Origin of the sequence: Ensifer sp. Root127 (assembly GCF_001425225.1) — a bacterium.
Classification (GTDB): domain Bacteria; phylum Pseudomonadota; class Alphaproteobacteria; order Rhizobiales; family Rhizobiaceae; genus Ensifer; species Ensifer canadensis.
Map to the genome: position 1 here is coordinate 1 of NZ_LMDX01000020.1, position 55,105 is coordinate 55,105.

Annotated in this window: 62 protein-coding genes and 1 pseudogene (1 of these 63 cut by a window edge); 27 read left to right on the forward strand and 36 right to left on the reverse strand. The window is 62.2% G+C overall.

Features of this window, described 5'->3' with window-relative positions; translation table 11 throughout:
• The 3 genes from ASD03_RS21010 to ASD03_RS21020 form a co-directional block, all read right to left on the reverse strand.
• Positions 1–288, reverse strand: a 288-nt coding sequence (locus tag ASD03_RS21010; protein ID WP_348523277.1) for a ThuA domain-containing protein, incomplete at its 3' end; no start/stop codon positions are given.
• 119 nt (positions 289–407) lie between these two features.
• Complete coding sequence (locus ASD03_RS21015) at positions 408–749, reverse strand: SMR family transporter (RefSeq protein WP_025428080.1); 342 nt, start codon at positions 747–749, stop codon at positions 408–410.
• Between the two features lie 17 nt (positions 750–766).
• A complete protein-coding gene (locus tag ASD03_RS21020) occupies positions 767–1,327 on the reverse strand; it encodes a TetR/AcrR family transcriptional regulator (RefSeq protein ID WP_025428081.1) in 561 nt (186 codons plus the stop codon).
• 139 nt (positions 1,328–1,466) lie between these two features.
• Here ASD03_RS21020 and ASD03_RS21025 point away from each other — a divergent pair.
• A pseudogene (locus ASD03_RS21025) lies at positions 1,467–1,860 on the forward strand (globin).
• Between the two features lie 7 nt (positions 1,861–1,867).
• Positions 1,868–2,236, forward strand: a complete 369-nt coding sequence (locus ASD03_RS21030) for a DUF423 domain-containing protein (protein ID WP_025428082.1) — start codon at positions 1,868–1,870, stop codon at positions 2,234–2,236.
• Between the two features lie 31 nt (positions 2,237–2,267).
• Here ASD03_RS21030 and ASD03_RS21035 read toward each other — a convergent pair whose 3' ends face one another.
• The 5 genes from ASD03_RS21035 to ASD03_RS21055 form a co-directional block, all read right to left on the reverse strand.
• A complete protein-coding gene (locus tag ASD03_RS21035; protein WP_025428083.1) occupies positions 2,268–2,582 on the reverse strand; it encodes an antibiotic biosynthesis monooxygenase in 315 nt (104 codons plus the stop codon).
• A gap of 10 nt (positions 2,583–2,592) precedes the next feature.
• Positions 2,593–2,862 carry a hypothetical protein gene (locus ASD03_RS21040; protein WP_025428084.1) on the reverse strand — a complete coding sequence of 90 codons (270 nt, stop codon included), beginning with the start codon at positions 2,860–2,862 and terminating at the stop codon, positions 2,593–2,595.
• A 62-nt stretch (positions 2,863–2,924) separates the two neighbouring features.
• Positions 2,925–3,341 (reverse strand): DUF2325 domain-containing protein, encoded by a 417-nt coding sequence (locus ASD03_RS21045; RefSeq protein WP_025428085.1) that lies wholly within the window; start codon positions 3,339–3,341, stop codon positions 2,925–2,927.
• A gap of 215 nt (positions 3,342–3,556) precedes the next feature.
• Positions 3,557–4,471 carry an energy transducer TonB gene (locus ASD03_RS21050; RefSeq protein ID WP_025428086.1) on the reverse strand — a complete coding sequence of 305 codons (915 nt, stop codon included), beginning with the start codon at positions 4,469–4,471 and terminating at the stop codon, positions 3,557–3,559.
• A 62-nt stretch (positions 4,472–4,533) separates the two neighbouring features.
• A complete protein-coding gene (locus ASD03_RS21055; protein ID WP_107028056.1) occupies positions 4,534–4,968 on the reverse strand; it encodes a hypothetical protein in 435 nt (144 codons plus the stop codon).
• A gap of 213 nt (positions 4,969–5,181) precedes the next feature.
• On the opposite strand from ASD03_RS21055, the gene hemP reads away from it, so the two are divergent.
• The 7 genes from hemP to ASD03_RS21090 all read left to right on the forward strand — a co-directional run bounded on the left by hemP (position 5,182) and on the right by ASD03_RS21090 (position 10,349).
• The gene (gene hemP, locus ASD03_RS41335) at positions 5,182–5,364 is read left to right on the forward strand and encodes a hemin uptake protein HemP (protein WP_025428088.1); all 183 of its coding nucleotides are present in this window, start codon (positions 5,182–5,184) and stop codon (positions 5,362–5,364) included.
• A 10-nt stretch (positions 5,365–5,374) separates the two neighbouring features.
• Positions 5,375–6,436 carry a hemin-degrading factor gene (locus ASD03_RS21065; RefSeq protein ID WP_025428089.1) on the forward strand — a complete coding sequence of 354 codons (1,062 nt, stop codon included), beginning with the start codon at positions 5,375–5,377 and terminating at the stop codon, positions 6,434–6,436.
• 10 nt (positions 6,437–6,446) lie between these two features.
• A complete protein-coding gene (locus ASD03_RS21070) occupies positions 6,447–7,397 on the forward strand; it encodes a hemin ABC transporter substrate-binding protein (protein ID WP_025428090.1) in 951 nt (316 codons plus the stop codon).
• Positions 7,384–8,508 (forward strand): iron ABC transporter permease, encoded by a 1,125-nt coding sequence (locus ASD03_RS21075; protein WP_057216116.1) that lies wholly within the window; start codon positions 7,384–7,386, stop codon positions 8,506–8,508. Before ASD03_RS21070 ends, ASD03_RS21075 begins: the two co-directional genes overlap by 14 nt.
• Before the next feature lie 9 nt (positions 8,509–8,517).
• Complete coding sequence (locus ASD03_RS21080; protein ID WP_025428092.1) at positions 8,518–9,309, forward strand: heme ABC transporter ATP-binding protein; 792 nt, start codon at positions 8,518–8,520, stop codon at positions 9,307–9,309.
• A gap of 159 nt (positions 9,310–9,468) precedes the next feature.
• Positions 9,469–9,837 (forward strand): DUF883 family protein, encoded by a 369-nt coding sequence (locus tag ASD03_RS21085; RefSeq protein ID WP_025428093.1) that lies wholly within the window; start codon positions 9,469–9,471, stop codon positions 9,835–9,837.
• An 80-nt stretch (positions 9,838–9,917) separates the two neighbouring features.
• Entirely contained in the window at positions 9,918–10,349 is a 432-nt protein-coding gene (locus tag ASD03_RS21090) for a hypothetical protein (protein ID WP_025428094.1), read from the forward strand.
• On the opposite strand, the gene ASD03_RS21095 is transcribed toward ASD03_RS21090, so the two are convergent.
• From ASD03_RS21095 to ASD03_RS21105, 3 genes are all read right to left on the reverse strand, one after another.
• Positions 10,346–11,854: an HWE histidine kinase domain-containing protein gene (locus tag ASD03_RS21095; RefSeq protein WP_025428095.1), complete on the reverse strand. Its 1,509-nt coding sequence runs from the start codon at positions 11,852–11,854 to the stop codon at positions 10,346–10,348. The genes ASD03_RS21090 and ASD03_RS21095 overlap by 4 nt on opposite strands.
• A 148-nt stretch (positions 11,855–12,002) precedes the next feature.
• Positions 12,003–12,557: an RNA polymerase sigma factor gene (locus ASD03_RS21100; RefSeq protein WP_025428096.1), complete on the reverse strand. Its 555-nt coding sequence runs from the start codon at positions 12,555–12,557 to the stop codon at positions 12,003–12,005.
• Between the two features lie 8 nt (positions 12,558–12,565).
• Positions 12,566–12,760, reverse strand: a complete 195-nt coding sequence (locus ASD03_RS21105) for a NepR family anti-sigma factor (RefSeq protein WP_025428097.1) — start codon at positions 12,758–12,760, stop codon at positions 12,566–12,568.
• A gap of 135 nt (positions 12,761–12,895) precedes the next feature.
• On the opposite strand from ASD03_RS21105, the gene ASD03_RS21110 reads away from it, so the two are divergent.
• Entirely contained in the window at positions 12,896–13,690 is a 795-nt protein-coding gene (locus ASD03_RS21110; protein WP_025428098.1) for a response regulator, read from the forward strand.
• Between the two features lie 319 nt (positions 13,691–14,009).
• Here ASD03_RS21110 and ASD03_RS21115 read toward each other — a convergent pair whose 3' ends face one another.
• The 9 genes from ASD03_RS21115 to ASD03_RS21155 form a co-directional block, all read right to left on the reverse strand.
• Entirely contained in the window at positions 14,010–15,593 is a 1,584-nt protein-coding gene (locus ASD03_RS21115; protein ID WP_057206516.1) for an FGGY-family carbohydrate kinase, read from the reverse strand.
• A 97-nt stretch (positions 15,594–15,690) separates the two neighbouring features.
• The gene (locus ASD03_RS21120; protein ID WP_025428100.1) at positions 15,691–16,359 is read right to left on the reverse strand and encodes an HAD family hydrolase; all 669 of its coding nucleotides are present in this window, start codon (positions 16,357–16,359) and stop codon (positions 15,691–15,693) included.
• 110 nt (positions 16,360–16,469) lie between these two features.
• Entirely contained in the window at positions 16,470–17,954 is a 1,485-nt protein-coding gene (locus ASD03_RS21125; RefSeq protein ID WP_025428101.1) for a mannitol dehydrogenase family protein, read from the reverse strand.
• Between the two features lie 40 nt (positions 17,955–17,994).
• Positions 17,995–18,768, reverse strand: a complete 774-nt coding sequence (locus ASD03_RS21130) for an L-iditol 2-dehydrogenase (RefSeq protein ID WP_025428102.1) — start codon at positions 18,766–18,768, stop codon at positions 17,995–17,997.
• Positions 18,765–19,766, reverse strand: a complete 1,002-nt coding sequence (locus tag ASD03_RS21135) for an ABC transporter ATP-binding protein (protein WP_025428103.1) — start codon at positions 19,764–19,766, stop codon at positions 18,765–18,767. The genes ASD03_RS21130 and ASD03_RS21135 overlap by 4 nt, the downstream gene beginning before the upstream one ends.
• 11 nt (positions 19,767–19,777) lie before the next feature.
• The gene (locus tag ASD03_RS21140) at positions 19,778–20,608 is read right to left on the reverse strand and encodes a carbohydrate ABC transporter permease (protein ID WP_025428104.1); all 831 of its coding nucleotides are present in this window, start codon (positions 20,606–20,608) and stop codon (positions 19,778–19,780) included.
• Positions 20,609–20,613: 5 nt separating this feature from the next.
• A complete protein-coding gene (locus ASD03_RS21145; protein WP_025428105.1) occupies positions 20,614–21,486 on the reverse strand; it encodes a sugar ABC transporter permease in 873 nt (290 codons plus the stop codon).
• Between the two features lie 143 nt (positions 21,487–21,629).
• Positions 21,630–22,940 carry a sugar ABC transporter substrate-binding protein gene (locus ASD03_RS21150; protein WP_025428106.1) on the reverse strand — a complete coding sequence of 437 codons (1,311 nt, stop codon included), beginning with the start codon at positions 22,938–22,940 and terminating at the stop codon, positions 21,630–21,632.
• Positions 22,941–23,149: 209 nt separating this feature from the next.
• The gene (locus ASD03_RS21155; protein WP_025428107.1) at positions 23,150–24,103 is read right to left on the reverse strand and encodes a sugar-binding transcriptional regulator; all 954 of its coding nucleotides are present in this window, start codon (positions 24,101–24,103) and stop codon (positions 23,150–23,152) included.
• A gap of 312 nt (positions 24,104–24,415) precedes the next feature.
• Here ASD03_RS21155 and ASD03_RS21160 point away from each other — a divergent pair, with 312 nt between their 5' ends.
• A complete protein-coding gene (locus tag ASD03_RS21160) occupies positions 24,416–25,777 on the forward strand; it encodes an NAD(P)-dependent oxidoreductase (RefSeq protein WP_057216119.1) in 1,362 nt (453 codons plus the stop codon).
• Positions 25,778–25,797: 20 nt separating this feature from the next.
• Positions 25,798–27,111, forward strand: a complete 1,314-nt coding sequence (preA, locus tag ASD03_RS21165; protein ID WP_025428109.1) for an NAD-dependent dihydropyrimidine dehydrogenase subunit PreA — start codon at positions 25,798–25,800, stop codon at positions 27,109–27,111.
• A 54-nt stretch (positions 27,112–27,165) separates the two neighbouring features.
• On the opposite strand, the gene ASD03_RS21170 is transcribed toward preA, so the two are convergent.
• Entirely contained in the window at positions 27,166–28,188 is a 1,023-nt protein-coding gene (locus tag ASD03_RS21170) for an NAD(P)-dependent alcohol dehydrogenase (RefSeq protein ID WP_025428110.1), read from the reverse strand.
• 106 nt (positions 28,189–28,294) lie between these two features.
• Between ASD03_RS21170 and ASD03_RS21175 the strand changes: the two genes are divergently transcribed.
• From ASD03_RS21175 to ASD03_RS21190, 4 genes are all read left to right on the forward strand, one after another.
• Positions 28,295–29,194, forward strand: a complete 900-nt coding sequence (locus ASD03_RS21175) for a LysR family transcriptional regulator (protein ID WP_025428111.1) — start codon at positions 28,295–28,297, stop codon at positions 29,192–29,194.
• A 128-nt stretch (positions 29,195–29,322) separates the two neighbouring features.
• Complete coding sequence (locus ASD03_RS40695; RefSeq protein WP_143347943.1) at positions 29,323–29,481, forward strand: VOC family protein; 159 nt, start codon at positions 29,323–29,325, stop codon at positions 29,479–29,481.
• A gap of 139 nt (positions 29,482–29,620) precedes the next feature.
• Positions 29,621–31,297 carry an adenylate/guanylate cyclase domain-containing protein gene (locus tag ASD03_RS21185; RefSeq protein ID WP_025428113.1) on the forward strand — a complete coding sequence of 559 codons (1,677 nt, stop codon included), beginning with the start codon at positions 29,621–29,623 and terminating at the stop codon, positions 31,295–31,297.
• A 48-nt stretch (positions 31,298–31,345) separates the two neighbouring features.
• The gene (locus tag ASD03_RS21190) at positions 31,346–32,275 is read left to right on the forward strand and encodes a DMT family transporter (protein WP_051509177.1); all 930 of its coding nucleotides are present in this window, start codon (positions 31,346–31,348) and stop codon (positions 32,273–32,275) included.
• Between the two features lie 12 nt (positions 32,276–32,287).
• Here ASD03_RS21190 and ASD03_RS21195 read toward each other — a convergent pair whose 3' ends face one another.
• A complete protein-coding gene (locus ASD03_RS21195; protein WP_025428115.1) occupies positions 32,288–32,941 on the reverse strand; it encodes a TetR family transcriptional regulator C-terminal domain-containing protein in 654 nt (217 codons plus the stop codon).
• 285 nt (positions 32,942–33,226) lie between these two features.
• Here ASD03_RS21195 and ASD03_RS21200 point away from each other — a divergent pair, with 285 nt between their 5' ends.
• Together ASD03_RS21200 and hydA are read left to right on the forward strand one after the other, a co-directional pair.
• Positions 33,227–34,477, forward strand: a complete 1,251-nt coding sequence (locus tag ASD03_RS21200) for a Zn-dependent hydrolase (RefSeq protein ID WP_025428116.1) — start codon at positions 33,227–33,229, stop codon at positions 34,475–34,477.
• A gap of 82 nt (positions 34,478–34,559) precedes the next feature.
• Positions 34,560–36,014, forward strand: coding sequence for a dihydropyrimidinase (gene hydA, locus ASD03_RS21205; protein WP_025428117.1), 1,455 nt, complete (start codon positions 34,560–34,562; stop codon positions 36,012–36,014).
• A gap of 98 nt (positions 36,015–36,112) precedes the next feature.
• Here hydA and ASD03_RS21210 read toward each other — a convergent pair whose 3' ends face one another.
• Positions 36,113–36,526, reverse strand: a complete 414-nt coding sequence (locus ASD03_RS21210) for a cupin domain-containing protein (RefSeq protein ID WP_025428118.1) — start codon at positions 36,524–36,526, stop codon at positions 36,113–36,115.
• Positions 36,527–36,647: 121 nt separating this feature from the next.
• On the opposite strand from ASD03_RS21210, the gene ASD03_RS21215 reads away from it, so the two are divergent.
• The 9 genes from ASD03_RS21215 to ASD03_RS21255 all read left to right on the forward strand — a co-directional run bounded on the left by ASD03_RS21215 (position 36,648) and on the right by ASD03_RS21255 (position 47,049).
• Entirely contained in the window at positions 36,648–37,439 is a 792-nt protein-coding gene (locus ASD03_RS21215; RefSeq protein WP_025428119.1) for an ABC transporter ATP-binding protein, read from the forward strand.
• Between the two features lie 43 nt (positions 37,440–37,482).
• Positions 37,483–37,905 (forward strand): GNAT family N-acetyltransferase, encoded by a 423-nt coding sequence (locus tag ASD03_RS21220; protein ID WP_225906277.1) that lies wholly within the window; start codon positions 37,483–37,485, stop codon positions 37,903–37,905.
• Positions 37,902–38,237, forward strand: a complete 336-nt coding sequence (locus tag ASD03_RS21225; RefSeq protein ID WP_025428121.1) for a hypothetical protein — start codon at positions 37,902–37,904, stop codon at positions 38,235–38,237. The genes ASD03_RS21220 and ASD03_RS21225 overlap by 4 nt, the downstream gene beginning before the upstream one ends.
• Positions 38,238–38,239: 2 nt before the next feature.
• On the forward strand, positions 38,240–39,124 hold the full coding sequence (locus ASD03_RS21230; RefSeq protein WP_025428122.1) for an ABC transporter permease: 885 nt from the start codon (positions 38,240–38,242) through the stop codon (positions 39,122–39,124).
• Positions 39,121–39,990 carry an ABC transporter permease gene (locus ASD03_RS21235; protein WP_057216122.1) on the forward strand — a complete coding sequence of 290 codons (870 nt, stop codon included), beginning with the start codon at positions 39,121–39,123 and terminating at the stop codon, positions 39,988–39,990. Before ASD03_RS21230 ends, ASD03_RS21235 begins: the two co-directional genes overlap by 4 nt.
• Positions 39,991–40,087: 97 nt before the next feature.
• A complete protein-coding gene (locus ASD03_RS21240; RefSeq protein ID WP_025428124.1) occupies positions 40,088–41,080 on the forward strand; it encodes an ABC transporter substrate-binding protein in 993 nt (330 codons plus the stop codon).
• A 536-nt stretch (positions 41,081–41,616) separates the two neighbouring features.
• On the forward strand, positions 41,617–42,804 hold the full coding sequence (locus tag ASD03_RS21245) for an efflux RND transporter periplasmic adaptor subunit (RefSeq protein WP_025428125.1): 1,188 nt from the start codon (positions 41,617–41,619) through the stop codon (positions 42,802–42,804).
• 14 nt (positions 42,805–42,818) lie between these two features.
• Complete coding sequence (locus tag ASD03_RS21250) at positions 42,819–46,133, forward strand: efflux RND transporter permease subunit (RefSeq protein ID WP_025428126.1); 3,315 nt, start codon at positions 42,819–42,821, stop codon at positions 46,131–46,133.
• 235 nt (positions 46,134–46,368) lie between these two features.
• Positions 46,369–47,049, forward strand: a complete 681-nt coding sequence (locus ASD03_RS21255; RefSeq protein WP_025428127.1) for a Crp/Fnr family transcriptional regulator — start codon at positions 46,369–46,371, stop codon at positions 47,047–47,049.
• A gap of 201 nt (positions 47,050–47,250) precedes the next feature.
• Here the strand turns inward: ASD03_RS21255 and ureG are convergent, their stop codons facing one another.
• The 13 genes from ureG to ASD03_RS21320 form a co-directional block, all read right to left on the reverse strand.
• A complete protein-coding gene (gene ureG / locus ASD03_RS21260; RefSeq protein ID WP_025428128.1) occupies positions 47,251–47,871 on the reverse strand; it encodes an urease accessory protein UreG in 621 nt (206 codons plus the stop codon).
• Positions 47,872–48,001: 130 nt separating this feature from the next.
• Positions 48,002–48,673, reverse strand: a complete 672-nt coding sequence (locus tag ASD03_RS21265; RefSeq protein ID WP_025428129.1) for an urease accessory protein UreF — start codon at positions 48,671–48,673, stop codon at positions 48,002–48,004.
• Positions 48,666–49,139 carry an urease accessory protein UreE gene (ureE, locus tag ASD03_RS21270; RefSeq protein ID WP_025428130.1) on the reverse strand — a complete coding sequence of 158 codons (474 nt, stop codon included), beginning with the start codon at positions 49,137–49,139 and terminating at the stop codon, positions 48,666–48,668. The genes ASD03_RS21265 and ureE overlap by 8 nt, the downstream gene beginning before the upstream one ends.
• Before the next feature lies 1 nt (position 49,140).
• Complete coding sequence (locus ASD03_RS21275; RefSeq protein ID WP_025428131.1) at positions 49,141–49,437, reverse strand: putative quinol monooxygenase; 297 nt, start codon at positions 49,435–49,437, stop codon at positions 49,141–49,143.
• A gap of 94 nt (positions 49,438–49,531) precedes the next feature.
• Entirely contained in the window at positions 49,532–50,071 is a 540-nt protein-coding gene (locus ASD03_RS21280) for a peroxiredoxin (RefSeq protein ID WP_025428132.1), read from the reverse strand.
• Between the two features lie 195 nt (positions 50,072–50,266).
• Positions 50,267–50,917 carry a TIGR02117 family protein gene (locus ASD03_RS21285; protein ID WP_038577388.1) on the reverse strand — a complete coding sequence of 217 codons (651 nt, stop codon included), beginning with the start codon at positions 50,915–50,917 and terminating at the stop codon, positions 50,267–50,269.
• A gap of 64 nt (positions 50,918–50,981) precedes the next feature.
• The gene (ureC, locus tag ASD03_RS21290; RefSeq protein WP_057206528.1) at positions 50,982–52,694 is read right to left on the reverse strand and encodes an urease subunit alpha; all 1,713 of its coding nucleotides are present in this window, start codon (positions 52,692–52,694) and stop codon (positions 50,982–50,984) included.
• 4 nt (positions 52,695–52,698) lie between these two features.
• On the reverse strand, positions 52,699–53,346 hold the full coding sequence (locus tag ASD03_RS21295; protein ID WP_025428135.1) for a hypothetical protein: 648 nt from the start codon (positions 53,344–53,346) through the stop codon (positions 52,699–52,701).
• 2 nt (positions 53,347–53,348) lie between these two features.
• Positions 53,349–53,765, reverse strand: coding sequence for a lysozyme inhibitor LprI family protein (locus ASD03_RS21300; RefSeq protein WP_025428136.1), 417 nt, complete (start codon positions 53,763–53,765; stop codon positions 53,349–53,351).
• A gap of 8 nt (positions 53,766–53,773) precedes the next feature.
• Positions 53,774–54,079 (reverse strand): urease subunit beta, encoded by a 306-nt coding sequence (locus ASD03_RS21305; protein ID WP_025428137.1) that lies wholly within the window; start codon positions 54,077–54,079, stop codon positions 53,774–53,776.
• Between the two features lie 19 nt (positions 54,080–54,098).
• A complete protein-coding gene (locus tag ASD03_RS21310) occupies positions 54,099–54,353 on the reverse strand; it encodes a DUF1272 domain-containing protein (RefSeq protein WP_025428138.1) in 255 nt (84 codons plus the stop codon).
• 12 nt (positions 54,354–54,365) lie between these two features.
• On the reverse strand, positions 54,366–54,668 hold the full coding sequence (locus ASD03_RS21315; RefSeq protein ID WP_057216125.1) for an urease subunit gamma: 303 nt from the start codon (positions 54,666–54,668) through the stop codon (positions 54,366–54,368).
• Positions 54,669–54,693: 25 nt separating this feature from the next.
• Positions 54,694–55,105: the 3' portion of an urease accessory protein UreD gene (locus ASD03_RS21320; RefSeq protein ID WP_025428140.1), read on the reverse strand. Its footprint extends 422 nt past the window's final position; the window shows 412 of its 834 coding nt (coding positions 423–834); its start codon lies off the right edge, out of view; the stop codon is at positions 54,694–54,696.

The window sequence follows — 55,105 nt, forward strand, 5'->3', positions numbered from 1 at the left end:
CAGGCCCATGCCTTCCCAGACGCGCTTGGCAACGCGCTCGACGACCTCGTCGCTGACGGCGCCGTGGTCCTTGTGCCCCCACCACAGAAGCACATCGGTTTTCGCCAGTCGCTCCTCGCTCAGGCCATGCTCCGGTTCCTGCAGCGTCGCCGTCGTTGCCTCGATCGAAACGTCCGTGTTCAGCGCCGCCGCGATGGTGTTGTGCATCCCGTTCGGATAGATGCTCCTGACCACCTCATTGGTCTGCTCATGGATATTCTCGCCCCATACGATTGTTCTGATTGACATCGGCAAATTCCCGTTTATGCGCAGCTGTTAAAATTGAAAGCGGTTTCAATTTGTAAGGCTAGTGACACGCCGGCGCCTTTGCAAGAGCTTTTTGCCCTCTAGGCGTCAGTGGCCAGACATCAATGGAACGTGGATTTCGAGAAGACGTTGAGGACCACGACGCCGGCGATGATGAGCCCGAGCCCGAGCATGGCGGCAAGATCCAGCTTCTGGCCGAAGGCAAAGTATCCGACGAGCGAAATCAATACGATGCCGAGACCGCTCCAGACCGCATAGGCGATGCCGACCGGGATGTAGCGCAGCGTATAGGACAGAAAGAAGAAGGCGACAGCGTAGCAAACGACCATCGTCACGGTCGGCAACAGCCGGGTGAAATGCTGTGCCGCCTGCATCGCCGAGGTGCCAAGCACCTCGAAGACGATGGCAACGACCAGGACGGAATAGAGCATAGCGGGGTTCATCTGGGTCTCCATCCGGTCTATCGCGTCGAAAGCGCTTTGAGATTTTCAGCCAGGGCAACACGCGCCGCGGCATCGAGTTCATGGCTCTGCATCAGGTCGGCGAGCCAGAGACCGTCGGCGGCAAAACGGGCGAGCACGCAGTTGGGTGAAGAGTCGGTTTCCGCAAACTCCTGAGCCCGGCGGTTGACCCATTCGCGCCAGCGGATCTTCAGGTTCGGCTCGGCAATCAGCGCGATCGTCAGCATTCGCCAGCCCGGAACGTCGGTGTCGGGATCGAGCTTCGAGCAGACATCGACATAGGCGCGGGTAAAGCGTCCCTGCGCCTCCGGATCGCCAGCCATCGCCGCCTCGATCGCCGCATCGAAACGCGCGACGAGATCGTCGAACAAGCCATCGAGCAGCGCCGACTTGTTGGGGAAATGGTGCAGCAGCCCGCCCTTGCTGACGCCGGCCGCTTGCGACACCGCATCGAGCGTGATGCCCGCCACCCCCTGCTCGTGCGACAGGCGTGCGGCGACCTCCAGCAATTGCTGGCGGACCTGCTCGGGCTGCTTCTTGCGGCGATGGGCTTCTGTCATGCTTCCATAAAGATACCGTCTGGACGGTTTGTCAAGATCGATGTGTCGAACCGCGCGGAAACGCCGCAAAGGCGAGACTGGAAAGCCGTTGTCCACAAGACCTTGGCGGGCTAGGACTTCGGGGACGAAGGAAGCGGCAATGGCAGAACCGGAAACGACGACACTCTACGAAGCGATCGGCGGCGACCCGACGGTGCGCGCGCTGACCCGTCGTTTCTATGAACTGATGGATACGCTGCCCGAAGCGGCACGCTGCCGCGCGGTTCATCCACCTGACCTTTCCGGCAGCGAGCAAAAAATTCTACGAATATCTGACCGGTTGGCTTGGCGGTCCGCCGATCTATGTGGAAAAGCGTGGCCATCCGATGCTGCGGCGCCGGCATTTCGTTGCCGAGATTGGGCCGGAGGAGCGCGACGAATGGCTGCTCTGCTTTACCCGCGCACTGGAAGAAACGGTGGCTCACCCAAAACTGCGGCAGATCATTCTCGATCCGATCACCCGCCTCGCCTTGCACATGCAGAACAAGGAATGACCTGACAATGCCGACCAGTGGATTGCGCGCAACGACGCTCTTCGTCGCGGGATTGATGGGGATTGCCGGGGTGGTCAGTGCTGCAGCCGCCTCGCATGGCACCGACCCCAGGCTGCTCGCCGAGATCTCGGCCATGTGCCTGGCGCACGCGCCGGCGCTCGTCGCGCTTTATGCGGCCTGGCCGAGCTTCCGCACGGCTCCGGTCGCAGCCTTGCTGATCGCTTTCGGCACGGCGCTGTTTTCCGCTGACCTTGCCATGCGTCACGTGACCGGACAGGGCCTGTTTCCGATGTCGGCACCGCTCGGCGGCACGACGATCATGGCCGGCTGGCTTGCCGTTTCAATCGGCGCCTTCCTTCCACGAAAGGCGCCGTGACGCTCAACGCGCCAGTTTGAAGCTCTTGAGATCAGGCGCCTTCGACGACGGAAAAACCTTCGAACTTCGGCGGGCCGAGATACATCGAGCGGTTTTCGCCGGCATTCTTGTGCGCGGCCCGGAAGTTCTCCGACTTCGTCCAGGCGGAAAAGGCATCCTTGTCCTTCCAGGTCGAGTTCGAGACGAAGAGCGTATAGCCCTCGTCCGGCACGTTTTCGCCCCTCAGAAGATGAAACGAGACAAAACCCGGCATGTCCGCAAGGCTTGAATCGCGGCTCTTCCAGACGGCTTCGAAAGCCTCTTCCTGGCCAATGGCGATACGAAAACGGTTCATTGCGAAGAACATGGCCTGCCTCCTATGCGCTGTCTTTCTTGCGAGCCGCGTCGTTCGCGGCTCTCGGGAAGGCCAGAATAGTGCCCTCCTGCGGCTCCGCAAGCCCGAAAGGGTCGCGGCCGGGCCGGCGCGTTTCCCAAGACGGGAACTCGGTGACATTGGGGTTTTCCTCGATCATGCGCGAACGCCGCGTCAGCAATTCGTAGAGTTCGGGCACCAGCCCGTCGCCATTCTGCGCTGCCAATTTGTGCAGGCCGATCATCATGCACTTGTCCGGGCGGTTTTCATTCATCTCGAAAAAAATCTCCATGCGCGCGGAAGGTCAATCACCTCCATCGCGCGTCATATGTTTGGCTATGCCAAGTCGTTGCGGCTGTTGGTCAGGTCCTGCAGCGCCCGCTCAAGGCTCGACTTCGAGCCGTTGCGCAACGGCACGAAAGCCTTGCCCCACTTCTTGCAGCCGGTCTTCACGCGAAGACACGCATCGTGGCTGATGCAATCGATCGGGCAGAAAACACAGTCGACGGAAGGAAGGACACGGTCGATGCGCGATACCGCCTCGCGCAGGCCGCCATCGTGGTGAAGCAGCTCGGCACCGAAGGAGCTGACAATCTCGCGCAGATGCGCAACCTGGCAATCGCGTCCGCCGACATAGAGGAAACTGCGGCCTTCGAGTGTCGCCTTGGCGGCCTCTTCGCAGACCTCGACCCGTTCGGAACCGGAACGACCCTTGCCGTTCTTGGCCGCATTATGGTGACGCTTGCCGCGCATGCAATCTTCTCCGCCTCTTTGCTGCGTCGACGGCCCTCATGGCAACCGATCGCACCGGGATCGACACACACCGTTCGGTTGCGTCACGGCGGCAACTTATTAAACTTGATTATCAGAGTAAAGTATAAACATGAGTTTTATAATCATATTTTTCCCATCAGTTTTGAAGGGCTTCGGCTTCTGCCGCGGATCACACCGTGGCCGGCGGCAGTCGCCTAGCGAACACTTGCCTGAATAGGCAAAGTGAACGGTATTGCACTTTTTCCGGCCCCCTCTGGAATGGCAGGAAATGGAGCCGCACGGCGCACGGCATCAAGAGCAGCCGTGTCCAGAACGGGTGAGCCTGAACTCCCGGCAACGCTGACGCGGGAAACACCGCCGTCCGCCAACACCGTAAAACTCACCGTCGTCGTGCCCGACAGCCCCTGTCGGCGCGCTTCGGATGGAAGCTTGTATCGCCGGTTTATCTTCGCGCGAACTTTGCCATTGTAGTTCGACATATCGGCGTTGCCGACCGCGGTAGAGCGGTTCTTGCCGGTTGCCGCCGCAGAATTGCCGTTTACGTCCCCATCCAGCTTACCCTTGACCTGGCTCTGTGCCTGTTCCCCCTTGTCGCCCGTTTTCTTGCGGGTGACTTTCTTTTTCCTGACGGGATCCTTCTTGGGTTCAGGCTTTTCAACCTTCTCCTTCTTCGGCTCCTGGATCTCCGGCTTTTCCTCGGGCACGACCGTCTCGATCGGCGCGACGCTGGCAGTAACCACAGCCTCGGCGACCTGCAGGGTGGGAACCTGCTCGGCAGGCAGGATGACATCGGCTTCCGTGGCGATCAAATCATGCGGTTGCTCCGCCGTGATCTCCTGCGTGGTCGACGTGACGTCTTCGACCGGGGTAATCTCCTCGGGCTTGACTTCGTCGGGAACGTCTTCGGTCGGCTCGACGACTTCCGTCGGATCGCCGGACTGCAAGGTTTCTTCGAAGGCATCACCGAGGATCGCAACTTCGACCTCGGCACCGCCGGCGATCAGGTCTTGCGGCTGTTCCGGCGTAGAGGAGGCAAGGTACATGGCAACGCTGGTATGCGCCACGAGCGAGAAGGCAATTGCGCCGATCCATTTCACGGTATGCTTCATCTTGGCCTAACCTTCGCCGCGAGCCGCGACGCAAACGCAGTACTCAATGCGAAAAATCAACCTCAGCCCTTGAGTTCGACCGGCGACTTCGAACCGGTCTTGAGGCCCTTCATGCAGGCATCGCCCTCTACACCATCGCCGACGCAGGCGGGCGCGTCATTGATCAGCAGGCTCTTCACCGCTTCGCAATTCGTGCCGGGAAGATCGAACTGCCGAACCTTGGTCTTGCCAGCAGGCAGATCGCGGAAGTCGAGCACCGCCATGCGCTCGACCAGACCCTTCTGGTCGAAGATCACGAACTCAAAGGAAACCTTGCTCAAATTCTGCACGAAGGCGTTGCCGGCGACGAAGGTGAGCTTGCAGCCCTTCTGCGACGGCGTGACCTCGTTGAGTTCGATGTTGAGCGCGCCAGCGGACGACGCCTCCTGGGCGACTGCACCGCCTGCCGCAAGAACAAACGCGAATGCCACGGGAACAACCATACGGGAAAGGTGCATCATTCTAATACCACTCACGATCGGCGCTCCGAACCCTGGGAGCGTTGAAGTCGTCGCCATCTATCCACAAGCGCGGACATCTTAACTTGAGTGTGGCGATCCGGTATTGCGTCCATAAAGAAATATGAGTAATGAAGTCAAGATAGTAAACGAATTGCACGGCAGGAAATGCGGGAAAAACACCGCCTCCCGCCATCTAGAGACGACCGAACCGTGGCAGCCGACGACACCGATTATGCGCGATTTTCACAACCTGTAGCCTCCGCGCAGCGGGCCCAGCGGATCGTCGAGAGCCGCGACCTCTTTCGCGGCGAAAGCGAGATCCTCATTTCCCACGACGGGGCGATCTACCGCATGAAGATCACCCGCCAAGGCAAACTGATCCTGAACAAATAGGCAAATAACAATGACCGAGAGCCTCCGTCCCACCCCGTCCGAAATCCGTGCCTACCGCGCTGAGAACCCGAAAATGCGCGAGCGCGACATCGCGGCCCAGCTCGGAGTTTCGGAAGCAGCCCTCGTGGCGGCCGAATGTGGCTTGACCGCCGTGCGCATCGACGCGGATGCCAACCGCTTCCTGCTGCGCGCCGAGGAACTGGGTGAGGTCATGGCTTTGACCCGCAACGAAAGCGCAGTTCACGAAAAGATCGGCGTCTACGAAAAGATCACAACCGGCGAGATGGCCAGCATCGTGCTTGGCGAGCAGATCGACCTGCGCGTCTTCCCGAGCGCCTGGGCGCATGCCTTTGCCGTAACCAAGACCGATGACAGCGGCGAAGCCCGCAAGAGCCTGCAGTTCTTCGACAAATGGGGCAATGCGGTGCACAAGCTGCACCTGCGCCCGGCGTCAAATGTCGCCGCCTACGACAAGATCGTTGAAGACTTCCGTCTCGACGACCAGTCGCAGACCTTCGTTGCGGACGCCAGCGCACCGGCTGCCGATGACAAGCAGGAGAACGTCGTCGACGTCACCGAGCTGCGCGACCGCTGGTCCAAGATGACCGACACGCATCAATTCCACGGCCTGCTGCGCAAGCTGAAGATCGGCCGCCGCCAGGCGCTGCAGCATATCGGCGACGACTTCGCCTGGCGTCTCGACCCGTCGAGCATCGAAACGATGATGCGTGCCAGCGCCGAGATCGAACTGCCGATCATGTGCTTCGTCGGCAATCGCGGCGTGATCCAGATCCATTCCGGCCCGATCGCCAAGATCGCCCCGATGGGTCCGTGGCTGAACGTCATGGACCCGACCTTCCATCTTCACCTGCGCACCGATCACATCGCCGAGCTTTGGGCCGTGCGCAAGCCGACTGCCGATGGTCACGTCACCTCGATCGAGGCGCTCGACGCCAAGGGCGAGATGATCATCCAGTTCTTCGGCAAGCGTAAGGAAGGTTTTGCCGAGCGTCCCGAGTGGCGCGATATCGCCGAGGGCCTCGCACGCCTTGACACCACCGTCGCAGCTTAAGGACAGCGTGATGATCAACGGTCTCGACTTCCGCCGCCTTCGCCTCTGGGAGCTGGCTCTGGCCGCGTTTGCGGTTTCGGCTCCCTTCCTGTTGCCCGCCGTGGCGCCAGGGGCGCCGTCGTTCATCCGCCCGGCGATGGCACAGAGCATTGAGCAGCCGGACGTCTCGCGCGTCGTTTCGGTTGGCGGTGCGGTTACCGAGATCATCTACGCACTCGGCGAGGAAGGCCGGCTGGTCGGCCGCGATTCGACCAGCACCTATCCGGAAGCTGCAACCAAGCTGCCTGATGTCGGCTACATGCGCGCGCTCGCCCCGGAAGGCATCATCGCGGTCAATCCGACCGCGATCGTCGCCGTCGAAGGCAGCGGCCCGCCGGAGGCGCTCGCCATCCTGAAGGATGCCAACATCGCCTTCACCAGCGTGCCGGAAACCTTCGACAAGGACAGCATTCCGGCAAAGATCCGCTCGGTCGGCACCTTCCTCAATGTGCCCGACAAGGCCGATGCGCTCGCAAAGTCGGTGGAAGCCGACCTTGCTGCAGCGGTTGCCGGTGGTGCCAAGCGCCCGGAAGGCGAGCGCAAGCGCGTTCTTTTCGTGCTCAGCACCCAGGGCGGCAAGATCATGGCGTCGGGCACCGGCACGGCTGCCAACGGCATCATCGAGCTTTCCGGCGCGATCAACGCCGCCGGAAAATTCCCGGGCTACAAGGCCCTGACCGACGAGGCGATCATTGAAGCCAAGCCCGACGTCATCCTGATGATGGACCGCGGCGGTGAACACAGCGCCAAGGCGGACGAACTCTTCGCCCTGCCTTCGCTGAGCCTGACGCCTGCCGCCAAGACCAAGACGCTGATCCGCATGGACGGCCTGCACCTGCTCGGATTCGGCCCGCGCACCGCAAGCGCCATTCGCGAACTCAACGCCGCAATCTACGGAAAGAAGGCCAATGCCTCGCAGTGAGGCTTTGGACCTCGGCAGGCGCGTGACCGCCCTCGCCGCCGATATCCGGGCCGAATGGCGGTCGGGCAATCGTGCGCGGCTGGCCCGCGTCGTCATTGTTCTACTCGTCATCTTCGCGGCAGCCACCTTCATCGGCTCGATCATGACCGGTGCCGCCGACGCTTCGCTGTCCAACGTCGTGCGCTGGCTGCTCGGCGCGAGCGATGCGGATCAGGTCCTGAGCTTTCGCGACCGCATCATCATTCTCGACATCAGGTTGCCACGAGCGGTGCTCGGAATGCTCGTCGGCGCATCGCTTGCTGTCTCCGGCGTTGTCATGCAGGGGCTATTCCGCAACCCGCTGGCCGATCCCGGCCTTGTCGGCGTCTCCTCCGGTGCAAGCCTCGGCGCCGTTCTGCTGATCGTGCTCGGCTCGGCCGTGTTCGGCCCGCTGTTTGCGCTGTTCGGTTTTTATGCGCTCCCGGTCGCAGCCTTCATCGGCGGCCTTGTCACCACGCTTCTGCTCTACCGGATCGCCACCCGCGGCGGCCAAACCTCGATTGCCACCCTGCTTCTCGCCGGCATTGCGCTTGGCGCGCTCACCGGCGCCTTCACCGGCGTGCTGATCTTCATCGCCGACGACAAGCAACTGCGCGACGTCACTTTCTGGGGTCTCGGCTCGCTTGCCGGCGCCAGCTGGACGAAGATCGCCGCGGCCGCGCCGATCATCCTGTTGTCGCTCGCGGTCACGCCCTTTCTGGCGCGCGGCCTCAACGCCATCACGCTCGGCGAAGCAGCCGCGTTCCACATGGGCATTCCGGTGCAGCGCATGAAGAACATCGCCATCGTCAGCGTCGCCGCAGCAACCGGTGCGTCCGTTGCCGTCAGCGGTGGCATCGGCTTCGTCGGCATCGTCGTACCGCATCTGCTGCGCCTCGTCATCGGCCCGGATCACCGCTATCTCGTGCCGGCATCGGCGCTTCTCGGCGGAACATTGCTGATCCTGGCCGACATGATCGCCCGCACCATTGCCTCGCCTGCAGAGTTGCCGATCGGTATCGTCACCGCCTTCATAGGCGCGCCGTTCTTCCTCTGGATCCTGCTGCGCGGTCGCACGACCATGGGACTGTGAGCCGAAACCATGATCAAGGTATCCAACCTCTCCGTCCGGCTTGGCGGCCGCCAGGTCATCCACGGCATCTCGCTTGAGGCAGAGCCGGGCGCGCTGACCGCGATCGTCGGGCCGAACGGCTGCGGCAAGACAACGACGTTGAAGGCGATCTCCGGCGAGTTGCCGCCGGAAAGCGGATCAGTCAGCATCAATGGCCGCAATCTCAAGGGCCTGAAACCCTGGGAGCTCGCGCTGAAACGCGGGGTGCTTCCACAATCGACGGTGATCTCGTTTCCCTTCACGGTCCGCGAAGTGGTGCGGCTCGGCCTGACCGCAGGCGCGACATCAGATGCCAGGGCCAATGACCGCATTGCCGCCGAAGCGCTCGAGGCCGTCGATCTCGGCGGCTTTGCCGGGCGCTTCTATCAGGAGCTTTCGGGCGGCGAACAGCAGCGCGTGCAGCTGGCGCGCGTCCTCTGCCAGATTTCCAACCCGGTCGGCGATGGCGAACCGCGCTATCTGCTGCTCGACGAACCGGTCTCGAGCCTCGATATCCGCCACCAGTTGACCATCATGCAACTGGCGCGCCGGTTCTGCGAGCGCGGCGGTGGCGTCATCGCCGTCATGCACGATCTCAACCTGACGGCGATGTTCGCCGACCGGATGATCATGATGAAGGCCGGGAAGATCCGCGCAGGCGGCGCGCCGCGAGAGGTGTTGACCGACGAGACGATGGAGGTGGTGTTCGGCTGCCGCATGCAGGTCAGCGCCATGCCGGCAGCCGACGTGCCCTTCGTGTTGCCGCAGACGGCGACGCTCTAGCCGGCAAATCGCGCCAACTTCAAGATTTATCGAAACAATTTGCGCACTCGTGCGTTGTTCTCCCCGAAGTACCGGTCGTGGCAATGCGCTTGCCATGTCGGTGCCAACGGATCACGCCGGTCGTCCTTGGCCGGCGTTGCAGCGAAAGGGAGACCAATCATGGCTTCAGGCCTCTTCTCAGGTTCAAGTTCACGGTCGAGCAAGCGCAACGGCGCGCTCGCTGACATTTCCATCGAAGACCAGCTCAGCGAACTGCGTAGCGACATGGCGGCGCTCGTTGCCCTGCTTGCCGATCGCGGTGCCGACGCTTCGAAACAGGCGCGTAGCAAGGCGCACGATGCCCGCGAGCACGCGGAAGCCGGCCTTCAGGATTTGCTCGCAAGCGGCGAGGAACTGCTCGGCGATCTGCGCGACCGCTATGCCGGCACGGAAAAGCAGCTTCGCCATGCGGTACGCGAGCACCCGTTCGCAACGCTTGGCACGGCAGCCCTCATCGGTCTGATCGCCGCCGCACTGCTGCGGCGCTAGGTTCGATGCAGATCTTGGAACGGGGTGGGATCGCCAGACGCATCCCACCCGTTTTGACGTGTTACCAGGAGTAAATGCGCATGGGACCACTCGGGGCCGCTCTGTCCGCCTTGCTGGCTGCCGACATCGGCGCCACCGCATCACGTTTCAAGCGCAACGCCGCCTTGTGCGCCGTCGTCGCCGTGCTGCTTGTCACCGCCTACATCTTCGCACTGATCGCCATCGCGCTTTATCTCAGCGCCGCCTATTCGCCTGTGGTCGCCGCCGCGTCGATAGCCGCAGCCCTCATCCTGACGGCCTTGATCCTGATCATCGTGATGATTGCCCTGCAAGGACGGGATAGGCGGCTCGCCGAAGAGCGCCGCCGTCGGTCGATGATGCAAACCAATCTGACGATGCTGGCCGCAGCAAGCATCCTGCGCAAACAGCCGCTGCTCGCCGTGGGCACGGCCCTTGCCATCGGCGCCTTGCTCGGCACCGGCAGGAAGCGCAGGCCGCGACGGGAAACCTAAAGCGGCAAGCGGATCAGCGCGGTCACGCCGGCCGCCATATATTCGACCTTCACCGAACTGCCGAGAACCTTGTCGAGGCTGCGCTCTATCAGGATGGAGCCAAAGCCTCGACGTTTCGGTTCGCGCACGGGCGGTCCGCCGACCTCCGTCCAGGTCAGGTGCAATACCGCTTCGCCTTCTTCGACGACGTTGCGCGCCGTCAGCACCACCTTGCCGGTCGGCACCGAAAGGGAGCCGTATTTCACCGCATTGGTCGCAAGTTCATGCAGCACGAGCCCCAGGCCGACGGCCTGGTCGGGGCCGAGCAGCACCTCGTCCTTGTGCAGTTCGATCTGGTCCGCATAGACGCTGACATGCGGCATCAATTGCTTGGAGATCAGGTCCGCAAGCCGGATCGTGCCCCACTCATGGTCCGAGAGAAGTCCATGCGCCTCGGAGATCGCTTGCAGTCGTCCGGCAAAGGCGGTCATGAATTCGGCCGGGTCGCTGGTCTGGCGCAGGGTCTGGCGGGCGAGCGACTGCAGCATCGCCAGGGTATTCTTGACCCGGTGGTTGAGTTCCTTGAGCAACAGCCGCGTTCGCTGCACCGATGCCTGCTGGTCGGTGACATCGATGGTGACACCGATGAAGGTCAGCGGATTTCCCTTGGCATCCCGATCGTGCACCCGCCCGCGGCCGAGCAGCCAACGGCCGGTGTTTCCGACCCGGAACATCCCGTCATATTCCTCGTCCGCCTTCATCGCCTGGCGAAGCTTGGCGAAGGTTGCGCCGCGGTCATCGGCATGGATGGCGCCGAACACTTCCCTGGCGCCGAACGACCGATCGGCCGGCAAGCCGAACATGCGCATAAAGGCGCTGTTGCCGACGATCACGCCGGAGCGAACGTTCCAGAGCCAGCTGCCGATATTGGCCGCCTCAAGCGCCATCGCGTGGCGCTGTTCCTCGCGGGAGAGCGCTGCCTCCTTGATGGCGCGCCGTCGCGCCTCGTCCTTGAGCTTGAGAAGCGAGGCGGCAAGATCGGCAAGCCGGCGCAGCTGCTCCATCAGATGCGGTGCGACCTCGCTGCGCGCGGCAACGTCGAGCACGCAGACCGTGCCGACCGGCTGGCCATCGAGAACGATCGGCGCGCCGGCGTAAAAGCGCAGGAATGGCGCGCCGGCGACCAGCGGCCGATTGCGAAAACGCAGATCGACTGAGGCGTCGAGTACAACTAGGCCGTTGCCTCCCGCATCGGCTGCCGCGTGCACGCAGAACGAATCCTCCGATGACGCCCGCGTCTCCGTGGTACCGACCGCCGCCTTGAACCATTGCCACTCGCGGTCAAGCAGGCTGACGAGCGCGATCGGCGCATCGAAGAGGCGGACAGCGATCTCGGCAATGCCGTCGAAATCCGCATCGGGTACCGCCATGTCCGGCACCGTCGCATGCAGCACGCTCAACCGCTCGGGCGCGTCGAGCAGCGATGTCTCCGGCGGGGCGGTCTTTTCTTCTCTTTTTTCGCGCATCCGGCCTCAACTCCAAACTGCCGCACCCGTCAGCCGGCGCCGATTGCCATTGACACACGGCGCTCTTCTGCGGAGACGTTCAGGCCGCCAGTGAAAGCAGGGCTGCTCTCGATTTGCAACGCTCTGGCGGCCAAAAAGAGCTGTCGGATCAGGAAACGAATGCCCGTGAGGTAATGGGAGCGGACGTTTCGTCCGGACCGTAGTCGTTTTCGCCCTGCACCTTGAGGATATCCTGAAGGCGCTGGCGGGCGCGGTTCACCCGGCTCTTGATCGTGCCCAGGGCGCAGCCGCAGATCGTCGCCGCTTCCTCATAGGAAAAACCCGACGCGCCGACGAGGATGATCGCCTCGCGCTGGTCCGGGGGCAGCGTCTCGAGGGCCCGGCGGAAATCCTGCAGGTCGAGCGAACCATATTGTTCCGGATGATGGGCAAGCGATTCGGTGAAATGGCCGTCGCTGTCCTGCACCTCGCGTCCGCGCTTGCGCATCTGGCTGTAGAGCTCGTTGCGCAGGATCGTGAACAGCCAGGCCTTCATGTTCGTGCCCATCTGGAAGTGGTCCTGCTTGGCCCAGGCTTTCATGATCGTGTCCTGAACAAGATCGTCGGCCCGGTCATGACGACCTATGAGAGACATGGCAAAGGCGCGAAGGCTCGGCAGGGCGGCGAGCATCTCTCGCTTGAACTCATTCTTTTCAGACGACATTCTGGCGCTCACTCCCTTCCCTGCAGAACCGACTGCCGCTCGGCTGCGTCGAGTTTTTCCAGAAGATCGAGAAAGCGCGAAGGTATCGCTTCTTCCTGAACGGACTGATAGAGCGCCTTTAACTTGGCCGCGATCTGCGTGTTTGGGTCTTCGGACCATGAGGTCGTACCGGAAGTGCGCCCCGCCCCTGTTTTATACTTCATTGTCAATCTGTCGCCTTGTGGTGTTCATTACCGCCTTAACGCGTCTGAAAAATGAAATGTTCCCTCCCGGAACTTTTTTTTGCGTGAAACGTTTTGGAGCATCACTGCAAGATTATATTCTCGAGGGAGTACTCCATGACATTGTCCACACGGATCGCGCCGCTGCTGCCCTATCTGCGCCGCTACTCGCGCGCATTGACCGGGTCGCAGACATCAGGCGACGCCTATGTGGCCGCGGTACTCGAAGCCCTGATTGCCGATACCTCCATTTTCCCGGAGGCCAGCAATGACCGGGTCGCGCTGTTCCGCCTCTACACGTCGCTCTTCGGCTCCTCGTCGGTGCTGGTTCCCGAGCCGGTTTCGCCCTTTGCCTGGGAGCAGCGCGCCTCGGTCAATCTGGCAAACGTTTCGCCGCTTGCCCGCCAGGCTTTCCTTCTCGTCTCGGTCGAAGGTTTCCGGCCCGAGGAAGCAAGCGAAATCCTTGCCGTCACCGACGACAAGATCGGTTCCCTTCTCGACCGCGCTTCGCAGGAAATCTCGCGACAGGTCGCAACCGATATCATGATCATCGAGGACGAGCCTCTGATCGCCATCGATATCGAAAACATGGTCGAGAGCCTTGGCCACCGAGTGACCGGCATTGCCCGCACCCGCGACGAAGCAATCGCGCTCTATAAGAAGACCCGTCCGAGCATGGTGCTTGCCGATATCCAGCTCGCCGACGGCAGCTCCGGTATCGATGCGGTCAACGATATCCTGAAGGCCAGCGCCATCCCGGTGATCTTCATCACCGCCTTCCCTGAGAGGCTGCTGACCGGCGAACGCCCTGAGCCGACCTTCCTGGTCACGAAGCCTTTCAATCCTGACATGGTGAAGGCGCTGATCAGCCAGGCGCTGTTCTTCAACGAATCGACGAAGGCCGCAGCCTGATCATCGACACAGCATCTATCGCCGGCGGCCTCGGTCGCCGGCTTTTGTTTGTCCACTTGTTGCTGTCGCCCGCCCTTGCCTTTCGTCGCTGGTGTCCTGATTGGCATGCCCGTTGATGGCAAGCGCTGGAAACAAAACAGCCAGTGCCGAGGGAAGGCACTGGCTGACATTGTTCAACTCACCGGGGGAGTGTGAGTTGTAAACCGGCGGATTACCTCCGGCGCCACATTGGGGGCGATGCGCGCCACCGTCCGGTCTGAAAATAAAATGCGTGACGCAAACAAAGGTTCCCGGAGTTGCGCGTTTGCCGATCATTTTTTTATTGCAGCGCGTCCAGTTCGTCGCGATGGCGGTAGAGCGCAAGGAAGCGGCGGTAGTCGCGATCGTAGATGTCACGCATGGCGTCGTTCGGCCGCCGCTCGCGCCCGCCGGACGCCATCGCCGCACCGGCCACGGCGAGATCGACGTGAACCTGACCGGCAACGGCTGCCGCCATCGCCGTTCCGAGAAGAACGGCGTCAGGCGCATCGGGTGCTACGACCCGGCAACCCGTGACGTCGCAATAAAGCTCCATCAGAAGCGCATTGCGCACGTGGCCGCCGGTGACGTGAAGTGTGTCGAGTTCGTAGCCGACCTCACGCATCATCTCGAGGATATGGCGGATGCCGAGCGCGATCGCCACGCAGGTGCGCCAATAGAGCCGGCACAGCGCATCGAACGACGAATCGAACGGCAGGCCGCTGATGACGCCGAGCCCGTGTGGATCGGCAAGCGGTGAGCGGTTGCCGTGGAAATCCGGCAGTACATGCAGCCGTTCGGCAAACTGCGTTCCGTGCAGGACGCGCAGTTCCTGGACGCGCGCGATGATCCGGCCGTGGGTCTCGGTCGTTGGCTCCAGGCCGCCGCCATGAATGCGCACGATGTGATCGAGCAGGGCGCCGGTCGCCGACTGGCCGCCTTCGATCAGCCAGGCGCCGGGCAGCACCGCTTCGAAATAGGGTCCCCACATGCCGAAGCCGGGCTTCATATCCTTGGAGAAGGCAACGATGCAGCTCGAGGTGCCCGCGATCAGCGCCAGTTGCCGCTCGAGCTTTTCCGGCTCGCCGGCAAAACCGCCGAGCACGCCGAGCGCCCCGGCATAGGCGTCGATCAGACCCGGTGCCACCTGGCAGCCGATATCAAGACCGAGCTCGGCGGCAGCCTCCACCGACAAGCCCCCGACCGAGCTTCCGACCGGCTGCGTTTCCTCCGGCAATCCGCCCCGCGCAAGCAGATCCTCGAGGCCGATCCGCGCGAGATAGTCCGCCTGCCAACCGCGCTGTTCATGGGCGAGATAGTTCCATTTCGCCGTCAAGGTGCAGCGCGAGCGCGCCGCACTGCCGGTCGCCCGCCAGGAGAGATAGTCGGCGAGATCGAAGAAAAAGCCTGCCTTCTCCCATTGGCTAGGCAGATTCCGCTTCAGCCACATCAGCTTCGGCATTTCCATCTCCGGCGACATGACGCGGCCGGAGAAATCGAGGACCGGGTGTCCGGTGGCGGTACAGAAATCGGCCTCCGTCAGCGCCCGATGATCGAGCCAGACGATTGTGTCCCAGCGCGCCTCGCCCTTTCGGTTGACGGAAAGCGGCGCGCCGCTCCGGTCGCGCACCACGAGCGAACACGTTGCATCGAAACCGATGGCGGCAATGCTCTCCGGCGCGATGCCGGCCTTGTCTCTGGCAGCTTTCACCGAGCCGCAGACAGCTCTCCAGATATCTTCCGAATCGTGTTCGGCATGATTTTCTTCCGGCCGGTTCATGGCGATCGGCAGGTCGGCACGCGCCAGAAGCCTGCCATTCCGGTCGAAAATTCCGGCACGGGCACTGCCGGTACCGACATCGACCGCAACGACGAATTCACGCATCAATGGAGATCCCCGTCCCCGTTACAGCACGCTGCAACATCTTGAAACTGCCGCATAATTTTCCCATCAAATCGATTTCGACTTGAGGAATTATGCACTATTGGCGGACAAACTGTAACAATTCGCCCATGTCGTCAAACAGCACGTCGGGGTCGAGCTTGGCGAGTGTCTGTCGATGACGGTCGCTGCGCGCATGTCCGCCACCGGCGAAGGCAAAGGCCCGCATGCCAGCGGCGTGCGCGGCTTCGATGCCGGCCGGACTGTCTTCGACGACGATACAATCCTTGGGTGCATAGCCCATCTCCCGGCTCGCCAGCAGAAACAGGTCGGGCGCCGGTTTGCCATGTTTGACCATCGTTGCAGAGAAGATGTTCGGCTCGAAAAGATCGATCAGACCGGTGACGGTCAGCGACAGCCGGATGCGTTCCGGCTGGCTGGACGAGGCGACGCAACAGGCGACGCCAAGGTCTTCGACCGCCCGGCGAATACCGGCGATCGGCTGCAACTCCGTACGGAAACGCTGATAGAGCCGCGTGCGCATTTCTTCGAGAAAGGCGTCGTCTGTCGCCAGGCCATATTCGTCGTGAAGTATGGCAGACATGCTTTTCAGGCTGCGCCCGAGAAACCGTTCGGTCGCCTCCTCCGTGGTCATCGACACGCCTGCCGCCGCCAGCACGTCGACCAGGACTTCGAGCGAGATCGGCTCGCTGTCAACCAGCACGCCGTCGCAATCGAAGATCACCAACCTGGACGCGCCGTCGGCCATAACACCCTACCCCTTACAGCGCTGCGCATCTTTTAAGACGCGCCAACGTCGCTGTAACTCTTTGAATTGCTGCGTAATTTCATCCTTAAATCGGGCCCCGTTCTAAGGAATTATGCAGTAAGCTTGCCGTCCAGATAAAGCTGGAGCGTAGCGCGCGTACCTTTTTCCCAGAGGGTTTTCAATGCGTGGGTGAAGCGCTTGCGGAAGAGATCGGATTGGGCGACCTCGCCGAAAATGTCCGACAGCGCCAGAAAAGCCGTCGGATCCTGCCTTGCGGCACGGGCTGCCGCCTGAAGCCGTTCGGCGTTCTGGTCGTTGAAGACAATCTGCTTGCCGCTATCGGTCGTGCCGTCGAAGTAGCGGCACCAGAGCGCTGACACCAGCGCCAGGCCGACGACGTCTTCGCCCCGCGCCAGCCGGTCGGCCGTCGAGGGCAGGATGAATTTCGGCTGCCGGTTGGAGCCGTCCTGTGCAAGCCGCGGGATCGTGTCGCCGATCTTCGGGTTGGAAAAGCGCATCTCGATCAGCTTGTAATAATCGCCGAGATCGGTGTTCGGCACCGGCGGAATGACCGGAATGATCTCGTCATGCTCAAGCTTGGCGAGAAAATCACGGATCAGCGGCTCCTCCATCGCCTCGTGGACGAAATGAATGTCGAGCAGGGCTGCGGGATAGGCGATTGCCGCGTGGCCGCCGTTGAGGATGCGGATCTTCATGTGCTCATAGGGCGCAACATCGGGCACGAACTGCACGCCGACCTTTTCGAGCGCCGGGCGTCCCTGCGGAAAATGATCCTCCAGCACCCATTGCTTGAACTCTTCGCAAAACACCGGCCAGCCATCCTCGATCTCGTAATCGGTTGCGACGATGCCGATTTCGCGTGCGCCCGTGGCCGGCGTTATGCGGTCCACCATGCCGTTCGGAAAGGCGATATTGGCGTCGATCCAGTCGGCGAAATCAGGATCGAACAGCCGGGCAAGGCCTGAAACCGCAGCGTGGGTCACCTCGCCATTGCCCGGAATGTTGTCGCATGACATCACCGTGAACGGCGGAATTTGTCCGTCGCGGCGTGCCTTCAGACCGGCAACGATCAAACCGAAGACCGTCTTCGGCGCGGCGGGATTTTGCGCATCGTCAACGATGGCCGGGTGGGTCGGATTAAAAACGCCGGAGGCTGGATCGATGAAATAGCCGCCCTCGGTGATCGTCAGCGAAACAATGCGGATCGCCGGGTCTGCAAGCCTGGCGACGATGCCAGCGACGTCGCCGGGCCTGAGATAGTCGATCATCGCGCCAGTCACATGCGCGCCGGTGCGGTTGTTGTCCTGCTCGACCACCGTCGTCAGGAAATCCTGCGCCGCGAGCTTTGCCCGCATTTGTTCATCGGAGGGAAGGACCCCGGCACCGACGATCGCCCAGTCATGGTCGTGCCCGGCATTGAAGAGATCGTCGAGATAGACGGCCTGATGGGCACGGTGAAAATTGCCGACACCGAAATGCACGATACCGGCTTTCAGATCGGCGCGATCGTAGCTCGGCACGCCGGCCTTGGCCTTCACTGCGTCGAGCGCGGCAAGAGAAAGTTTGGTCGTCATGGTCTCGTTTCCTTATCGAGGCATCGTCCGGAGACGGGCCTCAGCTCATCCAGTTGCCGCCATCGACGTTGTAGGTCTGCGAAACGACGTAATCGCTCTCGGCAGAAGCGAGGAAGATCGCCATGCCCGTGAGATCCTCGGCCGTTCCCATGCGCCCATAGGGGACTTCCGCTCCCGCGAGCCTCTTCTTCTCGCCGCGCGGGCGGTTCTCGTATTTGGCAAACAGTGCGTCGACGCCGTCCCAGTGCTCGCCATCGACGACGCCGGGCGCAATGGCGTTGACGTTGATGCCGTGCTTGATCAGGTTCAGCCCCGCCGACTGGGTCAGGCTGATGACCGCTGCCTTGGTGGCGCAATAGACGGCGACCAGCGCCTCGCCGCGCCGGCCTGCCTGGCTCGCCATATTGATGATCTTGCCGCCCCTGCCCTGGGCGATCATCTGTTTGGCAGCCGCCTGCATCGTGAACAGCGTCCCCGAAACATTGATCGAAAACAGCCGGTCATAGCTTTCACGCGTGATCTCGACGATCGGCGCGAGATCGAAGAGCGCGGCGTTGTTGACGAGGATATCGAGACCACCGGCCTCGGTGACAACCGATGCGATCGCCGCGTCGATGGAGTTCTGCTGCGTCACATCCATCTCGACGGCATAGGCGCTCGGGCCGATTTCCGATGCGGTCTCACGCGCCCGCGCCAGATTGATGTCGGCAATCGCCACTGTGGCGCCTTCTCGCACATAGGCTTCGGCGAAGGCACGACCGATACCCCGCGCGGATCCGGTGATCAGCGCGCTTTTCCCGTGAAGACGTTTCATCGAACTGCCAGTCCCTTGTCGTCGAACCTGTGGACGCGCTGGGCGTCGGGCGTCAGGAACACCCGGTCCCCGTGGGCGACGGCGAAATCGCCGCTGACACGCGCGGTCATCGTTCCGATATTGTCGACGTTGACGTGCAGGAAGGTGTCCGAGCCCAGGTGCTCGGCAACGCCGACCGTGCCGGCCCAGGTGCCGTTTTCCGTTGAAAGCACCAGATGCTCGGGCCGGATGCCCATAGTGTGCGCCTGGTAGGCGGTAGCCGGCGCACCGGAAACGAAGTTCATCCGCGGCGACCCGATGAAGCCCGCCACGAAGAGATTGTCCGGCTTGTGATAGAGGTCGAGCGGCGAGCCGACCTGCTCGATGCGCCCCCGGTTGAGAACCACGATCTTGTCGGCCATGGTCATGGCTTCCACCTGATCGTGGGTGACGTAGACCATGGTCGTCTTCAGATCCTGGTGCAACTGGCTGATTTCGAGCCGCATGTTGACGCGCAGTGCTGCGTCGAGGTTCGACAAAGGCTCGTCGAACAAAAAAGCTTTCGGCTGGCGCACGATCGCGCGGCCGATGGCGACACGCTGGCGCTGGCCGCCGGAAAGCTGGCGAGGCTTGCGGTCGAGATAGTCGGTCAGGTTGAGCACACGCGCTGCGTCGGCCACCTTCTTGTCGATGACAGCCTTGTCCTCGTTCGCCATCTTCAAAGGGAAGCCTATGTTCGAGCGCACACTCATATGCGGATAGAGCGCATAGGACTGGAACACCATCGAAAGTCCACGTTGCGCTGGCGGCAGCTCGGTGGCGTTCTTGCCGTCGATGACGATCTCACCATCGCTGACATCCTCTAGCCCGGCGATGAGCCTGAGCAGCGTCGATTTTCCGCAGCCCGACGGGCCGACGAAGACGACGAACTCGCCATCGTCAATATTGAGGTCGATCGACGGGATGACGGCATGGGCGCCGAAGACCTTCGAGACGTTTCTGAGTGTAATGTTTCCCATTGTCGTATCCCTTATTTGACCGCGCCGAAGGTGAGGCCGCGCACGAGCTGTTTCTGCGAGAACCAGCCGAGTATGAGGATGGGGGCAATCGCCATGGTCGAGGCCGCCGAGAGCTTGGCGTAGAACAGGCCTTCGGGGCTCGAATAGGAGGCGATGAAGGCCGTGAGCGGCGCCGCCTTCGCGGCGCTGAGGTTCAGCGTCCAGAACGCCTCGTTCCAGGCAAGGATGATGTTGAGGAGCAGCGTCGAGGCGATGCCCGGGATCGCCATCGGCGTCAGCACATAGATGATCTCCTTGGACAGCGATGCTCCGTCCATGCGTGCCGCCTCGAGGATCTCGCCGGGGATTTCCTTGAAGTAGGTGTAGAGCATCCAGATGATGATCGGCAGGTTGATCAGCGTCAGCACGATGACGAGGCCGGTGCGGGTATCGAGCAGGCCGGTGTTGCGGAACAACAGGTACATCGGCACGAGCACACCGACCGACGGCATCATCTTGGTGGAGAGCATCCACATCAGCACGTCCTTGGTGCGCTTGGTCGGCGAGAACGCCATCGCCCAGGCAGACGGGATGGCGATGATCAGGCCGATCAGCGTCGAGCCGAAGGAGATGACGACCGAGTTCATGAAGTGCAGGAAGTAGTTCGATCGGCTCTGGACCTCATGATAGTTCTCCGTCGTCCAGTCGAAGAAGAACAGGGACGGCGGCGAGGCGATCGCCTCTGCCTCGGTCTTGAAGCTCGTCAGGAACGTCCACAGGATCGGGAAGAAGATCAGGATGCCGATCGTCCAGGCGACGACCGTGACGACGATCTTTCTTTGGGTGGAGACAGTGCGTGCCATCGGTATCAAGCCTCCAGCGTCTTGCCGATCATGCGCATCAGGAAGAATGCGACGATGTTGGCGAGGATGACGGCGATGATGCCGCCGGCGGATGCGCCGCCCACGTCGAACTGCAGCAGGGCCTGCGCATAGACGAGGAAGGTGAGGTTCGTGCTCTGCGTGCCCGGACCGCCATTGGTCGTCACCAGGATTTCCGCAAAGACCGAGAGCAGGAAGATCGTCTGGATCAGGATCACCACGGTGATCGCACGAGAAAGATGTGGCAGCACGAGATAGATGAAGCGGCTCCAGGCGCTGGCGCCGTCCATCTGGGCTGCTTCCTTCTGCTCTTCATCGAGCGATTGCAGCGCCGTCAAAAGGATCAGCGTCGCAAAGGGCAGCCATTGCCAGGCGACGATGAGGATCACCGACATCAGGGGTGCATTGGCGAGAAAGTCGAAGGGCTGCAGTCCGAAGAGCTTGGCCAGCCAGGCGAACAGCCCGTTGACCGGGTTCATGAACATGTTCTTCCACACCAGCGCGGCGACGGTCGGCATGATCAGGAACGGCGCGATCACCAGGATGCGCACGATCCCCTGACCGAACATCGGCTGATCGAGAAGAAGCGCCAGCGCAATGCCGCCGACGACGGTGATGAAGAGCACGCCCAGCACGATGGCGAGCGTGTTGAAGATCGCCTGGAAGAAGGCGGGATCGGTGAGGAAGTAGCTGTAGTTCGAAAAGCCCGCGAACTCCTCCATTCCCGGCATCAAGAGATTGTAGCGCAGGAATGAGAAGTAGATTGTCATGGCCAGCGGAACGATCATCCAGGCCAGAAGCAGAAGCACCGAGGGCGCGATCATCAAACGCGCGGCGGAGCGGGTGTGCAAGGTCGCCATGGCGTCCCCCCAAATGACGGAATTCAACGCTGTTTCGAGATCGGGTCGGGCCAGCGCGTTTACCCGCGTGGGCCCCTTGACTGCCTCCAGGAATTACCGGGGCGCCAACCATTTGCGGCCGGCACCCCGGGCCCTTGGGAGCCTTATTTGATGTAGCCGGCCTTGGTCATCTCACGCTCGGTCAGTTGCTGGGCGCTGGCAAGCGCCTGGTCGACGGTCATCTGACCGGCAAGAGCCGCCGCGAACTGCTGCCCGACTGCTGTGCCGAGCCCCTGGAATTCAGGGATCGCCACGAACTGCACGCCGACATAGGGCACCGGCTTGACGGCCGGGTTCTTGGGGTCGGCTGCATTGATCGAGTCGAGCGTCATCTTCGCGAAGGGCGCTGCCTTCTGGTACTCAGGGTTGGCGTAGAGCGATGTGCGCGTGCCCGGAGGAACGTTGGCCCAGCCTTCCTTGTCGGCAACGAGCTTCAGATAGTCCTTGCCGGTTGCCCAAGCGATGAACTTCTCGGCCGCGGCCACCTTCTGCGAACCGGCGGGGATGGCAAGGTTCCAGGCCCAGAGCCAGTTTCCGCGTTTGCCGAGGCCAGTGTCAGGTGCAAGCGCGAAGCCCACCTTGTCGGCAACCGTCGATTCCTTCGGGTTGGTCACGAACGAGGCCGCAACCGTCGCGTCGATCCACATGCCGCATTTGCCGGTCTGGAACAGCGACAGGTTTTCGTTGAAGCCGTTCGAGGATGCACCGGGCGGTCCGGCGTCATTCATCAGCTTGACGTAGAAGTCGAGCGCGTTCTTCCATTCCGGCTGGTCGAACTGCGGCTTCCAGTTCTCGTCGAACCAGCGGGCGCCGAAGGCGTTCGCGGTTGCGGTCAGGAAGGCCATGTTCTCGCCCCAGCCCGCCTTGCCGCGCAGGCAGATGCCGTAGACTTCGTTGCCCTTGTCGGTGATCTTGCGCGCCGCGTCGGCGATGAAGTCCCAGGTCGGCGCGTCGGGCATGGTCAGCCCGGCCTTTTCGAACAGGTCCTTGCGGTACATCACCATCGAGCTTTCGCCGTAGAACGGTGCGGCATAGAGCTTGTCGTCTATGGTCAGGCCCGAGCGGATCGCCGGCAGCAGGTCGTCGACGTCGTAGTCGGCGCCGAGATTGTCGAGCGGCATAAGCCAGCCCTGCTTGGCCCAGATCGGCACTTCGTAGGTGCCGATGGTCATGATGTCGTACTGGCCACCCTTGGTGGCAATATCCGTCGTCACGCGCTGGCGCAGCACGTTTTCCTCGAGTGTCACCCACTCGAGCGTAATGTCCGGATTCTTGGACGTGAATTCATCCGCCAGCTTCTGCATTCGGATCATGTCGCCGTTGTTCACGGTCGCAATGGTCAGCGTTTCTGCTTGGGCCAGACCTGCCAGAGCGACTGCCGAGCACGTGCTCAGCAGGAAAGTTCTCAAATTCATCGACTTCCTCCCAGAAGAAATTGAGCATTTGCCTTGCTCATGAGCAATTACTCACTTCTTGTGAAAAAATGTCAATCCGCTTTCGTTGCTGCGCTGCAACCAGAGCCGTTATGAATCTGTTTTGATTGCGGATTTTTTATCAGCAGGTGGTGATATGAACGCCAAAGGGCCGGCGCATGGCCGGCCCTTCCCAAGCAGAAACGCTGCGATCAGGCGTTGAGCAGATAGGCGGCGGTCGCCTCATCGGTGATAATGCCGTTGATGATCCGCCCCTTGAGCGCGGCCTTCAGCGCCTCATATTTGCGCCGCCCCTTGGCAAGCCCGATCACCGACGCATTGTCGCGCGATGGCAGAGGAACGGAGGCGACACGGTCGTTGAAACTGCCCGCCAGCAATGCGCCGTCGTGGTCAAACATCCAGCCGCAGATTTCCCCTGCGGCGCCGGACTTCGTCAGCTGCCCCATCTCGTCCTGCGACAGAAATCCGTCCTGGCAAAGCGGCGCCTCGGGGCCGAGTTCGCCGACACCGACAAAGGCGACATTCGCCTCCGCGCCCAGCTTCAACGCCACCTGGACGAGGCTCTGGCTGTGCAGCACCGCGCGCTCCTCCGGCGAGGAGGCGAGAACCGGCAAAGGCATCGGGAAATGCCGCGCCTTGACGGCATCGGCCATGCTAAAGATGACGTTGTAATAGGCGGCCGAGCCGTCGAGCCTGATATTGCCAGTCAAGGACACGATGCGATGCTGCGGACATTCCATCGCCGGCAATTGGTCGATCGCCGCCTTCAAGGTCCGGCCCGTACCGATCGCCAGAACCTGGGGCTCGGTTAATTTGAGCCAGCGCTCGATCTCGGCGGCCCCTGCCTCGGCGATGCCGACCGTGGTCGAACTCGATCCGGGATCGCTCGGAACCACGTCCACATGCTTTAGCTCGTATTTTTCCCGAAGCCGTTCGGCAGCCTCCAGGCATGCGGCAATCGGATGATCGAGCCTGACCTTGATCAGGCGCTCCGCCATGGCAAGCGAAACCAGCCGCTGGGCCGATTGGCGCGAAATGCCCATGACCGTGGCGATCTCGTCCTGGGTACGGCCGGCGACATAGTATAACCAGCCCGCGCGGGCAGCATCATCAAGCCTGTTGTTCGCCTCAGCCCGTCGCGCCATGCCACTTCTCCATTCCCCCGCGATCGCGATGTTTTGGGTCGAATCAACTCAAAACATCGCGATCGCTTCCCCTAAGTTAGAGCGGGATGCGGGCGGAAAACCGCACACACTTTTCCTCATCCCGCTCTGATTTGCTGCCACTATTTGCCCTGCCCTGTCAAACAGCAGTCAAGAACAATGGCTTGGCAGGTCTGCAGCAAATCCCCGGATCGCAAGGCTTTCCCAGCATTTCGATGCCAAACTTTTACCGTTTGATAAAAAAATAAAGCGTGTTACCGTTCCATCATCCTGAGAAAACATTGGGAGCCAAAAATGGGAACGACGCAATCTGGGATCCTCGGCGGCCGCCTGCCGCTCGCGGACTACGAAACCAATTTCTCCGACCTCCATCCAGCCCTCGACAGGCACGAGGCATTGGTCGCCTCCGACCGCTGTTATTTCTGTCATGACGCGCCCTGCATGACGGCCTGTCCCACCTCCATCGATATCCCGCTGTTCATTCGGCAGATATCGACGGGCAACCCCATCGGCTCGGCAAAGACGATCTTCGACCAGAACATCCTGGGCGGCATGTGCGCCCGCGTCTGTCCCACCGAAACGCTCTGCGAGCAGGCCTGCGTGCGCAACACGGCTGAGGAGCGTCCGGTCGAGATCGGCCGCCTCCAGCGCTATGCGACCGATATCGCGATGAAGGAGAACAAGCAGTTCTACACCCGCGCTGCGACCTCCGGCAAAAAGGTTGCCGTCGTCGGCGCCGGGCCAGCGGGGCTTGCCTGCGCCCACCGCCTTGCGGTCAAGGGCCACGAGGTCGTCCTCTACGATGCCCGTGAGAAATCCGGCGGCCTCAACGAATACGGCATCGCCGCCTACAAGTCCGTCGACGATTTCGCCCAGAGCGAGGTCGACTACGTGCTGTCGATCGGCGGCATCGAAGTCCGCCACGGCCAGGCGCTCGGCCGCGATTTTTCGCTTGGCGATTTGACCGAACAATATGACGCCGTCTTCCTCGGTCTCGGCCTTGCCGGCGTCAACGCGCTGCGCCTCGAAGGCGAAACCGCCGAGGGCGTAGACGACGCCGTCGATTTCATCGCCGCCCTTCGCCAGTCGAAGACCAAGGCCGACATTCCGGTCGGTCGCCGGGTCGTGGTTCTCGGTGGCGGCATGACCGCCATCGACGCCGCCGTCCAGGCCAAGCTGCTCGGCGCCGAGGAAGTGACGATCTGTTATCGCCGCGGCAAGGAGCACATGAACGCGTCCGAGTTCGAGCAGGACCTGGCCACCTCCAAGGGCGTCACCATCCGCCACTGGCTGCAGCCCAAGCGCATCGCGCTCAAGGACGACAAGGTCGCCGGGATCGAACTCGAATACACTACGCTCGTCGATGGAAAGCTGACGACGACGGGCGAAACGGGTATCATTGCCGCAGACCAGATCTTCAAGGCGATCGGTCAGTCCTTCGAGGCGTCCGGCCTCGGATCGCTCACGTTCGAAGCCGGCCGCATCGTCACCGATGCCGAAGGCAAGACCTCGCTCGCCAATGTCTGGGCCGGCGGCGACTGCGTGCTGGGTGGCGAGGACCTGACGGTCTCCGCCGTCGCCATGGGCCGCGATGCCGCTGAAGCGATCAACCGGGCTTTCGCCGCGGCCATGCCGCGCGCGAGCGCCGTTGCATAACGGATCGGGAGAACGGAACAATGGCTGATCTTCGCAACAATTTTGTCGGCATCAAATCCCCGAACCCGTTCTGGCTGGCGTCCGCGCCGCCGACGGACAAGGCCTATAACGTCGAGCGTGCCTTCAAGGCAGGCTGGGGCGGCGTCGTCTGGAAGACGCTCGGCGAGGAAGGACCGCCTGTCGTCAACGTCAACGGCCCGCGCTACGGCGCGATCTGGGGCGCCGACCGCCGGTTGTTGGGCTTCAACAACATCGAGCTCATCACCGACCGCGACCTTTATGTGAACCTGCGGGAAATGAAGCAGGTCAAGATGAACTGGCCGGACCGGGCCCTGATCGCATCGATCATGGTGCCCTGCGAGGAAGAGGCCTGGAAGGCGATCCTACCGCTGGTCGAAGAAACCGGCGCCGACGGCATCGAGCTCAATTTCGGCTGTCCGCACGGCATGTCCGAACGCGGCATGGGCGCCGCTGTCGGACAGGTGCCGGAATATATCGAAATGGTCGTTCGCTGGTGCAAGCAGTACACGCGCATGCCCGTCATCACCAAGCTGACGCCCAATATCACCGACGTCCGCAAGCCGGCCCGCGCCGCCAAGGCCGGCGGCACCGACGCAGTGTCGCTGATCAACACGATCAACTCGATCGTCTCCGTCGATCTCGACAACTTCGCCCCGAACCCGACGGTCGGCGGCAAGGGTACCCACGGCGGCTATTGCGGCCCGGCGGTCAAGCCGATCGCGCTCAACATGGTCGCCGAAATCGCCCGCGATCCGGAAACCTACGGCCTGCCGATATCAGGCATCGGTGGCATCACCACCTGGCGCGATGCGGCCGAGTTCCTGGTGCTTGGCGCCGGCAACGTGCAGGTCTGCACCGCGGCAATGACCTACGGCTTCAAGATCGTCCAGGAAATGATCTCCGGCCTGTCCGACTGGATGGATGCCAAGGGTCACCGCAACCTCGACGACATCACCGGTCGCGCCGTGCCGAATGTCACCGACTGGCAGTACCTCAACCTCAACTACATCGCCAAGGCCAAGATCGATCAGGATTCCTGCATCAAATGCGGTCGCTGTCACATCGTCTGCGAGGACACCTCGCACCAGGCGATCACCCAGTTCGTCAACGGCGTGCGCCACTTCGAGGTGATGGACGACGAGTGCGTCGGCTGCAACCTCTGCGTCAGCGTCTGTCCCGTCGAGAACTGCATCACCATGGAAGAACTGCCGGCAGGCGCCATGGACCAACGCACCGGCAAGCCGGTCGATCCGAACTATGCCAACTGGACGACGCATCCGAACAATCCGATGGCCCGCCAGGCAGCGGAATGACCAAAACCGACGCCGCCGGATTCTTGTCCGGCGGCGTCGGGAATTGGTGTTCGATCAGACCGCGACCACCACCTTGCCGAAGGCGCCGCGATCGAGATGCGCCAGTGCCTCGCGGAAATCCGCAAACCGATAGCGCGCATCGACCACAGGCTTCAGACCGGTTTGATCGACAGCCGCGACGAGGTCCTCAAGCGCCCGGCGATGGCCGACGCCGATGCCCTGGATGACAGGCGATTTCAACAGCACCAGCGGCGCCGGCGCCGAGATCTCGGCGCCTTCGAGCACCCCGATGACCGAGATCCGTCCCTGCACCGCCACCGCATGCAGCGACCGGCCGAGATTGGCGCCACCGGCAAGCTCCAGGATATGATCGGCGCCGTGATCGCCGGTGATCTCAAGCACACGCTCCACCCAGTCTTCCGACAGGCGGTCGATGCCATGGTCGGCACCGAGCTCGAGGGCGCGATCGAGCTTGTCCCGGCTTGCCGACGTGACGATGACTTCGGCCCCATGCGCCTTGGCGATCTGCAACCCGAACAGCGCGACACCACCCGTCCCCTGCACGACGACGCGGTCGCCGGCCTTCGGCCGCCCCTTCTCGACCAGCGCGTACCAGGCCGTTACACCGGCGCAGGGCAAGGTGCTTGCCTCGCCATCGTCAAGGCTCTTTGGCGCATGGACGAACCAGTCTTGCGGGAACGTGACATATTCCGAAGCAACGCCCGGATTGAGACCGCCGAGCGCAAACGACGTCGGTTGACGGGCCGTTCCCGGCTTTTGACCGTCGATCCAGCTGGGGTCGAAGACGGAAATGACCCGATCGCCGGCCTGAAAGCGCGTCACGTCGCTGCCGACCGCCTCGACGACGCCGGCCATGTCGGAGCCCGGCACGAAGGGGAAGACGAGCGGCATGCCCATGCCGTTTTCGAGCACCAGCTTGTCGCGAAAGTTGAGCGAAAAGGCGGTCGTGCGAACCAGCACCTCGCCCGGCCCCGCCTGTGGGATCGGCCGCTCCGTGAGCTTCAGGTTCTGAGGGCCGAACGCATCGATGGTCCATTCCTTCATCAGTCTCGCCATGGTCTTTCCTTTCATCGGATTTGATCTGATGGAGAAAGCATAGCGTTGAAATTATCTCTCCAGTTGCGATATGATTTCGTCATATTGGTTCCATGAGGGATACAAGATGAGCTACCTGAACGGCGTTTCGGTGTTCGTGGAGGCGGCCGACGCGGGCGGATTTTCCGCCGCCGCCGAAAGGCTCAACCTGTCGCGTTCAGCCGTCGGCAAGACCGTCGCCAAGCTGGAGCAAAGGCTGGGCGTGCGCCTGTTTCATCGCACCACCCGCACCCAGAGCCTGACCGACGAGGGTCAGCTGTTCTACGAAAACTGCCAGAGGGCGCTCAGCGAAATCAGAGCCGGCGAGGCGCTGCTGGAATCCGGCAAACAGGAGATACAGGGACGGCTGCGCCTGTCGATGCCGGTGCATTTCGGCCGCCAATGCATCATGCCGTTGCTGTCGAAACTGCTGCAGCAACATCCACGGCTGGAGTTCGACCTCAACTTCAGCGATCGCAACGTCGACCTTGTCGAGGACGGCTTCGATCTCGCCATCCGCACCGGCCCGCAACGGGATGAGCCCGAACTGATGATGCGCAAGATCGCCGACCAGCGCATGACCGTGTGCGCCTCCCCGGCCTATATCGAAGCGAATGGCGCACCGGAGACTATCGAAGACCTGACGGCGCACCAGGCGATCCTCTATCGGCGCAGCGGACAACCTCTCGCCTGGTCCTTTCCAGTGAAGGCCGGCCAGACGCAGACCGTCACGCCGCCGGCGCGTCTGCGGCTCGACGACCTGACGTCGATCGCCGACGCGGCGGCCGACGGCTTCGGCATCGCCTGGCTGCCTTGCTGGCTGGTGGGCAACCGCATCGCTTCCGGCTCGCTCGTGCAGATACTCGCCGATGTGCCCGCTCTGTCCTACGGCACCTATGTCGTCTGGCCGAAAACCCAATATATGCCGCCAAAGCTGCGGCTGCTCATCGATACCCTTGCCGCGCGGCTGCCGCCCATGATGGAATGACGCCAACGGCTATCCCTGTTGCGAGCGGAGGCGTCGGAAGCCAAGCAAGGAGGCAACGCGCCGGCAGCACCGTCTTCGCCCCGTTCAAGCGCGACACCGACTGTTTCGGCCAAAGCCAACAGATGTGGATGCTGAACTTCCGCGTCGACGCCATGACGGAGCAGCTTCGTACTGCGGGCATCGAGGTGACAGCCGACCCGCAAACCTATCCGAACGGCCGCTCCGCCAGGCTCTACGACCCCGAAGGCAACCCGATCGAGCTTTGGCAGCCGAACCCCGCCGAATAGCGCCAGTGGCCAATGACGCGCAAGACACGATAACGAAACAGATTGTGTAGAAAAGGTAAGTTGTCGGCGTATGCGATCTGGATAATAAAGGGGGAAATAACCGAAGCCGGTGTTTCGCCGGCAGAGCTGGGCTCGCTATTTGACGATCATTTCCGCCAATAGACGCAAGCGCATTCACCTCGTTTCCGGGGCAGTGCTTGGTACGTTCATCCTTGCCCATTTTCTCAACCATTCGCTCGGACTGATCTCCATCGATGCCATGGAGTCCGGCCGCAAGGTCTTCAACGTCGCCTGGCACAGCGTGCCCGGCACGGTGCTGCTCTATGGTGCGCTGCTTGCGCATTTCATGATGGCACTCGATAGCCTGTATCGCCGCCAGACGCTGCGCATGCCGATGCGCGAAGCGCTCAAGATCGTCTTCGGCCTCAGCCTGCCCTTCCTGCTGCTGGGCCACGTGACCGCCGCACGGGTCGAACCGCTTTTGACCGGAGTGGAGGCCGATTATCCCGGCATGCTGCGGGCGCTCTGGTCCAGCTGGACCAATGCCACTCGCCAATCTCTCGCCCTTTTGCTCGCCTGGAGCCACGGCTGCCTCGGCGCCTGGTTCTGGATGCGCGGACGGACCTGGTTTCCGCGCTACGAGGTCCTGCTCTACACGATCGCGATCCTCGTGCCGATCTTCGCGCTTCTCGGCTTCTTCAGCGGCGCCCGCTCGGTCGAGCGCGTCTATGCGGAGCATGGCGGCTATGGCGACAGCGCTGAAGCCAAGCCGGCCTTCGATGTCGACCTGCTCGAGAATATCCGGCTCGGTCTCTATCTCGGCTTTGCCGGGCTGATCGTCGGCACGTTTGCCCTGCGCGTCCTGCCCAAGGGTGGGCGCATCCGCGTGCGCTACCCCGATGGCCGTGTCGCCACCGTCAATCTCGGCTTCAGCGTGCTGGAGGCAAGCCGCGCCGCCGGCATCCCGCATGTCTCGGTCTGCGGCGGTCGCGGCCGCTGCTCTACCTGCCGCGTGCGCGTGATTCAGGGTCTCGAAGGCCAGCCGGGGCCGGAAGATGCCGAGCTGACGACGCTGACACGGATCGGCGCACCCGACAATGTCCGCCTTGCCTGCCAGTTCCGTCCAATCCACAACGTCACCGTCGTGCCTATCCTCGATACCGACAGCATCGGCATCAAGAAGCAGCTGGTGCGCCAGGATGGCGAGGGGCGCGAGCGGCGTATCGCCGTGCTCTTCTGCGACCTGCGCGGCTTCACCAGCATCGCCGAGCATAAGCTGCCCTTCGATACGGTCTTCCTCCTCAACCGCTATTTCGAGATGGTCGGCGAGGCGGTGGAGGATTCCGGTGGGGTCATCGACAAGTTCATCGGCGATGGCGCGCTGGCAATCTTCGGCCTGAAGAACTCGTTTACCGAGGCCTGCCAGCAATCGCTTGCAGCCGCGGTGCGCATTTCCAAGGGCATCGATGCTCTCAACCAGACCTTCCAGGGCGAGCTCGACGAGCCGCTGCGGATCGCGATCGGTATGCATGCCGGCCCAGCCATCATCGGCGAGATCGGCTATGGACAGGCGACGTCTCTGACTGCCGTCGGCGATACCATCAATACGGCAAGCCGGCTCGAAGGCCTTGCCAAGGAACACGACGCCCAACTCGCCGTTTCGGCCGAGCTCGTCAATCGCGCCGGTGTGGTGATGGAGGCGCACAAGCGGCTCGACATCAGCCTTCGCGGACGCCAGGCGACCCTCGAAACCTGGATCGTCGAAGATGCCGGCGATATCGCCAAGGCCTTGCAACCCTCACCCGCTCCGGCTTAGGTGTATGGGCGCTCGCTCGAGTCTTCAGCACCGGATCCGGAAGCCAGCATGAAACAGGATGTCTCGCCGAAAACGGCGCACCAGAGCCACGCCAAGGGCGTCGAAAAGCTCAAGGCGCATCTGGCGATGCTGACCTTTTCGGCGCTCATCGCCGGTTCCTTCTCCTTCGGCGGATTGGCGGCACAGCACATGGGCGCCGGCCCGCTGACGCTCTGGCGCTATCTCTTGACCGTCGTGGTGCTTGGCGTGCTCACCTTCGGTTACGCCAGGGTGCCGTTTCGGATCCCCAGGCAGTTGTGGCGCTTCCTCATCCTCGGCGGGCTGATCGCCGTCTACATGCTGACGATGTTCAAGGCGCTGGAATTCACCGACCCGGTGTCGACGGGCGCCGTCTTCACGCTGATGCCGCTCTTGAGCGCGGGCTTTGCCTTTCTACTGCTCAGCCAGCACACCCGTCCCGGCGTGCTCGCAGGCCTGATCATCGCAGCACTTGGCGCCGTCTGGGTGATCTTTCGCGCCAACATCCAGGCAATCCTCGCCTTCGACATCGGCCAGGGCGAGCTGATCTTCTTCGTCGGCGTCATCTGCCACGCGATCTACGTGCCGCTGATCCGCAAGTTCGACCGCAAGGAAAACCCCTTCGCCTTCGGCTTCTGGGTTGCCGCCTGCACCGTGCCGTGGCTGCTTGTACCCGGCGCCGCAGGCCTTGCCAGCACCGACTTTCCAAGCCTGCCGGCCATCGTCTGGATCGCCGTCGCATATTTGGCCGTCGTCACCACCGCGATCACCTTCCTCCTGCTGCAATACGCATCCCTGCGCCTGCCATCGTCGAAAGTGCTCGGCTACGGCTATCTGACGCCCAGCTTCATCATTCTGCTTGAGGGCATTCTCGGTCACGGCTGGGTCAGCCTGCCGGTTCTCGCCGGGGCACTGACGACGGCCTGCGGGCTGGCGTTGATGGCATTGCTGCCGGATTGATCCCAACGGCGCTCAGGCGGCAGGCTGTTCGCTCACCTGCAGCCCGTCGACGAACAGGCGCTCGAGAAACCGCGCCGCATCCTCGAACCGACCCTCGCCGGAATTGCCCTGCCCGAGCACGGCGCGCACCTGCACGTCGAAGTCGGCATAATGCTGCGTCGTCGACCAGATCGCGAAGATCAGGTGGTAGGGGTCGCATTTGGCGATCTTGCCGGCTTTGGTCCAGGCGCGGATGACCTCCGCCTTCTCATCGACAAGCTCCTTCAGCGGCCCCTTGAGTTCGTCTTCGATATGCGGCGCGCCTTGCAGGACCTCATTGGCGAAGAGCCGGCTTTCGCGCGGGAAATCGCGCGCCATCTCCAGCTTCCGCCGGATGTAGCTGCGGATCTCGGTAACCGGGTTTCCCTCGGCGTCGAAGGCACGCAACGGATCAAGCCAGGTATCGAGCACGCGATCGATCAGCGCGCGGTGCATCGCTTCCTTGGTGCGGAAATAATAGAGCAGGTTCGGCTTCGACATGCCGGCCACATCGGCGATCTGATCGACGGTCGCGCCGCGAAAGCCGTTCGCCGAAAACACCTCCAGCGCTGCCTCCAGAATGCGCTCTTCCTTCTCCTCCTGGATGCGTGTACGCCTCTGGGTCTTGGCCGCTCTCGGAAGTACCATTTCGCCCCCTGCAGGTGCCTGCGCGTTCATCCGCACAGGTCGTATCTGCCCAAATTTCGGCGCCGCCATCTTTTCGGGCAACAACTTCGTTTTTTTGTTTTTCCGACTTGAGTGCCGCAACGGAAGTTGTAATGTTTTACCAACCGGTCAAATTATCAGCCAGTTCGCCAGCAAAGGCAACGACTGATCGAAGGGCACCAGAAAAAACCAAGCCTGGATTTGACCAAGGGAACGTGAGGGGCATGCACCACCCAAGGTGCCGCCCAAAAAAATGAGGAGACCGCCGTGGCAGCACCTGGCGAGAACATGCGCGTCAATGCCGACCGCCTGTGGGATACGTTAATGGACATGGCCAAGATCGGCCCGGGCATCGCCGGCGGCAACAACCGCCAGACGCTGACCGACGAGGATGGCGAGGGCCGCAAGCTCTTCCAGTCCTGGTGCGATCAGGCCGGCCTGACCATGGGCGTCGACACCATGGGCAACATGTTTTTCACCCGGCCCGGCACCGACCCGGATGCCCTTCCTGTGTATGTCGGCTCTCATCTCGATACCCAGCCGACCGGCGGCAAGTTCGACGGCGTGCTCGGCGTGCTCTCGGGCCTCGAGGTCGTGCGCTCGATGAACGATCTCGGCATCAAGACCAGGCACCCCATTGTCGTCACCAACTGGACCAACGAGGAAGGCGCGCGCTTTGCGCCGGCGATGCTCGCCTCCGGCGTTTTTGCCGGCGTGCACAGCCAGGAATTTGCCTACGCCCGCAAGGACCCGGAAGGAAAGGCCTTCGGCGACGAACTGAAGCGCATCGGCTGGGTCGGCGACGAAGAGGTCGGCGCCCGCAAGATGCACGCTTATTTCGAATATCACATCGAGCAAGGCCCTATCCTCGAGGCCGAAAACAAGGATATCGGCGTCGTCACCCATTGTCAGGGCCTGTGGTGGCTGGAGTTCACACTGACCGGGCGCGAGGCGCATACCGGCTCGACCCCGATGAACATGCGCGTCAATGCCGGCCTGGCCATGTCGCGGATCATCGAGATGGTTCAGGGCGTGGCGATGGAAAACCAGCCGGGCGCCGTCGGCGGCGTCGGTCAGGTGGTCTTCTCGCCCAACTCGCGCAACGTGCTGCCCGGCAAGGTCGTCTTCACCGTCGATATCCGCTCGCCCGACAAGGCCAAGCTCGACCGCATGCGCGCCAAGATCGAGGCGGAAGCGCCTGAGATCGCCGATGCGCTCGGCGTCGGCTGCTCCGTCGAGGCCATCGGCCACTTCGAACCGGTGACCTTCGATCCGAAACTCGTCACTGCCGTGCGCAACGCCGCCGAAAGGCTCGGCTACAGCCACATGAACCTGATCTCAGGTGCCGGACACGATGCCTGCTGGGCAGCCAAGGTCGCGCCCGCGACCATGGTCATGTGCCCCTGCGTCGGAGGCCTCAGCCACAACGAGGCGGAGGACATCTCAAAGGAGTGGGCCGGCGCCGGCGCCGACGTCCTCTTCCACGCCGTCGTTGAAACGGCCGAAATCGTCGAATGAGTTTGCGGGCGGGACGAAAGTTCCGCCCTTTTTCGTGGCGGCCCAAGGGCCACCGGAAGCACAATCGCGAGGATGAAAATCAATGAGCACTGTCATCAAGGGTGGAACCATCGTCACCGCCGATCTGACCTACAAGGCGGACGTGAAGATTGAAGACGGCAGGATCATCGAGATCGGCCCGGACCTCAAAGGCGACGAAACGCTCGACGCCAGCGGCTGTTTCGTCATGCCCGGCGGCATCGACCCGCACACCCACCTCGAAATGCCCTTCATGGGTACCTACTCTTCCGACGATTTCGAAAGTGGCACCCGGGCAGCACTCGCCGGCGGCACGACCATGGTCGTGGATTTCGCCCTGCCCTCGCCCAACCAGTCGCTGCTCGAAGCGCTGGATATGTGGCACAACAAGTCGACCCGCGCCAACTGCGACTATTCCTTCCACATGGCGATCACCTGGTGGAGCGAGCAGGTCTTCAACGAGATGGAGACCATCGTCAGGGACAAAGGCATCAACACCTTCAAGCACTTCATGGCCTATAAGGGCGCGTTGATGGTCGACGACGACGAGATGTTCTCGTCCTTCCAGCGCTGTGCCGGCCTGGGTGCGCTGCCGCTCGTCCACGCGGAAAACGGCGACGTGGTTGCCCAATTGCAGGCGAAGCTGCTGGCGGAAGGCAACAACGGCCCGGAGGCGCATGCCTATTCGCGGCCGGCCGAAGTCGAGGGCGAGGCAACCAACCGGGCGATCATGATCGCCGACATGGCGGGCAGCCCGGTCTACATCGTCCACACCTCCTGCGAACAGGCGCATGAAGCAATCCGCCGAGCCCGCGCCAAGGGCATGCGCGTCTTCGGCGAACCGCTGATCCAGCACCTGACGCTCGACGAAACCGAATATTTCAACAAGGACTGGGACCACGCCGCCCGCCGCGTGATGTCGCCGCCGTTCCGCAACAAGCTGCACCAGGATAGTCTCTGGGCCGGCCTCGCATCCGGTTCGCTGCAGGTGGTCGCGACCGACCATTGCGCCTTTACCTCAGAGCAGAAGCGCTCCGGCGTCGGCGATTTCACCAAGATCCCCAATGGCACCGGCGGGCTTGAAGATCGCATGCCGATGCTGTGGACCCACGGCGTCAACACCGGCCGCATCACCATGAACGAGTTCGTGGCCGTCACGTCGACGAACATCGCCAAGATCCTCAACATCTACCCGAAGAAGGGCGCTGTTCTCGTCGGCGCCGACGCCGACCTGGTGGTCTGGGATCCGAAGCGGTCGAAGACGATCTCGGCCAAGAACCAGCAGTCGGCGATCGACTACAACGTCTTCGAGGGCAAGGAAGTAAAGGGCCTGCCGCGTTACACGCTGACGCGCGGCGTCGTCGCCATCGAGGAAAACACGGTCAAGACGCGCGAGGGCCATGGCGAATTCGTCCGCCGCGATCCGTTCCCGGCCGTCAGCACCGCGCTCACCACCTGGAAGGAAGTCACCGCCCCCCGCGCCGTCCAGCGCAGCGGCATCCCGGCAACAGGCGTGTGATCCCCGTGCTTCACGGCCTGCACGTCTTCCCACCACTCTGTCCCACCGGACATGTTCCGCCGCACCGGCGGGACGCTTCGGCGCGTTTGCTGGTCGCGTCACCCGGGCACGAGAGCGTCAAGCTCCGGCAAGAGGACGACGCTTTCCTGCCCATTGGGGTCGGTGCGGGCGATCACGGCCGAACAGGGTGCATCGGAGAGGTTTGCCGGCAGGTGCGGCACGCCGGCCGGAATGTAGAACATCTCGCCGGCGCGAACGACGGCATGCTCCTCGAGCCGCTCGCCGAACCAAGTGTGCGCCTCGCCCGACAGCACGTAGATCGCCGTCTCATGGTCCTCGTGCAGATGCGCCTTGGCACGGGCGCCGGGCGGGATTGTCAGGAGGTGCATGCAGATGCCGGTCGCCCCAACGGTTTCCGCCGCGATGCCCTCGAAATAGCTGAGCCCCTGCTTTCCGGCATGTCCGCTGCCGGGGCGAACCACGCGACAGCCAGGATTGGATGATCGAGACATGACTGTTCTCCAGAATTCCCTGAAAAACCAGCAGCAAACGGCTCCGCTTACAAATCCGCGATTGCATGTTGCCGGTCCGGATAGCAGTCTGACACAGCCAAGCCAGAATGAGTATTCGCCGATGACGTCCAATACCGCATCCGTGGTTTCGGCCCGGGACCTCTGTCTGACCTTCGAGACCGCCGACGGCCCGGTGAACGCCCTGACCGGCGTCAATCTGGATGTGACCAAGGGGGATTTCGTTTCCTTCATCGGCCCCTCCGGCTGCGGCAAGACGACGTTCCTGCGCGTCATCGCCGATCTGGAAAAGGCGACCTCCGGTACGATCACCGTCAATGGCATGACGCCCGAGGAAGCGCGGCGGCAACGCGCCTACGGCTATGTCTTTCAGGCGGCCGCCCTCTATCCCTGGCGCACCATCGAGAAGAACATCGCCCTGCCGCTCGAAATCATGGGCTACAACAGGCAGGAGCAGAAGGCGCGCATCGACCGCACGCTGGATCTCGTCAACCTCGCCGGTTTCGGCAAGAAATACCCATGGCAACTGTCGGGCGGCATGCAGCAGCGCGCGTCGATCGCCCGCGCGCTTGCCTTCGACGCCGATCTTCTCCTGATGGACGAGCCCTTCGGCGCGCTTGACGAGATTGTTCGTGATCATCTGAACGAGCAGCTGTTGAAGCTCTGGGCCCGTACCAACAAGACCATCTGTTTCGTCACGCATTCCATTCCCGAAGCGGTCTATCTCTCCACCAGGATCGTGGTGATGAGCCCTCGCCCCGGCCGCGTCACCGACATCATCGAATCGCCCTTGCCGCGAGAGCGCCCGCTCGGCATTCGCGAAACGCCTGAGTTTCTCGAGGTCGCCCATCGCGTGCGCGAGGGCCTGAGAGCGGGGCACAGCTATGAGGAATAGCGGGGCGTCTTCGACCATTTGCCGTCCTGCAACACGGGCCGACATGAGTGCCTGCGCCGACATTCTCAACCGCTGGATCGACGCGACGCCGTGGATGCCGCGGATACACCAGCATGCCGACGTCGAGCGATATTATCTCGAGACGGTCTTTCCCGAGCGGACCGTGATCGTTGCCGAGCGCAACGACCGGGTCGCAGGCTTCATGGCGCTCTCAAGTGATCATTATGTAACGGCGCTTTATGTCGACGACGTCCACCGCGGCGTGGGCGTCGGCAGCAATCTGCTCAAGACCGCGAGGTCGCTGTCCGCAACAGAGTTGAACCTCTGGACCTTCGAGGCAAACGGCAACGCCCAGCGCTTCTACGAACGCCAGGGCTTCTCTGCCGTAAGCCGCACCGATGGCGACAACGAGGAAGGCCTGCCTGACATTCTCTACCATTGGCGTGGAGCGGGGGTACGGCCATGAACCTTGCCTATGTCCTCTGGCTGCTGCTTGCCACGACCATTTTTCTCGGCGGCGCGACGGCTTCGCGCGCCTATGTCTCCAACAGCCATGTCGGCGTGCTGGTTCTGGCCCTCGGGCTCTACATGGTCGGCAACATCATCATGGTGAAGCTGATGCGCGACGGCGGGCTTGGCCTTGCAATCTCGTTGTCAGCCATCGTGCAATTGGTTCTCGTCAACATCATTGCCTTTGCCGTCTTCGGCGAAAAGCTGAGCCTCACCCAGGCGGCCGGCGTCATGCTCGGCATCGCCGCCATGGGCCTGATTTTGCTGCCGGCAAGCGGAAAGGCATGACGATGAGAGAAGAAAGCTTCCTCAGGGACAAGCTCTTGCCAGTCGGCACCGTCGTCGCGCTGTTGATCGTGGTCTGGTACATTGCAGTCGTGTTCCTGAACGCGCCGTTCGAGCGCGACACCGCTGCCCGCGCCGGCACCGAGATCAGTTTCTCGCAGATCGTTCACAACACCATGGCGCAGGAGCGCCCCGTTCTGCCGGCACCGCACCAGGTTATCGCCGAGATCTGGGATACGACCGTCAACAAGCCGATCACCTCGAAACGCAGCCTGGTCTATCACGCCTGGATCACGCTTTCGGCCACTCTGCTCGGTTTCGGCATCGGCGCTGTACTCGGCATTCTCCTGGCCATCGGCATCGTGCACAACCGCGCCATGGACCGGTCGCTGATGCCCTGGGTGATCGCCAGCCAGACGATCCCGATCCTCGCCATCGCGCCGATGATCATCGTCGTCCTCAACGCGATCGGCATCTCCGGGCTTTTGCCGAAGGCGCTGATCTCGACCTATCTCTCGTTCTTCCCCGTGGTCGTCGGTATGGTGAAGGGCCTGCGCAGCCCCGAGGCGATCCAACTCGATCTGATGCACACATACAATGCCTCGCAAGCGCAGGCCTTCTGGAAGCTGCGCTGGCCGTCATCGATGCCCTATCTCTTCACCTCGCTGAAGGTTGCCGTCGCAATTTCGCTCGTCGGCGCCATCGTCGGCGAACTGCCGACAGGTGCCGTAGCCGGCCTCGGCGCGCGCCTGCTCGCCGGTTCCTATTATGGCCAGACGGTGCAGATCTGGTCGGCGCTGTTCATGGCGGCAGCGCTTGCGGCGGTGCTGGTCATGATCGTCGGCTTTGCACACACCGCCGTCCTGAAGCGCATGGGGGCCAAGCCATGAATCTTCCGATCCTGATTGGTGCCGTCGTCTTCTGGCTTGCGGCCTGGGCCTTCAACGAATGGCTGGTGCGCCAGCGGTTTCAAAGCGAAGCCGCCAACCGGGCCGCACATTTCGCCGTACCGCTCCTCTTCGGCATCATCCTGCTGGTGCTCTGGGAAGGCATCGTGCGCGGCTTTTCCGTACCCTCCGTCCTGCTGCCGGCACCGTCGATGATCTGGCAGCGCCTGATCAACTCGCTGCCAACACTGGCGGCAGACTTCCGCCAGACATTCCTGAAGGCGGTGCTAACAGGCTATGCCCTCGGTTGCGGCCTTGGTTTCGTCGTCGCCATCCTCATCGATCGCTCGCCATTCCTGCAAAAGGGGCTGCTGCCGCTCGGCAACTTCGTCTCGGCGCTGCCGGTCATCGGCGTTGCGCCGATCATGGTCATGTGGTTCGGCTTCGACTGGCAGTCCAAGGTCGCCGTCGTCGTCATCATGACGTTCTTCCCGATGCTGGTGAACACCATCGCCGGACTGGCAGCGTCCAGCCACATGGAGCGCGACCTGATGCGCACCTATGCCGCCTCCTGGTGGCAGACGCTCGTCAAGCTGCGCCTGCCGGCCGCCTGGCCGTTCATCTTCAACGCGCTCAAGATCAACTCCACCCTGGCGCTGATCGGCGCCATCGTCGCCGAATTCTTCGGGACACCCATTGTCGGCATGGGGTTCCGGATCTCCACGGAAGTGGGCCGCATGAACGTCGACATGGTCTGGGCCGAAATCGCCGTCGCGGCGGTGGCAGGTTCGGCCTTCTACGGGGTGGTGGCGCTCATCGAGCGCGCCGTCACCTTCTGGCATCCTTCCATTCGCGGAGGGCGCGCCTGAGAACACCGTGGAGCAATTCCAGGAAAAGTGTGAAACGGTTTTCCGTCCCGAATTGCCTACTTCAAACACAATGAAACAAAAACAAGAGGGAACTGACATGAACAAGAGACTTGCATCGCTTCTCGCCGCAGGCGTCTTTTCGCTCGCAGCATTCCATGCCGAAGCCGCCGACAAGGTGACACTGCAGCTGAAATGGGTCACGCAGGCGCAGTTTGCCGGCTACTACGTCGCCAAGGACAAGGGCTTCTACGAAGAAGAAGGGCTCGACGTCGATATCAAGCCCGGCGGCCCGGATATCGCGCCCGCGCAGGTGATTGCCGGCGGAGGCGCCGACGTCGTCGTCGACTGGATGCCGTCAGCCCTTGCCACCCGCGAAAAGGGCGTGCCGCTCGTCAACATCGCTCAGCCGTTCAAGAAGTCGGGCATGATGCTGACCTGCCTCAAGGAGAGCGGCGTCACCAGCCCGGACAAGTTCAAGGGACACACGCTTGGCGTCTGGTTCTTCGGCAACGAGTATCCGTTCCTGTCGTGGATGTCGCATCTGAAGATCCCGACGGACGGCGGCCCGGAAGGCGTGACCGTCCTGAAGCAGGGCTTCAACGTCGATCCGCTGATCCAGAAGCAGGCGGCCTGCATCTCGACCATGACCTACAACGAGTACTGGCAGGTCATCGATGCCGGCATCAAGCCGGACGATCTCGTGACATTCCAGTATGAAGACCAGGGCGTGGCGACACTCGAAGATGGCCTCTACGTGCTCGAAGACAAGCTCAAGGATGCGGCCTTCAAGGAAAAGATGGTCAAGTTCGTGCGCGCCTCGATGAAGGGCTGGAAGTATGCCGAACAGAACCCGGATGAAGCAGCCGACATCGTTCTCGAGAATGACTCAACCGGTGCCCAGACCGAAAAGCACCAGAAGCGCATGATGGGCGAAGTGGCCAAGCTGACCGCCGGTTCGAACGGCGCCCTGGATGAAGCCGACTACAAGCGCACCGTGCAGTCGCTGCTTTCGGGCGGTTCCGATCCGGTCATCTCCAAGGAGCCGGAAGGCGCCTGGACGCACGAGATCACCGACGCCGCGTTGAAGTAGGAAGAAAACAAACCGAATGACAGAAGAGGGTCGCGCGACAGCCATCGCGCGGCCCTCTTCCGTTTGCGTGCAGGCCTTTCATGGCCCGCTAAGGTTGCCTCGAATTTCCGGGCGTGGGGGTGGCAATTCGGGGCCAACGGGCCGTTGATGCGCCTCGATTGTCAAGATCGTGTCGAGATTGCAACCAAGATTGCAGAACGGAAGAAATATTGAGGAACCATCACTTCACCGCACTTGTAAGCAGATGATGTGAAGATTACATAGGCGCGGATGTTTGTTGGAGGCAAGCAACACGGAGGAGTTGATTTTTCCGAATAGTTTGCCTGCGGGAGCCTCTCCCCGTCCTGCCCGCGCTCACGGTCTGATACCGTGCGAGTGGCGCATGAATGAAAATGGCCGTGCGCCTATGCCTTGTTTCGCTTAATCCGCGAAGACAAGCGTCGGCGAAACTGAAAATCGCTTGATTGCATTGGGATCCGGCCTGCGAAGGCACAGTTCCTTTTTATGTCGTTTCCGTTGCCAGGATTGTAAAGCCGATGGCTCAGAAAGTATTACCTGCTCTCAGCGTTTGCGTTGCGATGATGATTGCTCCGTTTTCAAGTGCATTTGCCGAGGAACCAGCCAAGGCGCAGCCCGCGCAGAGCCTGCCGTCGATCGTCGTGACCGAGGCAGTCGATCAGTCGATCAGCGATCGCGTCGTTGCAACCGGGACGATACAGGCGGTTGAGCAGATCTATGTCGCGCCGCTGGTCGAGGGCTTGTCGATCCGCTCGCTCAATGTCGATATCGGCGACAAGGTCGAAGCAGGCAGCGTGCTGGTGGTTCTCAACGACGACGCGCTGCGGCTTGAAAAGAGCCAGCTCGAAGCGGCGCTCGCCAAGGCGGAAGCCGGGCTGGCGCAGCTCACCGCTCAACTTAGCGAAGCAAAGGCCAATTCCGAAGAAGCGACACGCGTCAGCGATCGCAACGCGGAGCTTGCCAAGAACGGCACCGTTTCGACGGCGGAAGCCGATCGCGTCCGCGCTCTTGCCGCGGCCACCCGTGCCCGGGTCCGCTCCGCCGAACAGGCCGCTGCGGTCTCCAAGGCCGATATCAAGGTGGCGCAGTCCCAGATCGACGACATCGATCTTCGCCTCACCCGCACCGAGGTCAAGGCCCCGGTCGCCGGCGTCATTTCCGCCAAGAACGCCAAGATCGGTGCGATCGCCAATGGCAGCGGCGAACCGCTGTTTGCGATGATCCGCGATGGCGCGATCGAGATGAAAGCGGATGTCGCCGAAGCCGACATCATCAAGCTTGCCGTCGGCCAGCCGGCGACGATCACGCTTGCCGGCGGGAACACCAAGGTCGAGGGCGCCATCCGCCTGATCGCCCCGACGGTCGATCCCGTTTCCCGGCTCGGCACCGTGTTCATCAGCCTCAAGGACACCGCCAAGGCACGCTCCGGCATGTATGCCAGCGCCATCATCACCGCCGAAGAGAAAACAGCTGTCGTTCTGCCGCAAACGGCGGTTACCAATGAGAACGGCAAGACCATCGTGCGCAAGGTCGACAACGGTGTGGTCAACATCATCCCGGTGACGACCGGCATCTCCGATGGCAAGTTCGTCGAGGTGGTCGAGGGGTTGAAGGCCGGCGAAGAGGTTGTCGCCAGGGCCGGCGCCTATGTGCGCGACGGCGACCGCATCAACCCCGTCAAACCAGCGCAACCAGCGACCAACTGACAGGAACCGTGACCATGAACTTCTCAGCCTGGTCCATCCGAAATCCGATCGCTCCGATCCTCGCCTTCTTCGTGCTGCTGGTGCTCGGCTATCAGTCGTTCTTCAGCCTGCCGATCACCCGCTTCCCCAACATCGACGTGCCGATCGTGTCGATCAGCGTGGCGCAGAGCGGTGCCTCGCCGGCCGAACTCGAAACCCAGGTCACCAAGGAAATCGAGGACGCGGTCGCCAGCGTCACCGGCGTCGACCATATCCAGTCGACGATCAACGACGGCACATCGACCACGGCCGTGATCTTCCGTATGGAAGTACCCACGACCCAGGCCGTCCAGGACGTCAAGGACGCCATCGACCGCATCCGCGGCGACCTGCCCACCTCGATCGAAGAGCCCATCGTCTCCAAGGTCGACGTCGAAGGCCAGGCGATCCAGAGCTTCTCCGTCTCTGCACCGGGCATGTCGCTGGAAGAACTCTCGTGGTTCGTTGACGACGTCATCAAGCGCGAAATTCAGGGCAAGAGCGGCATCGGCCGGGTCGATCGCTACGGCGGTGCCGACCGCGAGGTTCGCGTCGAGCTTAGCGAGGACAAGCTGAATTCGCTGGGGATCACCGCCGCCGACGTCAATGGCCAGCTTCGACGCATGAACATGGACCTGGGCTCCGGCCGCGGTCAGGTGGGCGGCAGCGAACAGGCGATCCGTACGCTCGGCGACGCCCGCAATGTCGACCAGCTTGCCAACACGATGATCTCGGTGCCAAGCGGTCGCTTCGTGCGTCTTTCCGAACTCGGCACCGTGACCGATACCTATGAGGAGCCCCGCTCCTTTTCGCGCTTCAACGGCAATCCCGGCGTCACCTTCGCGGTCTTCCGGGCCAAGGGTGCCAGTGAAGTCAGCGTTGCCGAAACCGTTGCCAAGTCGCTGGAAAAGATCCGCGCGGCCAACCCTGACGTCACCATCGAGATGGTCGACGATTCCGTCTACTTCACCTACGGCAACTATGAAGCGGCCCTGCATACGCTGATGGAAGGCGCACTGCTTGCCGTCATCGTCGTCATGCTGTTCCTGCGAAACTGGCGCGCCACGCTGATTTGCGCCGTCGCCCTGCCGCTCTCGGCGGTACCGACCTTCTGGGTCATGGAACTGCTCGGCTTCTCGCTCAATCTCGTCAGCTTCCTGGCGCTGACGCTGGCGACCGGCATTCTCGTCGATGACGCGATCGTCGAGATCGAGAACATCGAGCGGCATATCCATATGGGCAAGTCGCCCTATCGGGCGGCGATCGAAGCAGCAGACGAAATCGGCCTTGCGGTTATCGCGACCACGTTCACGATCATCGCGGTGTTCATACCGGTGTCGTTCATGCCGGGCATCGTTGGCCAGTACTTCATCCAGTTCGGCCTGACTGTCGCCGTCTCGGTGTTCTTCTCGCTGCTGGTTGCACGGCTGATCACGCCCGTCATGGCCGCCTATCTGATGCGTCCATCCAAACTTGATGGACATCATCTCGAAGACGGCTACCTGATGCGCAAGTATACGCGCCTGGTTCATGCAACCACGAAGCGCTGGTACATGCGCTACCTAACGGTGCTCATCGCCATCGGCGTCACCGTGGCCTCCATGGCCGCGCTGTTCCTGTTCGTGCCCGGCGGCTTCCTGCCCCCGGACGACACGTCGCGCGTCAGCCTCTCCGTCGAACTGGCCCCGGATGCCATGCTCGAAGACACGGACCGCACGACCGCGCAGATCTATGAGAGGGTCAAGGACCTCGAGGGCGTGGACAGCGTCTTCGTGCTCGGCGGTGCCTCACCCAAGGGCGACCTGGAACTGCGCCGGGCTACCGTGACGGTGCTGCTGGAAAAGCGCGACCACTCGCTTCTCAACAAGATCGTCAACGACGTCATTGGCGGCCTGCCGGTCATCGGCCAATACCTGCCGAAGCTTGAGCCAGATGGCCGCATCATTCCTCAGGCCCAGATCGAAAAGGAAATCTTTGCCCGCGTCCGGGATATTCCGGACGTCCGGGTCATCAAGCTCAACGACCGCGGTGAGCGAGAGCTGTCCTTCAACCTGCTCTCGAACAACGAGACGGATCTGGACCAGGCCGTTGCAATTCTCGAAGCCAAGCTGCGCAGCGATCCACTCCTGGCCAATGTCAGCCCTGACGGCGCCCTGCCCCGTCCAGAGTTGCAGATCCGTCCGCGTGACGAGCAGATGTCACGCCTTGGCATTACCACCGCGCAAATCTCGGAAGTCATCCGTGTTGCCACAATCGGCGATATCGACGCGGCGCTGACGAAGATTGCCCTCGATGGTCGGCTCATACCGATCCGCGTCCAGATCAACCGTGACTTCCGCACGGATATCGCCGCGATCCGCAACCTGAAGATCCAGACCGCTTCGGGCTTGACGGTGCCGCTGTCGAGCGTTGCCGATATCAACTATTCAGAAGGCCCGAGTTCGATCAAACGTTACGATCGCAACCGTGTCGTTGCACTTGGCGCCGATCTCCCGATCGGCGTGGCGCTGAACACCGCCTCTGCACGGTTCGAGCAGATTGCAAACGATGCCGAGATGCCGAGCACGGTTCAACTCCTCAAGAGCGGTGACGCCGAGGTCGAGGAGGAGATGCAGGAAAGCTTCGTCAATGCCATGCTGCTCGGCCTGATGCTGGTGCTGGTGGTGCTGATCCTGCTGTTCAAGGATGTGATCCAGCCCTTCACCATCCTGTTCTCGCTGCCGCTTGCCATGGGCGGTGTCGCTGCCGGCCTGATCCTGACGCAGAACTCGCTGTCGATGCCGGTTCTGATCGGTATCCTCATGCTGATGGGCATCGTCACCAAGAACGCGATCCTGCTGGTCGATTTCGGTATCGAGATGATGCACCACGGCATGGATCGCACGCAGGCAATGATCGAAGCGGGCCGCAAGCGCGCCCGCCCGATCATCATGACCTCGATCGCCATGTCGGCGGGCATGCTGCCCTCAGCACTCGGCGTCGGCGAAGGTGGTTCGTTCCGGGCGCCGATGGCGATCGCGGTCATCGGCGGCATCATCGTCTCGACGATCCTCAGCCTCGTCGTGGTACCGTCCTTCTTCCTGATCATGGATGATCTGTCGCGCCTGCTCGCCTGGATCTTCGGCCGCCTCGTCGGCAAGAAGGACGAGGAAAACCTGCCGCTCGACCGCGAGGCGTTGACCGAATTCGTCAACGACCAGGGCAAGACGATCGAGGGCCTGGAAGAGCGCCTGAAAACGATTGAGGACGGGCAGTCGAAAGGCAAGCAAACGGGCAAGGTAATCAATCATCCGGCGCTCGCTGCCGAATAGTGGCCAAAAATCACCTGAAAATCGGGCCCGCACCCACCGGTGCGGGCTTTTTTGTGAGAATTGTTTGATCGAGGTCAATTGACGTTTCAAAAGCCCGGTTACCCTGACACCAGAGCATTTCCAGGAAAGTGCGAAGCAGCTTTTCGTCGGGAGATGCGTAAAAACGGGGAGCAAGAGCGTTTTCGTGCTCCTTCTAAGGCGGAAACGCTCTAGACTTTACCTCAGGGCCGGTGTGATGAAGACCTTGCGATTGAACTCGAATGACAGAGCGGTGCTGCTGGGCTCCCGCTTCTTCGAGAAGCTGTCACCGACAGCATCCGATGCCGTTCTCGAAGGCGCCGTCGTAACGAACCACGAAGAACACGACATTCTGTTTCATCAGGACGAACCCATTGACAGCGTCTTCTGCGTCCTGTCCGGCCTTGTGCGCGTCTACCGGCTCGGCAAGGATGGGCGCGAGGCCGACATCGCCGTCTTTCCAAAGGGTGAGCTCTTCGGTGAAAGCGCCATGTTCCTCGGGCACCGCGCCACCGCCAACGCACAGGCCATCGGGTCCTCGACCATCGCCCGCCTCGACAGCCGCAATCTGCGCAAGCTCGCCGAGCAGCATCCGGATATTGCCCAGGCGCTGATGGAGCTGCTCTGCCGTCATGGCCAGATGGCCGAGGACTGCCTGGCAGAGGATCGTCTTCTGACGGCGCCACAGCGGGTCGCGAGCTACATCCTCGGTCACTGCCCGGATGGCTCGACGACCTTCTCGTTCCGGCTGCCGTTCCAGAAGAATGTGCTGGCGGGCAAGCTGGGCCTGGCGCCAGAGGCGCTGTCGCGGGCCTTTTCGGCTCTTCGCCGCTCCGGCGTCACCGTTAAAGGACGCATGATCGAGATCCACGACCGTCAGGCGCTGGAACGGTTCTAGAGCATTTCCAGGAAAAGTGCGAAGCGGTTTTCCGTCCGGAAATGCGTAAAAACAAAGAGATAGAGCGTTTGTGCGGTTCCGTCTAAATCGGAAGCGCTCTAGCTAGCGGTCGCAGCAGGCCACAACGCAAAAGCGGAATCTCGTCGCCCACGATCACGAAGGACGACCATTCCTCCCTGTGGCCCCGGCTCGACCCAGGCGCTACCTCGAGCTAAGCCCGCCATGCAGCGTCAGGAAATCGACGATCCGGTTGACGCCGTCGCCGCGTTTCATGTCGGTGAAGACAAAGGGCTTTTCCGCCCGCATCCGGGTCGCGTCACGATCCATGACGTCGAGGTCGGCGCCGACATAGGGCGCCAGATCCCGCTTGTTGATGACAAGCAGGTCAGATTTGGTGATGCCCGGCCCGCCCTTGCGCGGGATTTCCTCGCCCTGGCAGACGGAGATGACATAGATCGTCAGGTCGGCCAGATCAGGCGAGAAGGTGGCGGCCAGATTGTCGCCGCCGGATTCGATGAAGACGATATCGAGATCGGGAAAGCGACGGTTGAGATCGGCGATTGCCTGCAAGTTGATTGTCGCATCCTCGCGGATAGCCGTGTGCGGGCATCCGCCGGTCTCGACGCCGACGATGCGGTCCGACGGCAGCGCCTGCATGCGCACCAGCGCTTCGGCATCTTCCTTGGTGTAGATGTCGTTGGTCACGACCGCGACCGAGTAATTCTCCCGCATCGCCTTGCAGAGCTTGTCCGTCAGCGCCGTCTTACCCGAACCGACAGGCCCGCCGATGCCGACACGCAGGGGACCATTCTTCGATGCCATGTGACGTTCCTTTCTAGAGCATTTCCAGGAAAAGCGTGAAACCTTCTCCGCTAGGAAACGCGTAAAAACAAAGAGATAGAGCGTTTCCACGTCTCCGTCCGAACTGGAAACGCTCTATGGCCGCGCACGCTTACGAGCGGAACAGCCGCGAATGCAGGGTCTCGTGTCTGAGAGATGAAATATCGGCTGCGATCGTGGCCGAGCCAAGGTCTTCCAGCGATGCGGCGCTCGCCTTTCGCGCCACTGCAGCGATGGTCGGCTCAAGGGCTGCGATCAGCCCGACGCCGTCACGTTGGCCGGTGACGCCGCAGCGAATGGCCACCGATACGGCATTGGATACGGACGCATGCAGATAGGCGGCAATCGCCGGCTCGAGGCCTGTGGCGTGGGCACCCGCAACCGCACCGACGGCGACCGGATAGGCGGTTCTTTCTCCCAGCCGATCGAGCACGGTGTGCGGCCAATGCCGCGCTGCCGCCAGAAAGGCTTCGCCCTGCAGCATGGTTTCCATGTGCCGTTCGCAACTTGCCGCCATCGCCTCGGCAAGCTCGATCACGGATTGAAGCTGCACCGGCTCGCCGAAACCGCGATAGGCTTCGCCAAGCAGCACCGCATCGTTCCAGCCGGATCCGTGGCAAAGAAGCGTCTCCAGCCACAGCCGCAGGCTCTCGATATCGCTGACATGGCCATCGTGAACTGCCTGCTCCAACCCGTTCGAATAGGAGAAGGCGCCGACCGGGAAAGCCGGCGACAGCCAGGTCACGAGGCGAAGCAGCGCCTGCGTGTCGACCCGTTCAGCCATGGTGATGGTGGTGGCCGTGATCGTGGCCTCCGGCCGCGTGATAAGCGCCGCGCAGCGGATGGAACGGCTCGGAGATTTCGACGACCGCCGCCCCCAGCCCCTCAAGCATCGCCCGAATGACCGGATCGCGGGAAATCAGGATGCGGCCTGTCTCGATCTGCGCCGGGAGGTGGCGATTGCCCAGATGCCAGGCCAGTTCGACGAGATGCAACGGGTCGCGCGGACGGATCTCGTAAAGCGCTTCGGATGCCGCAACGATGCGGATATGACCGCCACCCTCGAGCACCAGCAGGTCGCCGTCGGCCAGCATCACCGCTTCCTTCAGGTCAAGCATGACGACATCGTCGTTTTCGAGATGCAGCAGCTTGCGGCGCAGATGCCGCGCATCGTGGGCCAAGGTGATGCTGTGCAACGGCGCCTCGTCCCTGGGTCCGGGCGAAAGTACCTCGGTCGACCGATAGGGCATCTCAGAGCACCTCGACCTTTTCCGGGTGCACGAGCTCGATGCGCGCTTCGACCAGCAGATCCGCCGTCGCGACCTGGAACGCCTTCAGATGCGGCTCGGCAAAATGGGCGTCGACCGCGGCCTTGTCCTTCCAGGTTTCGACAAACACCAGCGCGTCGGGATCGGCAGGCTTTTGATAGAGCTCGTAGCTGATGCAGCCTGCCTCCCGCCGCGTTCCTTCGATCAGGGGCTCGGCCAGCGTCAGGATTTCCACGCCCTTGCCCGGGTGCGCCGTCAGATATGCAATAATGTAAACCATTGAACCCTCGACATCTTTTCTGCCTGGCACTGTAGCAAGAAAAAACCCCGGCGCTAGCACCGGGGTTTCAAAAATCGATCCGTCGTCAGCCGGATCAGGCTGCGAGCTTCTGCGACTTCAGCGTCTCGAGAATGTTCTGCGGCGAGGAAACGCCGTAGGGATCGCTGTCGCAATTGTCGGAGTAGCCTTCCTCTTCGAACCACTGTTCGACGACACCGTTGTTGACAACGGCAGCATAGCGCCAGGAGCGCATGCCGAAGCCGAGATTATCCTTGGCGACGAGCATGCCCATCTTGCGGGTGAACTCGCCCGAGCCATCGGGGATCAGCTTGACGTTCTCGAGGCTCTGCGACTTGCCCCAGGCGTTCATCACGAAGGCGTCGTTGACCGAGATGCAGTAGATTTCGTCAACGCCTTCGGAGCGGAACTCGGCCGTCAGCTTTTCGAAGTCGGGCAGCTGGAAGGTCGAGCAGGTGGGCGTGAAGGCGCCCGGCAGCGAAAACAACACGACACGCTTGCCGGCGAAGTAATCGTCGGAGGAAACGTCGTGCCAACGGAACGGGTTGGAGCCGCCGACGGCTTCATCGCGAACGCGGGTGCGGAACGTTACGGAGGGTACTTTTCTGCCGAGCATGGTCATCTCCTTCAGTGCAGGCACTCGATTGCGAGCGGCCTTGGGAGAACAGTCGCGATCGAGGAAAATATCAGCTCGTTTCCTACCGGAAATTCCGCTGCGGTGCAGCACGAAAGGCGTCGATTCACACCCGCGCATGGCAGACATGCGACAAGCGCATGCCTGTGGCGATCCCGAACCGGCGCGGACAATGTCTCAGTTGTGTAGCCGCAGGGACAGGCCAAGAGTGGAAGGCAAGGGATTCCAGAACCCCGTCTGCAGTCCGGCTTCTCTCAATGCCCGCGCCGTCCAGGTGTTGCATCCAAACAGTGCATTGAAGCTGCCCTCCGCCTCAAAGAAGCGGTCGGCATAACCATAGGAAAAGCCCTCGATCGGAAAGACGGCGCCGCCGTTCCTGGCAAAGCTTCCGGAGATGAACGTCATCAGCTTCTCGAACTCGGCGCGCTTGAGGTCAACGCTCGTAACCGACGGCTGGGGTTCGACGATCGCCCCGGCAATATCGACATGCATAACGGAACGGTCGAGCGCCAGCGCCCTCAAGACCGGCATTGGCTTCAGCTCCGACCATGTCGGCGTTTCCAGGTAGAACGAGCGGCCACCCCAGCCGAAGATCAGCCATCGCGCCTCCGGGTGATCCAGAGGCACGCCTGCCTCGCCGGCGAAGGCAAACCGCGTCCGCGTCTCGTCATTGAGGGGAATGGCGATATCGGTGTGGATCGGACTGGCGAGGATCAGGACGCGTTCGCCGGCAACAGCCGGCTCAACCGCAGCGGCCGTGGCCGTCTTCGGCAACAGCGGTCGCGGCACGACCATCCCGAGGACGACTGCCAGGACAAGACCCGACACCCCGTAGGCGGTCCACTTGAAGGCCCGCCAGCTACCGCTTTTTCGAGACAAAATCGTTTGCCGCTCAGAACAGGAAATAACGCTGCGCCATCGGCAGAACCGTCGCCGGCTCGCAGGTGAGGAGCTCGCCATCGGCCCGCACTTCGTAGGTCTCCGGATCGACCTCGACATGCGGCGTCAGGTTGTTGTGGATCATCGATGCCTTGCCGATGCCGCCGCGGGTGTTCTTGACGGCGACGAGCTGTTTGGCAACGCCGAGCCTGGCCGCCAACCCGCCATCGAGCGAGGCCTGCGAGACGAAGGTGACGGAGGAGTTCGTGCGGCTCTTGCCATAGGCGCCGAACATCGGCCGGTAGTGCACCGGCTGCGGCGTCGGGATCGAGGCGTTGGGGTCGCCCATCGGTGCTGCGGCGATCGTTCCGCCGATCAGCACCATGTCGGGCTTGACGCCGAAGAAAGCCGGTTTCCAGAGGACGAGGTCGGCGCGCTTGCCGACTTCGAGCGAACCGATCTCATGGCTGAGGCCATGGGCGATCGCCGGGTTGATGGTGTATTTGGCGATATAGCGTTTGACCCGGAAATTGTCGTTGTCGCCGGTTTCCTGCGGCAGCGCGCCGCGCTGGCGCTTCATCTTGTCGGCCGTCTGCCAGGTGCGGATCGCCACCTCGCCGACGCGGCCCATCGCCTGGCTATCGGACGAGATGATCGAGAACGCACCGATATCGTGCAGGATGTCTTCGGCGGCGATCGTCTCCTTACGGATCCGGCTTTCGGCAAAGGCGATATCCTCGGGGATCGACGGCGACAGGTGATGGCAGACCATCAGCATATCCAGGTGCTCGGCCAGCGTGTTCTTGGTGTAGGGTCGGGTCGGGTTGGTCGACGACGGAATGACGTTCGGCTGGCCGCAGATCTTGATGATATCCGGCGCATGGCCGCCACCCGCCCCTTCCGTGTGGAAGGCATGGATCGTGCGGCCCTTGATCGCCGCGATCGTGTCCTCGACGAAACCGCTCTCGTTCAACGTGTCGGTGTGGATCATCACCTGCACATCGTACTCGTCGGCAACACCAAGGCAGCAGTCGACGGCAGCCGGCGTCGAGCCCCAATCCTCGTGCAGCTTCAGCGAGGTCGCGCCCGCAAGCACCATCTCGACCAGCGCGGCGGGCAGCGAGGCATTGCCCTTGCCGGCAAAGGCAAGGTTCATCGGGAAGGCGTCCGCAGCCTCGATCATGCGGGCGAGATGCCAGGGCCCGGGCGTGCAGGTGGTCGCGAGCGTGCCATGCGCCGGCCCCGTGCCGCCGCCGAGCATGCAGGTGAGCCCGCTCATCAGCGCTTCCTCGATCTGCTGCGGGCAGATGAAGTGGATATGGCTGTCCATGCCGCCGGCGGTGACGATCTTGCCCTCGCCGGCGATCACCTCGGTGCCCGGACCGACGATGATCGTCACGCCAGGCTGCATATCGGGATTGCCGGCCTTGCCGATCGCCGCGATGCGCCCGTCCTTCAGCCCGATATCCGCCTTGACGATGCCCCAGTGGTCGACGATCAGCGCGTTGGTGATCACGGTGTCGACCGCACCCGCCGCTCGCGTCACCTGGCTTTGGCCCATGCCGTCGCGGATCACCTTGCCGCCGCCGAACTTCACTTCTTCGCCATAGGTGGTGAAATCCTTCTCCACCTCGATGAACAGTTCCGTGTCGGCCAGCCGAACCTTGTCGCCGACCGTCGGGCCGAACATGTTGGCATAGGCCGCGCGCGACATTTTGTAGGGCATGGGTTCAGGCTCCTTGGGACAAGTCTGAAGAAGAAGGGGAAAGACGGCGAAGACGGCCCTCGGCCGCAAGTGCGTCGACGTACCGGCGCTCGGCGGCAAAGGGATGCCACTCCCAACCGACATGGCCGAAGCCAGCCAGAACGACCAGATCGTCGGCCGATGCAAAACCGGAAAGCACGTCGGCAATCACGACCATGCCGCTCGACGGCACGACATAAGGCGTGGGCGCGAACCGCGACAGATCCCGGTCCAGCTGCTCGTGCGCTGCGAGGGGGACGACCCGATGCACCCGGCCGGTCGCCGTTGTAAAACTCTCGAAACCGCAAGTGTAGTCGTCGCAGAAGTCGTCGAGATCCGGATGCGTTTCGGCCAGTGCCGCGCGCATGCCGGCAAACTTTTCAGCCGACCGAACGCTCCAGATCTCGCGTGCCTGCCGCACGGCGGCGCTGTTCTTCCAGCGCCCGCCACCAAGCATGGCAAGCGCCGGCCGGCCAGTATTGCAGACGGCGACGATATCGGTCCTCGCCCCGCCGGTGCCGACAGAACGGCAATCGTTGAAACGAATGACGACATCGGCCGTATCGATCGTTGCCGCAGCGCCTTCCGGCACTTCTCCATTCCCCACGATCATGATGGTGCGGCCAGACATCAGCGCTAGTTTTCCGTGGGCTCGAGCAGCTCTTTGAGTTCCGTGGTGCGGGCCGCAGTCAGCTGCGCCAGGCAGCCGGATACCAGCATCGGCTCCATCGATCCGCCGCGCGCTTCGAAGCCGGCAAGCTCGCACTGGCCGTCGCGGTAGCCGATCCAGGCGCGCTGCGCCTTCTTCAACGCCTCCTCCGCGCCGACATAGTCGGCGCTGATGTCACCCAGTTCCTTGTCCTTGGCCCGCATCGCCGCAACGGTCTGCTTGTAGACCGTGTTGAGTTCAGCGTCGGCCGCCTCATAATCCTTGTTGGAGCAGATGTTCATATCCGCCTGCGTCATTGCATTGGCGCAATCGACATCATCCTCCTGCGCCAGCGCGGGCATGGCCGCCAGCAGCAAGGCGCTCGCGATAAGCGTCGTTCGCATCATCATGCTCAAAGCTTTCCCATGACCTGCTGGCGGAAACCAAAAACCTCGCGCTTGCCCGAAAGCGGGATGAGCGTGACCTGTCTTTTCTGTCCCGGCTCGAAGCGGACGGCGGTGCCTGCGGGAATGTCCAGTCGTTTGCCATGGGCGGCACTGCGATCGAAGTCGAGCCCGGCATTGGTCTCGGCAAAGTGATAGTGGCTGCCGACCTGCACCGGCCGGTCGCCGGTATTGGAGACCTCGATCGTCACCGTCTCAAGCCCGTGGTTGAGTTCGATATCGCCGCTTGCGGCAATGATTTCCCCTGGGATCATCTGAGTTCCCTCTCCCTTGTCAGGCCGCGTCGACGTCGGCGCAGCCGAGCGGCTTCAGCACCCGTTCGGTCGATGCCGGATATTTCACAAGCAGCGCGGCCGGGCGTACCGGGCGCCGGGTAAACTCGCCGCCGCAGTTCGGGCAGGTGCCACCGAGCGTGCCTTCGACACAATCGACGCAAAAGGTGCACTCGAAGGTGCAGATCATCGCGTCGCGGCTCTCTGGCGGCAGATCCTTGTCGCAGCATTCGCAGTTCGGACGCAGTGCCAACATGTCTCAGCCTCCTCAGCGGATCGGTTCGTGCACAGTGACGAGCTTGGTACCGTCAGGGAAGGTCGCCTCCACCTGGATGTCGTGGATCATCTCCGCGATCCCCTCCATCACCTGTGCACGGGTGATCACATGGGCGCCCGCCTCCATCAGCTCCGCGACCGATCGGCCGTCACGCGCACCTTCGACAACGAAGTCAGTAATCAGCGCGATCGCCTCTGGATGATTAAGCTTGAGTCCGCGCTCCAGGCGGCGGCGGGCAACCATCGCAGCCATGGAAATCAACAGCTTGTCCTTTTCGCGCGGGGTAAGATTCATGCGTCGCCACCGGTTTGATTGTGGATTAGAGGACCCAGACTTTCGGCACTGTCTCTTGCTTGCGCAAGTGCGAAATGACCGGGATGAGGATTTTTCTGAGCGAGAAGCCGTCCGCGGCAGCAAAGCGCGCAACCAGCTTGTCGCGACCACCGAGCTTGATGTGGCTGACGCCCGCCCCCACTTGCGTTTCGAGGAGTGCGCGCAGCCGCGGCAGCAGCAATTCACAATCCGGTCCGGTGTAGAACAGCGTCGCAAATGCCACGCTGCCGCCGAGCACTGCAGTCCGGGCGACAAGAGCGGCGATATCATCGGCAAAGGTCAGGTTTTCGGCATGCAACAGCCGGCCGCCGACGCGAATGCGCCAGCGATCTCGCAAGAGGCCTGTCTGCATCGCTTCGCCCATCGCCTTGCGGCCGAGCAGCACGGCCTCGACGGCA

Coding starts and splice junctions, on each gene's coding strand:
- ASD03_RS21015 (WP_025428080.1), bottom strand. CDS start 749: ATGAACCCCGCTATGCTCTATTCCGTCCTGGTCGTTGCCATCGTCTTC.
- ASD03_RS21020 (WP_025428081.1), bottom strand. CDS start 1,327: ATGACAGAAGCCCATCGCCGCAAGAAGCAGCCCGAGCAGGTCCGCCAG.
- ASD03_RS21030 (WP_025428082.1), top strand. CDS start 1,868: ATGCCGACCAGTGGATTGCGCGCAACGACGCTCTTCGTCGCGGGATTG.
- ASD03_RS21035 (WP_025428083.1), bottom strand. CDS start 2,582: ATGTTCTTCGCAATGAACCGTTTTCGTATCGCCATTGGCCAGGAAGAG.
- ASD03_RS21040 (WP_025428084.1), bottom strand. CDS start 2,862: ATGAATGAAAACCGCCCGGACAAGTGCATGATGATCGGCCTGCACAAA.
- ASD03_RS21045 (WP_025428085.1), bottom strand. CDS start 3,341: ATGCGCGGCAAGCGTCACCATAATGCGGCCAAGAACGGCAAGGGTCGT.
- ASD03_RS21050 (WP_025428086.1), bottom strand. CDS start 4,471: ATGAAGCATACCGTGAAATGGATCGGCGCAATTGCCTTCTCGCTCGTG.
- ASD03_RS21055 (WP_107028056.1), bottom strand. CDS start 4,968: ATGCACCTTTCCCGTATGGTTGTTCCCGTGGCATTCGCGTTTGTTCTT.
- ASD03_RS21065 (WP_025428089.1), top strand. CDS start 5,375: ATGACCGAGAGCCTCCGTCCCACCCCGTCCGAAATCCGTGCCTACCGC.
- ASD03_RS21070 (WP_025428090.1), top strand. CDS start 6,447: ATGATCAACGGTCTCGACTTCCGCCGCCTTCGCCTCTGGGAGCTGGCT.
- ASD03_RS21075 (WP_057216116.1), top strand. CDS start 7,384: ATGCCTCGCAGTGAGGCTTTGGACCTCGGCAGGCGCGTGACCGCCCTC.
- ASD03_RS21080 (WP_025428092.1), top strand. CDS start 8,518: ATGATCAAGGTATCCAACCTCTCCGTCCGGCTTGGCGGCCGCCAGGTC.
- ASD03_RS21085 (WP_025428093.1), top strand. CDS start 9,469: ATGGCTTCAGGCCTCTTCTCAGGTTCAAGTTCACGGTCGAGCAAGCGC.
- ASD03_RS21090 (WP_025428094.1), top strand. CDS start 9,918: ATGGGACCACTCGGGGCCGCTCTGTCCGCCTTGCTGGCTGCCGACATC.
- ASD03_RS21095 (WP_025428095.1), bottom strand. CDS start 11,854: ATGCGCGAAAAAAGAGAAGAAAAGACCGCCCCGCCGGAGACATCGCTG.
- ASD03_RS21100 (WP_025428096.1), bottom strand. CDS start 12,557: ATGTCGTCTGAAAAGAATGAGTTCAAGCGAGAGATGCTCGCCGCCCTG.
- ASD03_RS21105 (WP_025428097.1), bottom strand. CDS start 12,760: ATGAAGTATAAAACAGGGGCGGGGCGCACTTCCGGTACGACCTCATGG.
- ASD03_RS21110 (WP_025428098.1), top strand. CDS start 12,896: ATGACATTGTCCACACGGATCGCGCCGCTGCTGCCCTATCTGCGCCGC.
- ASD03_RS21115 (WP_057206516.1), bottom strand. CDS start 15,593: ATGCGTGAATTCGTCGTTGCGGTCGATGTCGGTACCGGCAGTGCCCGT.
- ASD03_RS21120 (WP_025428100.1), bottom strand. CDS start 16,359: ATGGCCGACGGCGCGTCCAGGTTGGTGATCTTCGATTGCGACGGCGTG.
- ASD03_RS21125 (WP_025428101.1), bottom strand. CDS start 17,954: ATGACGACCAAACTTTCTCTTGCCGCGCTCGACGCAGTGAAGGCCAAG.
- ASD03_RS21130 (WP_025428102.1), bottom strand. CDS start 18,768: ATGAAACGTCTTCACGGGAAAAGCGCGCTGATCACCGGATCCGCGCGG.
- ASD03_RS21135 (WP_025428103.1), bottom strand. CDS start 19,766: ATGGGAAACATTACACTCAGAAACGTCTCGAAGGTCTTCGGCGCCCAT.
- ASD03_RS21140 (WP_025428104.1), bottom strand. CDS start 20,608: ATGGCACGCACTGTCTCCACCCAAAGAAAGATCGTCGTCACGGTCGTC.
- ASD03_RS21145 (WP_025428105.1), bottom strand. CDS start 21,486: ATGGCGACCTTGCACACCCGCTCCGCCGCGCGTTTGATGATCGCGCCC.
- ASD03_RS21150 (WP_025428106.1), bottom strand. CDS start 22,940: ATGAATTTGAGAACTTTCCTGCTGAGCACGTGCTCGGCAGTCGCTCTG.
- ASD03_RS21155 (WP_025428107.1), bottom strand. CDS start 24,103: ATGGCGCGACGGGCTGAGGCGAACAACAGGCTTGATGATGCTGCCCGC.
- ASD03_RS21160 (WP_057216119.1), top strand. CDS start 24,416: ATGGGAACGACGCAATCTGGGATCCTCGGCGGCCGCCTGCCGCTCGCG.
- preA (WP_025428109.1), top strand. CDS start 25,798: ATGGCTGATCTTCGCAACAATTTTGTCGGCATCAAATCCCCGAACCCG.
- ASD03_RS21170 (WP_025428110.1), bottom strand. CDS start 28,188: ATGGCGAGACTGATGAAGGAATGGACCATCGATGCGTTCGGCCCTCAG.
- ASD03_RS21175 (WP_025428111.1), top strand. CDS start 28,295: ATGAGCTACCTGAACGGCGTTTCGGTGTTCGTGGAGGCGGCCGACGCG.
- ASD03_RS40695 (WP_143347943.1), top strand. CDS start 29,323: ATGCTGAACTTCCGCGTCGACGCCATGACGGAGCAGCTTCGTACTGCG.
- ASD03_RS21190 (WP_051509177.1), top strand. CDS start 31,346: ATGAAACAGGATGTCTCGCCGAAAACGGCGCACCAGAGCCACGCCAAG.
- ASD03_RS21195 (WP_025428115.1), bottom strand. CDS start 32,941: ATGGTACTTCCGAGAGCGGCCAAGACCCAGAGGCGTACACGCATCCAG.
- hydA (WP_025428117.1), top strand. CDS start 34,560: ATGAGCACTGTCATCAAGGGTGGAACCATCGTCACCGCCGATCTGACC.
- ASD03_RS21210 (WP_025428118.1), bottom strand. CDS start 36,526: ATGTCTCGATCATCCAATCCTGGCTGTCGCGTGGTTCGCCCCGGCAGC.
- ASD03_RS21215 (WP_025428119.1), top strand. CDS start 36,648: ATGACGTCCAATACCGCATCCGTGGTTTCGGCCCGGGACCTCTGTCTG.
- ASD03_RS21220 (WP_225906277.1), top strand. CDS start 37,483: ATGAGTGCCTGCGCCGACATTCTCAACCGCTGGATCGACGCGACGCCG.
- ASD03_RS21225 (WP_025428121.1), top strand. CDS start 37,902: ATGAACCTTGCCTATGTCCTCTGGCTGCTGCTTGCCACGACCATTTTT.
- ASD03_RS21230 (WP_025428122.1), top strand. CDS start 38,240: ATGAGAGAAGAAAGCTTCCTCAGGGACAAGCTCTTGCCAGTCGGCACC.
- ASD03_RS21235 (WP_057216122.1), top strand. CDS start 39,121: ATGAATCTTCCGATCCTGATTGGTGCCGTCGTCTTCTGGCTTGCGGCC.
- ASD03_RS21240 (WP_025428124.1), top strand. CDS start 40,088: ATGAACAAGAGACTTGCATCGCTTCTCGCCGCAGGCGTCTTTTCGCTC.
- ASD03_RS21245 (WP_025428125.1), top strand. CDS start 41,617: ATGGCTCAGAAAGTATTACCTGCTCTCAGCGTTTGCGTTGCGATGATG.
- ASD03_RS21250 (WP_025428126.1), top strand. CDS start 42,819: ATGAACTTCTCAGCCTGGTCCATCCGAAATCCGATCGCTCCGATCCTC.
- ASD03_RS21255 (WP_025428127.1), top strand. CDS start 46,369: ATGAAGACCTTGCGATTGAACTCGAATGACAGAGCGGTGCTGCTGGGC.
- ureG (WP_025428128.1), bottom strand. CDS start 47,871: ATGGCATCGAAGAATGGTCCCCTGCGTGTCGGCATCGGCGGGCCTGTC.
- ASD03_RS21265 (WP_025428129.1), bottom strand. CDS start 48,673: ATGGCTGAACGGGTCGACACGCAGGCGCTGCTTCGCCTCGTGACCTGG.
- ureE (WP_025428130.1), bottom strand. CDS start 49,139: ATGCCCTATCGGTCGACCGAGGTACTTTCGCCCGGACCCAGGGACGAG.
- ASD03_RS21275 (WP_025428131.1), bottom strand. CDS start 49,437: ATGGTTTACATTATTGCATATCTGACGGCGCACCCGGGCAAGGGCGTG.
- ASD03_RS21280 (WP_025428132.1), bottom strand. CDS start 50,071: ATGCTCGGCAGAAAAGTACCCTCCGTAACGTTCCGCACCCGCGTTCGC.
- ureC (WP_057206528.1), bottom strand. CDS start 52,694: ATGCCCTACAAAATGTCGCGCGCGGCCTATGCCAACATGTTCGGCCCG.
- ASD03_RS21300 (WP_025428136.1), bottom strand. CDS start 53,765: ATGCGAACGACGCTTATCGCGAGCGCCTTGCTGCTGGCGGCCATGCCC.
- ASD03_RS21305 (WP_025428137.1), bottom strand. CDS start 54,079: ATGATCCCAGGGGAAATCATTGCCGCAAGCGGCGATATCGAACTCAAC.
- ASD03_RS21310 (WP_025428138.1), bottom strand. CDS start 54,353: ATGTTGGCACTGCGTCCGAACTGCGAATGCTGCGACAAGGATCTGCCG.
- ASD03_RS21315 (WP_057216125.1), bottom strand. CDS start 54,668: ATGAATCTTACCCCGCGCGAAAAGGACAAGCTGTTGATTTCCATGGCT.